The sequence below is a fragment of the Streptomyces sp. NPDC096176 genome (assembly GCF_044763255.1).
GTDB lineage: Bacteria > Actinomycetota > Actinomycetes > Streptomycetales > Streptomycetaceae > Streptomyces.
Map to the genome: position 1 here is coordinate 57,672 of NZ_JBIWFV010000004.1, position 57,671 is coordinate 115,342.

Sequence of the window (57,671 nt, forward strand, 5' to 3'; positions counted from 1 at the left end):
TCGGCGGTGCGCTGCTCATGCGTGAGCAGGTCAGCACCATGAAGGACTTCTGGTACGACAAGGTCAACGTCTCGATCTTCCTCTGCAACAAGAACGACGCGGCGACGTCGCCCCAGTGTTCCAAGGGCGCCGTCACCACGGCGCAGAAGGAGCAGATCGAGTCCGACCTCAGTGAGATGGCCGTCGTCGACACGGTCCACCACGAGACGGCCGAACAGGCCTACAAGCACTACCGCGAGCAGTACGGCGACACCCCCATCGCGTCCACGATCACCCCGGACCAGATGCAGGAGTCGTTCCGGGTGAAGCTGGACGACCCGGAGAAGTACAAGGTGGTGGCGACGGCATTCGCCGGCCGGGACGGCGTGCAGTCGGTCCAGGACCAGCGCAACATCCTGGAGAATCTCTTCTCCTTGATGAACGGCATGAACGTGGCCGCGATCTTCGTGATGGGCCTGATGCTGATCATCGCGCTGATGCTGATCGTCAACACCGTGCGTGTCTCGGCGTTCAGTCGTAGGCGTGAGACCGGGATCATGCGGCTCGTCGGCGCCTCGAGCTTCTACATCCAGATGCCGTTCATCATGGAAGCCGCGTTCGCGGGCCTGTTGGGCGGTGTGGCCGCCTCCGTGATGCTGCTGGCGGGACGTTATTTCCTGATCGACAACGGCCTGGCGCTCTCGGAGAAGATGCAGCTCGTCAACTTCATCGGCTGGGACGCGGTGGTCTCCGTGCTGCCTCTGGTGCTGGTCATCAGTCTGTTGATGCCCGCTGTGGCCGCTTTCATCGCATTGCGCAAGTACCTGAAGGTGTGACAAGCGCCCCGGGGCGCCGCACGGTCAACGTCCGTACGGCGCCTTTGGCTTGTCCTAGAGTGGACGCCATGTCGGGCCCCGAGTTCAGTCCCCGGCCCCACGGCATCGGCCGCGGGGCTGCCCTGACTTTGGTCTTCGGAGTCGTCCTCGCCGCCGCCGCGGTCACCAACTGCCTGCCGCACGAAGAGCACACCTCGCCCCGCCCCCTCTCCGCCCGTGCCGCTGCCGCGACCGTCGACCGGGAGGACGTGGCACGCGCCGCCGCGCAGGCGGCGGCCGAGGGCAAGTCCGGGACGAAGGCGGCCGAGGAGGTCGTCAGCCGCAGCGGTGACCGCTGGGGCGCGGTGTACGACAAGCAGGAGTACGAGGAGTTCCGCAAGGCCCTCGACGGCGAGTACACCGGCGTCGGCCTCGGCGCCCGGCGCGCCGGTGACGGCCGTGTCGAGGTCGCCAAGGTGCAGCCCGGCGGCCCTGCGGCGCGGGCCGGCATCAGGGCCGGCGACCGGCTCCGGACGATCGACGGGCAAAAGGTCGCCGGACGGCCGGTCACCGAGGTCGTGACCCTGCTGCGCGGCGGCAACGGCACCGGCGTGACCCTGGGCCTCGAGCGCGACGGGCGCCGCTGGACCGAGACCCTCACCCGGGCCGTGCTGACCACAGAGACGGTCACCGTCGAGCAGCTTCCGCACGGGGCCGTCCTGATCAAGGTGACCTCGTTCACCAAGGGCTCCGGCAAGCGGGTGCGGGAGGCGGTGCGCGAGGCCCCCGCGCGCGCCGGTGTCCTGCTCGACCTGCGCGGGAACGAGGGCGGCCTGGTCTCCGAAGCGGTCACCGCCGCGTCGGCCTTCCTCGACGGCGGCCTGGTCGCCACGTACGACGTGCGCGGCGAGCAGCTCGCGCTCTACGCGGAACGGGGCGGTGACACCGACCGGCCCGTGGTGACGCTCGTCGACGCCGGCACGATGAGCGCCGCCGAGATCGTCACCGGGGCGCTCAAGGACCGCGGCCGGGCCGTGACGGTCGGTACACGCACCTTCGGCAAGGGCTCGGTGCAGATGCCCAGCCGCCTGCCCGACGGCTCGGTCGCCGAGCTCACCGTCGGCCACTACCGCACTCCGTCGGGTCACAGTGTCGACAACAAGGGCATCACTCCCGACCTGGTGACGGGCGAGGGAGCGGAGAAGCGGGCCCAGACAGTATTGAGTGGCCTCGGGGGCGGGTCGTAGTGCGAAAATGACCGCACTATGGCAAAGGAAACAGGGCGCAAACTGATCGCGCAGAACAAGAAGGCGCGGCACGACTACCACATCCTCGACACCTACGAGTGCGGTCTCGTGCTGATGGGCACCGAGGTGAAGTCGCTGCGTCAGGGACGGGCCTCGCTCGCGGACGGCTTCGTCCAGATCGACGGCAACGAGGCCTGGCTGCACAACGTCCACGTGCCCGAGTACAGCCAGGGCACCTGGACCAACCACAGCGCCCGCCGCAAGCGGAAGCTGCTGATGCACCGGGAGGAGATCGACAAGCTCGAGTCGAAGTCGCAGGAGACCGGGCACACCATCGTGCCGCTGGCGCTGTACTTCAAGGACGGCCGGGCGAAGGTCGAGATCGCGCTCGCCAAGGGCAAGAAGGAGTACGACAAGCGTCAGACGCTGCGCGAGAAGCAGGACCGTCGCGAGGCGGACCGCGCGATGTCGGCGGTCCGGCGTAAGCAGCGGTCGTAGCCGAACGGAATAAGCTGGCACCTTCGTGCGTTGGTCACGTACGATGGCACCTGCCTCTCAAGGGGGGCACACCCCTTCGGGGGTTTGAAAAATCAACATGGGGATGATCGGTTTCGACAGCGGATGTCGAAGCAGGGGAAGCGTGTCGAGGAAGCGGCAATGATCTCGTAAACCATATGTCGCAACCAATAATCGCCAACACCAAGCGCGATTCCTTCGCCCTCGCTGCCTAAGTAGCGACGTGCGAAGTGTCAGCCCGGGGCTGTTCCCGACCCGGATCCTGGCATCAGCTAGGGAACTAAACCTCTAAGCCCGGTCACGGGGAGTAGAGGGAAATCAAACAGTGACTGAGCCCGTCGGAGACTTGTCTGCGTGATCTCCGGGGCCGAGAAAAGCGCAGCGGACTGCACACGGAGAAGCCCTGATTCTGCACCGTTGGACGCGGGTTCGATTCCCGCCATCTCCACCGATGGAGTTCTCGCCAGGCCCCAAGCCTCCGAGGCTCCGTATCCCATGTACGACTGGGCCCGACAGCTACGGCTGACGGGCCTTTGTCGTACCCGCGGCCAGTACGAGAGCGAGCGCCGCAGCGGCCACCGGCACCCCGTACCCCTGGGGCGCGCCCAGATACTCCACCACGAAGCCGCCGCTCGCGGAGCCGGCCGCGATGCCGCCGAGCAGCGCGGTGACCGCGAGCGTCATGCCCTCGTTGATCTGCGCCTGCGGCGTGAGGCGCTGGACCAGCGTCATCCCCGTCACCATCGTGGGGGCCGTCGCCATCCCCGCGACGAGCAGCGCGCCCGCCAGTACCGGCAGCGATCCGGTGCCCGCGGCGGCCGCCAGCGGAAGCAGCATCAGGGCCGTCATCGCGGCAAGACACGTGGTCAGCCCGACGGGGCGGCGGGATCTTCCGTACACGAGTCCTGCCACGCACGAACCGGCCGCCTGCAGCGCGAGGACCGGGCCGGCGGCCGGGCCGTCGGCGAAGGCGATGGTGAGGACCTCCAACGAGCCGAAGACCGCGCCGGTGGCGAGGAAAACCACGAGCAGGGCGGGCATGCCCCTGGTCCGCAGCGGTGATCCCGCCGAGGTCCTCGCCGCGACGGGCGGTTCCGTCGACCGCTGCGCCGCGAAGACCAGGACGCCGGCGAACAGCAGCACCGCTCCGGCCAGGGTGCCCGCCTCCGGGAAGAGGGCGGAGCACAGGAGGGCGGCGACGACCGGGCCGAGCATGAAGCACAGTTCGTCGGCGGCCTGCTCGAACGAGTTCGCCGTGTGCAGGGCCGCCGCGTCGCCCCGGTACAGGTGGGCCCAGCGGGCGCGCGACATGCCGCCGGTGTTGGGGGTGGTGGCGGTCGCCGCGTACGCGGCGAACAGCGTCCAGTCGGGGGCGTCGAACCGTACGCACAGCAGCAGCGCGACAGAGCCCAGCACGGCCAGGACGGTGGCGGGCACGGCGACACGGGCCTGCCCGTGCCGGTCGACGAGCCGCGCGACCCAGGGCGCGACCAGTGCGGTAGCGGCGAGGCCGGTCGCGGTGACGGCCCCGGCGAGGGCGTAGGAGCCGCGGGACCCGGCGATCATGGTGATCGCGCTGACCGTGAACATCCCCATGGGGAGCCGCGCGACGAGGTTGCCCGCGGTGAAGGCGCGCGCGCCGGGCGCCGCGAAGAGCCGGCGGTAGGGCCCGGGCGGCCTGCGTGGCGCGGCGCGCGGAGCCCCCGGCCCCTGGCGCGGTGCGAGCACCAGTTGGTCGGACGTGAGCGCGAGCAGCGGCGGGTGAGCGGTCTCCTCGGACCGGGCGGGATGCGGCATGCGTCCACCCTCGGCGTCGCGCCCGGGGCCGGTCCAACACCTGTTCGGTGGCCATTCACGCACCGGTGTTGTTGAATGCGCTGTGCCCCAGGACCTGCAACCGCGGCTGCTCCGCGCTTTCGTCGCCGTCGCCGACGAGCTGCACTTCACCCGCGCGGCTGCCCGTCTCTACGTCGCCCAGCAGGCCCTGAGCCGTGACGTACGGCGGCTGGAGCGGGAGTTGGGGACCGAGCTGTTCGTCCGCACGACCCGGCAGGTGACGCTCACGGCCGACGGCGAACGGCTGCTGCCGTATGCGCGGAGGGTCCTCGAGGCGCAGGACGAGCTGCTTGCCGCGGCTTCCGGGGTCGCGCGTCCGCTGCTCGTCGACCTCAACAGCGCGGGCATGACCTCGGGCCGGATCCTGGAGCGCGCCCGGGAACTCGTCCCCGACTGCGAGCTGATGGCCCGGTTCGAGAGCGGCCTGACCGGCGCGGCCGGCGAGATCGCCGCCGGACGGCTGGATGTCTCCTTCGGCCGCTTCGCGGGCCTGGACCCGGCACTGCGGGCGTCGTTGTCCCAGCAGCCCGTGCGGTACGAGCCGATGGCGGTACTGCTGCCCGAGGACCATCCGCTGGCGGAACTGGACGGTGTACCGCTGAACGCGCTGGCGGGCGAGACCGTATATGCGGGTGCGGGCAATCCGCGGACGCTGGAGTGGACGGAGCTGGCTCGGCTGCTCTTCGCGGGGCGCGGCATCGCCGTCGCACCGCCGACGCCCATGGCGGTGGGAGTGGAGGAGTTCCGGCGGGTGATGGCGAAGACCCGCAATCCGGTCCTCGCGGTCGTCGACTTTCCGGTCATGCCGGAGACGGTCCTGCGGCCGATTGTCGACCCCGTGCCGCTGTCGCCGCTGTCGATGGTCTGGCGTGCCGGGCTGAGGCATCCAGGTCTGGACGCACTGCGTGCGGCGGCGGCCGAACTGGCGGCTCGCGAAGGATGGCTGAAAAGGGCCTCCGACGGATGGTTGCCAGAACGTGACATGTCGCTGATGTGTGACAACAACTGACCGTGGCGTACGGGCCCCTTCCGCTTGCGCTACATTCAGGGACCGGGTGAGTGAGTGGGGTTGGAGCGCTCGGACAGGGTGGGGACCCGAGTCCGGATGCGGCCGATGAGCCGTGCGCACACCCCGATTCCAGTCAGTGGGGGGATGTGTCACCAGCCATGGAAAATTGGCAAGAAAATAGCGGTATAGGTCACACGCACGAGCCGCACGAGGTGACGATTCAACTCGACGGCATCGGACGGAAACTGCGGGACCTGCCGGTCGAACCGATCGCCGCTCAGGACAGCTCCGAGGGGCCGGTTTTCGTCGACGAAAGCGGTCGGCGCAGCAAGAAGCTGCGCCTCGTCGGCTGGGTGCTGGCCGCCGCGTGCGCCTGCTACGCGATCACGCTCGTGGCCGCTCTCGCCGGCGGCAACTCCAGTGCCCCCTGGCTGCCCGGCCTGGGACAGGCGGGAGACGGCAAACCCGCCCACGTCGAGATCCAGCCCGCACCCACCGACCACGACTCCTCGGTGGTCACACCGCACGCGACCCCGGGCGTGCCCGCCCCCGACGAGTCCGTCGACGCGGTGCTGCCGCTGCCCTCGGGCAACGCGGACGGCAGCAGCCCGCTGCCCTCCGCGCCCGCACCCGCCGCGTCTTCCCCCGCCGCCACGCAACAGCCGGCCGACGGGCCCGCCCCGGGCCCGGCAACGCCCGCCACTCCCGACGGCGGCGCCTCCGAGCCCGACACCGGCACGCCTTCCGACGCCGGCCCCTCCGAGCCCGACCCCGGCAGCGGATCCCCCGAACCACCCGTGCAAGAGAGCGCAGCGTAGATGACCTTCCCCAGCCCAGGGGCTCCGCAGCAGCGGAGCCCCAAGCGCGTCGTACGCCGCAGACTGCCGATGCGCTATCTGCTGCCCGTGCTCTTCCTCGTCGCGCTGCTCGCGATGCTGATGCTGCGCGGCTATGTGCACAGCGAGATCCTCGCCGACCACCGTGTACGTCCCCCGGCCGCCACCGACCAGGTCCCCGAGCACATCCTGGCGGGCGGCCCCGTCATCGACGCCCGCGACAAGAAGGACCCGAGGGCCCTGAGCGTCCCCGACCGGCGGCTGGTGCTGACCTTCGACGACGGCCCCGACCCCCTCTGGACCCCGAAGGTCCTCGACAAGCTGAAGCAGTACGACGCCCACGCCGTCTTCTTCGTCACCGGCACGATGGCCTCCCGCCACCCCGACCTGGTCGAACGGATGGTGCGCGAGGGCCACGAGGTCGGCCTGCACACCTTCAACCACCCCGACCTGTCCTTCCAGTCGACCAGCCGCATCGACTGGGAGCTGTCCCAGAACCAGTTGGCGCTGGCCGGCGCCGCCGGTATCCGCACCTCCCTGTTCCGGCCGCCGTACTCGTCCTTCTCCGACGCCCTCGACAACGAGTCCTGGCCCGTCACCCAGTACATAGGCACCCGCGGCTACATCACCGCCTTCAACAACACCGACTCCGAGGACTGGAAGCGGCCGGGCGTCGACGCGATCATCAAGCGCGCCACGCCCAAGGGCACCGAGGGCTCCATCGTGCTGATGCACGACTCCGGCGGCGACCGCTCCCAGACGGTCGCGGCACTGAACCGCTTCCTGCCCGACATGCAGGAGCGCGGCTACCGGTTCACCAACCTCACGGAGGCGCTCGGCGCACCCAGCGCCCACACCAAGGTCACCGGGCCCGAGCTGTGGAAGGGCAAGGCGTTCGTCGGGGCCGTCGCCGTCTCCGAGAACACCACCGAGACCCTGGTCGTGTGCCTGGCCGTGATCGGTGTACTGGTCTTCGCCCGCTTCGGGCTGATGCTGATCCTCTCCTTCGCGCACGCCCGCAAGGTGCGCCGGAAGAACTTCAGCTGGGGGCCGCCGATCACCCGGCCGGTGTCCGTGCTGGTCCCCGCCTACAACGAACGCGAGTGCATCGCCAACACCGTCCGCTCGCTGATGGCGAGCGACCACCCCCTCGAAGTCGTCGTCATCGACGACGGCTCCAGCGACGGCACCGCCGACATCGTCGAGGCGATGGAGCTGCGCGGCGTCCGCGTCGTACGACAGCCCAACTCGGGCAAGCCCGCCGCACTCAACAACGGCATCCGGCACGCCCGGTACGAGATCGTCGTGATGATGGACGGTGACACGGTCTTCGAGCCGTCCACCGTCCGTGAACTCGTCCAGCCCTTCGGTGACCCGCGCGTCGGCGCGGTCGCGGGCAACGCGAAGGTCGGCAACCGCGACACCCTCATCGGGGCATGGCAGCACATCGAGTACGTGATGGGCTTCAATCTCGACCGCCGGATGTACGACCTGCTCGGCTGCATGCCCACCATCCCCGGCGCGGTCGGCGCCTTCCGCCGCAGCGCGCTGGAGCGGGTCGGCGGCATGAGCGAGGACACCCTCGCAGAGGACACCGACATCACCATGGCCATGCACCGCGACGGCTGGCGGGTCGTCTACGCGGAGAAGGCCCGCGCCTGGACCGAGGCACCCGAGTCCGTGCAGCAGCTGTGGTCGCAGCGCTACCGCTGGAGCTACGGCACCATGCAGGCGATCTGGAAGCACCGCCGGGCGCTCGTCGAACGCGGGCCCTCCGGCCGCTTCGGCCGGGTCGGCCTGCCGCTGGTCTCCCTCTTCATGGTCCTCGCGCCGTTGCTCGCCCCGCTGATCGACGTCTTCCTGCTGTACGGGCTGGTTTTCGGGCCCACGCAGAAGACGATCGCCGCGTGGCTCGGCGTCCTCGCCATCCAGGCCGTCTGCGCCGCCTACGCCTTCCGGCTCGACAAGGAACGCATGGTCCACCTGGTCTCACTGCCGCTCCAGCAGATCCTGTACCGCCAGCTGATGTACGTGGTGCTCCTGCAGTCCTGGATCACCGCCCTGACCGGCGGCCGGCTGCGCTGGCAGAAACTGCGGCGCACCGGCGTGGTCGAGGCCCCCGGGGCCGCCGCCTCGGGCGGCCGCGCGGCGCGTGGTGCCGGAGACCGGAGGCCGGTCGCATGACCCCGTACACGCCGCAGACAGCCCAACTGCCGCCGACGCAGCCGCCTCAGGGCGGCACCGCCCCGGTGTCCGCGGGCACCAGGGACCGCTACTTCGACCTGCTGCGGGCGCTCGCCCTCTTCCGCGTCGTGCTCTACCACCTGGTCGGCTGGGCCTGGCTCCCGCTCCTCTTCCCTTCCATGGGCGTGATGTTCGCCCTCGCCGGCTCCCTGATGGCGCGTTCCCTCGCCCGCCCCGCGCTGCAGGTGATCCGCAGCAGGGTGCGGCGCCTCCTGCCCCCGCTGTGGGTGCTGGGGGCCGTGGGGGTGACCGCCATGCTGATCGACGGGTGGCGCCCCGGTCCCTCCGCGGTCTTCTGGCTCCTGCCACTGAGCGATCCGCCGTTCCTCGCCGCCGGATGGGCCGGCGACCTGGCGGAGCCGCTCTGGTATGTGCGCGCCTACCTGTGGTTCGTGCTTCTGTCGCCGCTGCTGCTGCGCTGCCTGCGCAAGCTGCCGTGGGCGACCCTCGCCGCACCGGTCGCCCTCTCCTTCGGGCTCGCCGCCGGCTACCTCTCCATGCCCGAGCGGATCGACTCGGCGCTCACCGACTTCAGCACCTTCGGCGCGTGCTGGATCCTCGGCATGGCCCGCCAGGAAGGCGTCCTCGAGCGCCTGCCGCGCTACGTCGTGCCCTCCGTCGCGCCGTTCGTGATGCTCGCCGGGCTTTGGTGGGCCGGGAACCACGGCTTCGCCGGCGGCGCCGAACTGGACGGCATTCCGGCGGCCGACGCCCTGTGGTCGCTGGGAGCGGTCATGCTCCTGCTCCACTTCAGTCCCACCTGGGAGTCGTGGCCGCCGAGGCTGCGTCAGTGGGACAGCCTGATCACCCTCCTCAACGCACGGGCAGTGACCGTCTACCTCTGGCACAACGTGTGCATCCTGGTCGCCGCCCTCCTGTGGGACCGCATGTGGGACATCGACCTGCTCGCCGAGCGCGCCCCGTGGCTGCTGGACAGCTGGGCCCCGGTGCTGCTGGTCGCCTGGGCGCTGATCGCCGTGTGCATCGTGCTGTTCGGCTGGGCCGAGGACCTGGCGGCCCGCCGCCGCCCGCGCCTGTGGCCGAACGGGCCGTCCGCCTTCCGCCGCTGACACGGGCCCCCGCCCTCCGGGGCTCACACGGCACCTGACGGGCGGGTGAGAGCAAGGTTTCGCGCCGGTCACCTCGGGCCACCGGCCCGAAACGAGCTGCCCATAACCTCGACTCCACGACCAGACACAGGTGGAGGCACGTGATGGCAGGCCGGTGGATCGAAGAGTGGGACCCCGAGGACGAGACCTTCTGGCGGACCAAGGGGGAGCGGATCGCACGGCGCAATCTCGTCTTCTCGGTCCTGAGTGAGCACATCGGGTTCTCCGTCTGGAGCCTGTGGTCCGTGATGGTCCTCTTCATGGGCCCCGAGTACGGAGTCGACCCGGCCGGGAAGTTCTTCCTGATCGGCACGGCGACCCTCGTCGGGGCCGTGATCCGGGTGCCGTACACCTTCGCCGTCGCCCGCTTCGGCGGGCGGAACTGGACCATCTTCAGCGCCCTGCTCCTGCTCCTGCCGACCGGCGCCGCGTATCTGGTGATGGAGCCCGGCACCTCGTACACGACGTTTCTCGCGGTCGCCGCCCTCACGGGCGTGGGCGGCGGTAACTTCGCCTCGTCGATGACCAACATCAACGCCTTCTTCCCGCTGCGAAAGAAGGGCTGGGCGCTCGGCCTCAACGCGGGCGGCGGCAACATCGGCGTACCGGTCATCCAGCTGATCGCCCTGCTCATCATCGGCACGGCCGGGGCGGCACACCCCCGGCTGGTGCTCGGCATCTACATGCCGCTGATCGTGGTGGCCGCCCTGTGCGCCGCCCTGTGGATGGACAACCTGGCGCCGGTGAAGAACGACACCGGCGCGGCGATCGACGCCGCCAAGGAAGGCCACACCTGGATCATGGCCTTCCTGTACATCGGCACCTTCGGCTCGTTCATCGGCTACAGCTTCGCCTTCGGCCTCGTGCTGCAGACCCAGTTCGGACGCACCCCGCTGCAGGCTGCCTCCCTCACCTTCATCGGGCCGCTGCTCGGCTCGCTCATCCGGCCCGTCGGCGGTCTGCTCGCGGACCGCTTCGGCGGGGCGCGCATCACTCTGTGGAACTTCGTGGCCATGGCCGCCGCGACCGGTGTGGTCGTCGCCGCGTCCGTCCAGGAGTCGCTGGCGGTGTTCCTCGTCGGATTCATCGCCCTGTTCGTGCTGACCGGGCTCGGGAACGGCTCGACGTACAAGATGATCCCTGGCATCTTCCAGAACAAGGCCCTCGCCCAGGGCATGACCGGCGAGACAGCGGCCGCCTACGGGCGCCGGCTCTCGGGCGCCTCGATGGGGCTCATCGGCGCCGTCGGCGCGATCGGCGGCCTCGCCATCAACCTGGCCTTCCGCCAGTCCTTCCAGACCGCCGGCACCGGGACCGCGGCCTTCGTGTCCTTCCTCGTCTTCTACGCCCTGTGCTCCGGGGTCACCTGGGCGGTATACCTTCGCCGGCCGGTCGTCGTGCCCGTGCGCACCGCGCAGACGGAGGCAGCGGCGGACACTGGTGCGGAGCCCGTCTACGCGAGGGTCTGATCGAGCGAGCATGTAACGACGGTGAAATATGAGCGAACCGGGCCTGTCACGCACCTTTGACAGGCTCGGTCGCCCGTTCACCGTCCGGTGGCACATTCCGATGGGGCACTTCAGTGGGGACGACCGAGATGCACGACCAAGGCCAACCGCACGGCCCCCTCGCGGGCTTCACCGTCGGCGTGACCGCCGCACGGCGCGCCGACGAGCTCGGCGCGCTCCTCCAGCGGCGCGGCGCGGCGGTCCTGCACGCCCCCGCACTGCGCATCGTTCCGCTCGCGGACGACGCGGAGCTCCTCGCCGCCACCAAGGAACTCATCGGCCACGCGCCGGACGTGACCGTGGCCACCACCGCCATCGGCTTCCGCGGCTGGGTGGAGGCCGCCGACGGCTGGGGGCTCGGCGAGCAGCTGCTGGACCGGCTGCGCGGCTCGGAGCTGCTGGCGCGCGGGCCCAAGGTCAAGGGCGCCATTCGCGCGGCGGGACTCAACGAGGAGTGGTCCCCGGCGTCCGAGTCCATGGCGGAGGTGCTCGACCGGCTCCTGGCCCAGGGTGTCACGGGCCGCCGGGTCGCCCTCCAGCTGCACGGCGAGCCGCTGCCGGGGTTCGTGGAGGCACTGCGGGCAGCAGGGGCCGATGTCGTCCTCGTACCCGTCTACCGGTGGATGCCGCCGGAGGACATCAACCCGCTCGACCGGCTGCTCGACGCGACCGTCTCCCGCTCCCTGGACGCCGTCACCTTCACCAGCGCCCCGGCCGCGGCGTCGCTCATGTCCCGGGCAGAGGGCCGCGGGCTGCTGCCGGATCTGCTGGCCGCCCTCGACCACGACGTGCTCGCCGCCTGCGTGGGCCCGGTCACCGCGGTGCCGCTGCAGGCGGCGGGCGTCACCACGGTCCAGCCGGAGCGTTTCCGGCTCGGTCCGCTCGTCCAGCTTCTCGGTGTCGAACTGCCCGCCCGCGCCCGTACGTTCCCCGTCGCGGGCCACCGCGTCGAGATCCGCGGCCACGCCGTCCTCGTCGACGACGAGCTGCGCCCCGTGCCGCCCGCCGGGATGGCCCTGCTGCGGGCCCTGTCGGAGCGGCCCGGCTGGGTCGTCGCCCGCTCCGACCTTCTGCGTGCCCTGCCCGGGGCCGGCACGGACGAGCACGCCGTGGAGACGGCCATGGCCCGGCTGCGTACGGCGCTGGGGGCCCCGAAGCTGATCCAGACCGTCGTCAAACGGGGCTACCGGCTGGCCCTCGACCCGGCGTCCGACGCCAAGTACGCCGACGTCTGACCCCCGGCCGGGTGGTGCGCCGCGCGCAGGAGCGACGTCGCGCGCCACAGGCAGACCAGGGCTGCCGTCGTCAGCAGCGCCCGCACGATGTTCCAGAGCACCCACGGATCCTCGAAGCTCTCCCGTACGGCGCCCGGGTCGGCGATGTTGTCGGGGGCCCCCGCGGCGGCGAGTTCGTTGTTGAGCGGCACGTTCGCCGCGGATGTGACCAGGAACACCAGGACGTACAGGATCAGGGCGGCCGTCACCCACCGGCCCGTCGGTGTGCGGCGCAGCTGCCAGGCCGAGACGGCTGTGAGGATCAGCGCGCCGAAGAAGCCCGCGAAGAACACGGGGTTCTCGATGACTTCGTTGATGTTCTGCATGACCTCGACATAGGTCCGGTCCTCGCTTCGGCTCAGCGCGGGCATCACCGCGCAGGCGAACGCGTACCAGACGCCCGCGACCAGCCCGGTCGCCACGGTGGCCGACGCGAGAACGGCCCGTGCACCCCTCTTCTGTGTCATGTGGCCAGTCAACAGGGCTGTCCTCGTGCGGAACATGGGCGAGCGTCGCAATCGCATGTCCGTGCGTCCAAGGCTCGATGCGGGCTTCCGGCGGCACCCGCGGGCGGGCACTCTGGTGGGGAACACCCGACGGTGCTTCTGAGGTGGTGACAGGCACATGACAGCGGCGGGCATGGGCTCGTACCAATGGCGGTTCGACTCCGGGCGCATCTGCCTGGACCTGGTGGCGACGGCACCGGAATCCGACCGCCATGCCGACGGCCCCGAACCGTTCGCCGATCCAGAGGGGTTGGCGCACTGGCTCGCCGCTGCCGGACTCGTACCCGCCGACACCCGCCCCGCCCCCGTCGACGGCACCTGGGTGGCCGGCTTCGTCGAACTGCGAGACTGTGTCGACCGCTTGGTGCGGGGCGGACGCCAGGACGCCCGCGCCGAGCACGCCCTCGCGATCCTCAACGCCCGTGCGCAGGGCGCCCCGCCGGGCATCAGGGCAGTACGCGACGAGGACGGCGGTCTCGTGCGGGCCCTGTGCTCGACGCCGGAGTGCTCGGCGCTGCTCGCGGTCGTCGCACGGGACGCCGTGGATCTGCTCACTGATCCCGTCGCGCGCTCGCGGCTGCGGCAGTGCGAGGGCGACAACTGCCGCCGCGTCTATCTGGACACCTCGCGCGGCCGACGCAGGCGCTGGTGTTCCAGCGAGGTGTGCGGCAACCGCGAGCGGGTCGCGAGACACCGCCGGAAGGCCTCTGTAAAAGATCTTGAAGTTTCCTCGGCCGGAGTTGAATGAAACCTCCGCCGTCCCCGTAGTGAAGGGGGACGACAGCCAGCCGACGAAAACAGGGTCTCGACCAGGAGGTTCAGGTGCGCAAGGATGCCGCCGTGGCCGATGACCGTCCGCAACGGGCCCGCCATCGAAGCGAGAAGCCACGTATCGACACTTCCGTCCCCGACGAGGAGTTGATGCGTGCCCTCTACCGCGAACATGCAGGGCCGTTGCTTGCTTATGTACTGCGTCTCGTCGCCGGCGATCGCCAGCGCGCCGAGGACGTCGTGCAGGAGACGCTCATCCGTGCCTGGAAGAACGCCGGCCAGCTCAACCGAGCTACCGGCTCTGTCCGACCCTGGCTGGTGACGGTCGCACGGCGCATCGTCATCGACGGCCACCGCAGCCGGCAGGCCCGGCCGCAGGAGGTCGATCCGTCGCCGCTGGAGGTCATGCCCGCGGAGGACGAGATCGACAAGGCGTTGTGGCTGATGACGCTCTCAGATGCACTCGATGATTTGACGCCCGCCCACAGGGAAGTTCTTGTCGAGACGTATTTCAAGGGGCGTACGGTCAATGAAGCGGCCGAAACCCTCGGCATACCCAGCGGGACCGTGCGGTCCCGTGTGTTCTACGCGCTCCGTTCCATGAAGCTCGCTCTTGAGGAGAGGGGGGTCTCGGCATGACCATGTACGAGCAGGAGTCCGTACACGACGCCGTCGGTGCGTACGTGCTCGGCGTGCTCGACGAAGCGGACGCCTCCGTCTTCGAGGCGCATCTGGCGGGATGCGACATCTGTGCCGCCCGCCTCGACGAGTTCTCGGGGATGGAACCGATGCTGGCGATGCTCGCGCAGGCGCCCGCCCCGGCACCGCCGCAGAGCAACGTCTACAGCCTGCCCGGAATGCCGGGACAGGCGGACTTCCCGCCGCCCCGGCCGGTCCCCGTGGTGCCCACCTCGCCGAGCCCCAAGGTGCTCGACGGCCTGCTGAACGAGGTCGCCGTCAAACGCGCCCACAAGCGCAGGCGCGGCATGTACCTGCTCGCGGCGGCAGCGGCACTGATCATCGGCGGGCCGGCGGTCGCGGTCGTCGTCACCGCCGACGACACCGGCAGCACCGTGGCGGGCGCAGAGCCGCACCCCACCAGTCCCGCCGAGGACGCCTTCTTCAACCACATGGAGGAGAAGGTGCAGGCCACGGATGCGACCACCAAGGTCAGCGCCGTCGTCGGCATGGAGAAGAAGGGCTGGGGCACCCACGCCGTCCTGGAGCTGAAGAACGTCAAGGGCCCCCTGAAGTGCAACCTCATCGCCGTCTCCAAGACCGGTGAGGAAGAGGTCGTGACGTCGTGGGCCGTGCCCACGTGGGGCTACGGAATCCCCGACAGCCCCAACGCGGCCGCCAAGAGCCCGCTGTACGTGCACGGCGGCTCGGCCATGGACCGCGGCGACATCGATCACTTCGAGGTCCGTACGTTCGACGGCCGGCGGCTCGTGGAGGTCGACGCTTAGCGGGCCGGAATCTTCCGGCCGGGGTGCTGTGCGGCCCCCGGCCGCACCACCATGTCCCGCCCCCCCCGGGACGGCGGCCCGGACAGGTGCAATAACCTCCCCCCGTGGCGTACGGTTGACGGCTGCCCAGTGCACGTCAGAAGGGGGCCCGGTGGCCGCGCAGGATGCCGCTGTCGAATCCGTGGTCGGCTCCGCCGCCGACACGGTGCGAGACCGTGAGATCGGTGTCGAACAGGAACATCTGGACCAGGTGTACCGCCGTCTCGAGGAGAAGATCCACGAGGCCGAGTTCCTGATGAACGACGCCGCCAAGAGGGGCCAGGTCGGCACGCCCGGCGCGCTCGCCGAGCGGGACGCCCAGGTCTTCCGCGCGGGCGTCCACCTCAACCGGCTCAACAACGAGTTCGAGGACTTCCTCTTCGGCCGGATCGACCTGCTGTACGGCAAGAACGGCAAGAAGGGTCCCGACGGCGCCTACACCTCCGTCGAACCCGCCGACGACGCCGTACGCCCCGACAACACGGCCGACATCGGGGAGACCCTGCACATCGGCCGCATCGGCGTCCTCGACTCCGACTACGCGCCGCTGGTCATCGACTGGCGTGCCCCCGCCGCCGCACCCTTCTACCGGTCCACCCCGGTCGACCCCGGCCGCGTGGTGCGCAGGCGCGTCATCCGCTCCAAGGGCCGCAAGGTCCTCGGCGTCGAGGACGACCTGATGCGTCCCGAGCTGACCGCCACCCTCGACGGCGAGCCGCTCCCCGTCATCGGCGACGGCGCGCTGATGGCCGCCCTCGGACAGGCCCGCAGCCACACCATGCGGGACATCGTCGCCTCCATCCAGGCCGAACAGGACCTGGTGATCCGCGCCCCCGCCGCCTCCGTCACCTACGTGGAGGGCGGACCCGGTACCGGCAAGACGGCGGTGGCCCTGCACCGCGCCGCCTACCTGCTCTACCAGGACCGGCGCCGCTACGCGGGCGGCATCCTCATCGTCTCCCCGACCCCCCTGCTCGTCGCCTACACCGAGGGCGTGCTGCCGTCGCTGGGCGAGGAGGGGCAGGTCGCGATCCGTGCCGTCGGCTCGCTGGTGGACGGTGCCGAGGCGACGGTCTACGACGAACCGGCCGTGGCCCGCGTCAAGGGCTCCTCACGGATGCTCAAGGTGCTGCGCAAGGCCGCGCGGGGCGCCCTGGAGATGCCGGCCCAGGCCCCCGCCGAGGACAAGGACGAACAGCTCGCCTTCGGCGAGGAGCCGGCAGCCCCCGCGGGCACGCCCACCCGGCTGCGCGTCGTCGCCTTCGGCCGGCGGCTCGAGCTGGAGGCCGGCGAACTGCAGCGCATCCGTCTGGCCGTGCTCGGCGGCACCGCACCCGTGAACCTCCTGCGCCCGCGCGCCCGGCGGCTGCTGCTCGACGCCCTGTACGCCAAGTCGGGCGCCGCGGGCCGTCACACCGGCGACCCCGAGCTCGCCGCCGAACTGCGCTCCTCCTTCGACGAGGACGTCACGGGCGAGGACACCTTCACCGCGTTCCTGGACGCCTGGTGGCCCGAGCTGACCCCGCGCGCCGTGCTGGCGGCCATGGCTGACGAGCGGCGCCTCGGCCGCTGGGCGCGCCGCGTGCTCAACCCCGGAGAGGTGCGCAGGCTGGCCCGCTCGCTGCGCCGGGACGGTCTCTCCGTGCACGACGTGGCGCTCCTCGACGAGCTCCACACGCTGCTCGGCACCCCGGCCCGTCCCCGAAAGAGGCGTGAGCTCGACCCGCTGGACCAGTTGACCGGGCTCGAGGAGCTGATGCCGCAGCGCGAGGAGTCACAACGAGAGCGGGCCGAACGGCTGGCAGCCGAGCGCACCGAGTACGCGCACGTCATCGTCGACGAGGCGCAGGACCTCACGCCCATGCAGTGGCGGATGGTGGGCCGTCGCGGCCGGCACGCGACATGGACGGTTGTCGGCGACCCGGCTCAGTCGTCCTGGTCCTCGCCGGACGAGGCGGCGGAGGCCCGTGACGAGGCTCTCGGCAGCCGTCCGCGCCGCCGCTTCGAGCTGACCGTCAACTACCGGAATCCGGCGGAGATCGCGGAACTGGCGGCCAAGGTGCTCAGACTCGCCATGCCCGGCATGGAGTCCCCGTCCGCGGTCCGCTCCACGGGAGTGCGCCCGCGCTTCGCGGCCCTCCGGGACGGCGCGGACCTGGCCGCCGCCGTACGTACGGAGGCGGAGCGGTTGCTGGAGCAGGTCGACGGCACCGTCGGCGTCGTCGTCGCCATGAGCCGTCGTGAGCAGGCCGCACGCTGGCTGGCGGGGCTCGGCGAGAGGGTCGTCGCGCTCGGCTCGCTGGAGGCGAAGGGACTGGAGTACGACGCGACCGTCGTCGTCTCGCCCGCGGAGATCGCCGACGAGTCGCCGGCGGGTCTGCGGGTGCTCTACGTGGCACTGACACGGGCGACCCAGCAGCTCACGGTGGTCTCCGGCAGCCGGGACCAGCCGGACGCGGACGGCGTCCCGGACCTGCTGCGGGACTGAACGGGCGACCGCTCGAGAAGTCAACATCCGATGGGGGAATCACTTGTCGGAGTGGTGCGTTAGCCTGGGTACGGCACCGGCTCGATCCAAGCCCCCGGGCCCAACCTTCGTCCCTCAGAGGGACCACTTGCCGCGAGGCGAGCATGGCGGGTCGGTGCCGCTCAGCATTGCGGAGAGGCCCGCGTCACCTGGTCAGGTGACGCGGGCCTCTACTGTTTCAGCCCCGTATCTCGTATGGTGGAAAACAATTTCCGAAAACAATATGACCGCATTACCTGCTACTGGCAGGTAGGTGTCACCATCTTCACAGCGCTGCCGGGCTCAGGCGCGGCGCCGCATGGCAAAGAAGCTAGGGAAAGCAGAGGAACCCGGTCATGGCAACGGCGCCCAGCGTCTCGTACTCGATGACGGTCCGGCTGGAGGTGCCCGCGAGCGGAACCGCGGTCTCCCAGCTCACCACGGCCGTGGAGTCCTCCGGGGGCTCCGTGACCGGCCTGGACGTGACCGCCTCCGGCCACGAGAAGCTGCGGATGGATGTCACGATCGCCGCCACCTCGACGGCCCACGCGGACGAGATCGTCGAAGAGCTGCGGAACATCGAGGGCGTCGTCCTCGGCAAGGTCTCGGACCGTACGTTCCTGATGCACCTCGGCGGCAAGATCGAGATGGCGTCCAAACATCCCATCCGCAACCGTGACGACCTGTCCATGATCTACACCCCGGGCGTCGCCCGAGTGTGCATGGCGATCGCGGAGAACCCGGAGGACGCCCGCCGCCTCACCATCAAGCGCAACTCCGTTGCAGTGGTGACCGACGGCTCCGCCGTGCTCGGCCTCGGCAACATCGGACCCAAGGCCGCCCTGCCGGTCATGGAGGGCAAGGCCGCGCTCTTCAAGCGCTTCGCCGGCATCGACGCGTGGCCCATCTGTCTGGACACCCAGGACACCGACGCCATCGTCGAGATCGTCAAGGCGATCGCGCCCGGCTTCGCCGGCATCAACCTCGAGGACATCTCCGCGCCCCGCTGCTTCGAGATCGAGGCACGGCTGCGCGAGGCCCTCGACATCCCCGTCTTCCACGACGACCAGCACGGCACCGCGATCGTCGTCCTCGCCTCGCTGACCAACGCTCTGCGCGTGGTGGGCAAGGAAGTCAGCGACGTCCGGGTCGTCATGTCCGGCGCCGGCGCGGCCGGTACCGCCATCCTCAAACTCCTCATCGCGGCGGGCGTCAAGCACGCCGTCGTGGCCGACATCCACGGTGTCGTCCATGCGGGCCGTGAGGACCTCGTGGCCGCCGCGCCCGAGTCGCCGCTGCGCTGGATCGCCGACAACACCAACCCCGAGGGCGTCACCGGCACGCTCAAGGAAGCGGTTGCCGGAGCCGACGTCTTCATCGGCGTCTCCGCACCGAACGTGATCGGCGCGGACGATGTCGCGGCGATGGCGGAGGGCGCGATCGTGTTCGCTCTCGCGAATCCCGACCCCGAGGTCGAGCCTGCAATCGCCCGTCAGACGGCGGCAGTTGTGGCAACCGGCCGCTCCGACTTCCCCAACCAGATCAACAATGTGCTGGTCTTCCCGGGCGTCTTCCGCGGTCTGCTGGACGCTCAGTCCCGCACCGTCAACACCGAGATGATGCTCGCGGCCGCGGCGGCGCTCGCGGACGTCGTCACGGAGGACGAACTCAACCCGAACTACATCATCCCCTCGGTCTTCAACGACAAGGTCGCCGGAGCCGTCGCAGGGGCCGTTCGGGACGCAGCACGGGCGGCGGGCGCGGCTGTGACAGGCCCCACGTCCGCCTGACATACGGCGCGTCGCGGGTCGCGGGGCCGCAAACCCCCCTTTAGGGTGGCGGACCAGGGAGCACGCGGCCCGGCCCGCCCGCTCCGACGAGTCTCGAAAGAGTCGACGGAACGTCACCACGATGAGGCAGTGGGGGATTCCGTGTGGCTCCGGTGTGACTCCGGAGGGTGCCGGATTGGCTTTCCCGCCGCTGGTGGGGGCAGGATGCTTCCCCGAGGACCTGCGTCCTGGGGGAAGCCCCGAGGGCGCGGAGGGGTCTGACAGCAGACCCGGGTCCGGGGACTGTCCGAGGGCCCTGGCAGCATCGGCTTCGATCCACGCCTCACAGGCAAGAAGAACACGGGAGTAACAAAATGAACCGCAGTGAGCTGGTGGCCGCGCTGGCCGACCGCGCCGAGGTGACCCGCAAGGACGCCGACGCCGTTCTGGCCGCTCTCGCCGAGACCGTCGGCGAGGTCGTCGCCAAGGGCGACGAGAAGGTCACCATCCCCGGCTTCCTGACCTTCGAGCGCACCCACCGTGCCGCTCGCACCGCGCGCAACCCGCAGACCGGCGACCCGATCCAGATCCCGGCCGGCTACAGCGTGAAGGTCTCCGCGGGCTCGAAGCTCAAGGAAGCCGCCAAGGGCAAGTAAGGCCTAGGCAGCGAGAGGGGCGGTCACCCGGGGTCCGGGTGACCGCCCCTCTGCGTGCGCGGGCGGTGGGGCGCGCCGGCCGGTCCTCTCGGGGCACCGTCCCACCCTGGCCCGCGCCTCGGTCGCCGACGGGGCTGGGACGGTCCCCGTGGGGCTGTATGCGTCCCTGTGCAGGGGCCGGGCGGCCCGGTAGGGCATGAGCGGCCGGTCTTGTCGGGGTGCCGCCCGAACCCTGCGCCTCAATCGTGGGCGGGGCTGGATGGGCCCGTGCCGGAGCGTGGGCGGGCTGGGTGTGTCAGGCGGGGAGCGCCTGGCCGGGTGCCGGCCGGTCCTGTCGGGGTGCCGCCCGGGCCTCCATCGCCGGTGGGGCCGGTGTCGCCCCCTTGCCAGGGCGTGGGCGGGGTTGGAGGCGCCCCGGTGCCTCGGGCGCAGCGTGGCCGGGACGGCCACCTCACGGGACGGCCACCGCGCCCGGGGCGGCGGCCCGGCAGGGCTGAATGGCCCCCGCGCCTCGGCGACGGGGCTCGGTGGGCCGCCGCGTCCGGGGCCCGGCGCCCGGCGGCGAAGGTCGGGCCGTGCAGCGCGATGGCCCCCGCGGGGCATTCCGCGAGGGCCATCCGAACGGCATCGGCCGCGGCGTCAGACGATCGGGCCGCCCGGCAGTTCGACCTTCGCTCCGAGCTTCTCGAGCTTCTCCATGAAGTTCTCGTAGCCCCGGTTGATCAGGTCGATGCCGTGCACCCGCGACGTCCCCTGCGCCGCCAGGGCGGCGATCAGGTAGGAGAAGCCGCCGCGCAGGTCCGGGATGACCAGGTCCGCGCCCTGGAGCTTCGTGGGGCCCGACACGACCGCGGAGTGCAGGAAGTTGCGCTGGCCGAAGCGGCAGTGGGAGCCGCCCAGGCACTCGCGGTACAGCTGGATGTGCGCGCCCATCTGGTTCAGCGCCGACGTGAAGCCGAGCCGCGACTCGTACACCGTCTCGTGGACGATGGACAGGCCCGTCGCCTGGGTCAGGGCCACCACCAGCGGCTGCTGCCAGTCCGTCTGGAAGCCGGGGTGCACGTCCGTCTCCAGCGCGATGGACTTCAGCCGCCCGCCCGGGTGCCAGAAGCGGATGCCCTCGTCGTCGATCTCGAACGCGCCACCGACCTTCCGGTACGTGTTCAGGAAGGTCATCATCGAGCGCTGCTGCGCGCCCCGCACGTAGATGTTGCCCTCGGTCGCCAGCGCCGCCGACGCCCAGGAGGCCGCCTCCAGGCGGTCGGGAAGCGCCCGGTGTGTGTAGCCGCCGAGTTTGTCGACACCCGTGATCCGGATCGTCCGGTCGGTGTCCATGGAGATGATCGCGCCCATCTTCTGCAGGACGCAGATGAGGTCCTCGATCTCCGGCTCCACCGCCGCGTTGGTCAGCTCGGTGACGCCCTCGGCGAGCACGGCCGTCAGCAGCACCTGCTCGGTCGAGCCGACCGACGGGTACGGCAGGCGGATCTTGGTGCCGCGCAGCCGCTGCGGGGCCTCCAGGTACTGGCCGTCCGCGCGCTTCTCGATCGTCGCGCCGAACTGGCGCAGCACGTCGAAGTGGAAGTCGATGGGCCGGCCGCCGATGTCGCAGCCGCCGAGGCCGGGGATGAAGGCGTGACCGAGCCGGTGCAGCAGCGGGCCGCAGAAGAGGATCGGAATGCGCGACGAGCCCGCGTGGGCATCGATGTCGGCGACGTTCGCGCTCTCGACGTGCGTGGGGTCGAGGACCAGCTCGCCGGGCTCCTCGCCGGGGCGGACAGTCACCCCGTGCAGCTGCAGCAGCCCGCGTACGACTCTCACGTCACGGATGTCCGGCACGTTGCGCAGCCGGCTCGGGCCACTGCCGAGCAGGGCGGCGACCATCGCCTTTGGCACGAGGTTCTTCGCGCCGCGGACGCGGATCTCGCCCTCGAGCGGGGTTCCGCCGTGGACAAGCAGTACATCGTCTGTGCCGGTCATGAATCTCGCGTTCCGGAGGGCTCCCCCCGGCGAAGCGAGGGAAGGGCGGTCGGGTGGCCAGAGAAAAGGGTAAGGGGGCGGAGCACCGATTCCGTAAGGGTGAGGACCCATCTCGGCCGTAATGAATTGGGCACAACACGCTCTGTCCGTCGAGCCTCGCGCACCGTCACCGTTCCGGCCCTCGGACGCGGACGCGATGCCTCCGCGTCCGCTCCGCGCACAGCATCGTCTGAGCTGCGCCCATCGCGCGCATCCCGCGGATGCCGAGGTGCACTCCTGCGCTCGGGCCCCGCGGAGCGCGAAGATGCGGGATCATGTCTGGCATGACCGAGGTGTCCTCGCTCACAGGGCGGCTGCTTGTCGCCGCACCCGCCCTGGCGGACCCCAACTTCGACCGGGCGGTGGTCCTGCTGCTCGATCACGACGACGAGGGCTCCCTCGGGGTGGTTCTGAACAGGCCCACCCCCGTGGTCGTGGAGGACATTCTCGAGTCCTGGGCGGCGCTGGCCGGTGAACCGGGCGTTGTCTTCCAGGGCGGACCCGTCTCCCTCGACTCGGCGCTCGGCGTCGCGGTGATCCCCGGCGACGAGGGCCCGCTCGGCTGGCGGCGGGTGTACGGGGCGATCGGCCTCGTCGACCTCGAGGCCCCGCCGGAGCTGCTCGGAGGGGCGCTCGGCTCCCTGCGGATCTTCGCAGGTTACGCGGGCTGGGGTCCCGGCCAACTGGAGGACGAGCTCCTGGACGGCGCGTGGTACGTCGTGGAGTCGGAGCCGGGGGACGTGTCCTCGCCCCACCCGGAGAACCTGTGGCGCTCCGTGCTGCGACGCCAGCGCAATGAGCTCGCCATGTTCGCGACGTACCCGGACGACCCGAGCCTGAACTGACCCCTGAACCGATCCGCGGCGCCGGCCCTCCGGGGCGGTTCGCCCAGACGGCAGGGCCTTGCTCCCGCAGGGGCCGTCTCGTGAGTACCCTTGGAGCCCATGAGCACTCTTGAGCCCGAGCGCGGGACAGGCACGGGGACCCTCGTAGAGCCGACACCCCAGGTGTCGCACGGCGACGGCGACCACGAGCGCTTCGCGCATTACGTCCAGAAGGACAAGATCATGGCGAGTGCCCTCGACGGCACTCCCGTCGTGGCACTGTGCGGGAAGGTCTGGGTGCCGGGGCGCGACCCCAAGAAGTACCCGGTCTGCCCCATGTGCAAGGAGATCTACGAGTCCATGGGCGCGGGTGGCGACAAGGACAAGGGCAAGGGCGGCAAGGACAAGAAGTAACCGCTCCGACCGGTCTGCTACGGCCCCCGGGACGCGCTTCGGCGCTCCCGGGGGCCGTTTGCGTTCCGTCATTCGGCGGCCGCCGTGGCATGGGCTTCCGTTGCACGGAGTGCTTCACCCGGTCACAGAGTGGTTGAGACCTCTTGTCCGGCCGTATGCCCGGCTCTAGCCTCCTGCGTGTTGTGCAGTGCGAAACACCCGTTGCGTATGTTGCAACGCCAACTCGTAGGGGTCCCCGCATGAAGCTCATTTCCCGAACAGCCGCCACGGCCGCGGCACTTGCGCTGGCGGGGATCACCGCCACCGCCTGCGCCCCCCAGACCTCCGACAACAGCGCACAGCAGGACGACAAGAGCGGCACCCTGCGGGTCTGGCTGTTCCAGGAGGTCAACAACAAGCCCAAGGAGCAGGTCGTCGACGCCGCGGTCGCCGCCTTCGAGAACGCGCACAAGGGCGCCAAGGTCGAGGTCGAGTACATACCGGTCGAGACGCGCGCCCAGAAGATGAAGGCGGCGTTCAACGACCCGAAGAGCGCCCCCGACGTCATCGAGTACGGCAACACCGACACGGCCGGCTACGTCAAGGACGGCGGACTCGCCGACGTCAGCGCCGAGTTCAACGCATGGAGCGAGGCCAAGGACAGCGACCCCACGGCCAAGCAGTCCGTCACCGTCGACGGCAGGATCTACGGCGCTCCACTCTTCGTCGGCGCCCGGGCGCTCTACTACCGCACCGACGTCTTCGAGGACCTGGGCATCGAGGCGCCCAAGACCCAGGACGTGCTCATCGCCACCGCCAAGAAAATCCACAAGCAGAAGTCGGACCTGTACGGGTTGGTCGTCGGCGGCGCCTACACCTACGGCGCCATGCCCTTCATCTGGGCCCACGGCGGCGAACTGGCGGAGGAGAGCGGCGGCTCCTACACGTCCGCCATCGACAGCCCCGCCGCCCAGAAGGGCATCAAGGCCTACACGTCCCTCTTCGGCGACGACAACTGCCCGGCCGCCAAATGCGCGTCCATGGGCGGCAACGCCACCGTCACCGCGTTCGCCTCCGGCAAGGCGGCCATGGCGATCGGCGGCGACTTCAGCCACCAGGCCGTCGAGGCCGGCTCGGTCAAGGGCAAGTACGCGGTCGTCCCGCTGCCGGGCCTGAAGGCCGGCGAGATCGCCCCCGCGTTCGCGGGCGGCAACAACGTCGGGGTGCTCAAGAGCAGTTCGCACCGCACACTGGCGGTCGACCTGATGAAGCAGCTCGCCGGCAAGGAGACCCAGCGCAAGCTCTTCGACGCGATGGGTTTCCTGCCCACGTACACCGATGTGCGCACCGAAGCGGCGAAGAAGCAGCCGTTCGTCGAGCCCTTCATCAAAACGCTGGACGCCCAGGCCAAGTTCGTCCCCGCCTCGCCCGCCTGGGGGCACATCGACGCCTCGCTCGTCCTGCCGACAATGTTCCAGGAGATCGTCAGCGGCAAGAAGGACATAGCCACGGCCTCCGGGGACGCCGCCGAGAAGATGGACGCCGCGTTCACCGACGCGGGCTGAGTCCATGGCGTACAAGACTGCCGCCGCGGAGCCGGCCGTGGTCCCCGCGGGGACCACGGGCCGTCCGCCGCGGACGAACACACCGTCCGCCACCAGGGCCCGCCGCCGTCGAGGCGCCTGGACGCCCTGGCTCTACCTCGCACCCGCCCTCGTGGTGCTTGCCGCGCTGCTGGTCTACCCCATCTACCAGCTCGGTCTGATCTCCTTCCTCGAATACACCCAGGCACAGGTCAGCGGCGGTCAACCGACCACCTTCCAGGGACTGGCCAACTACCGGGCGCTGTTCGCCGACAGCCAGTTCTGGCACGTGCTGTCGGCGACGCTGCTCTTCGCCGCGGCGTGCGTGATCACCACCCTCGCCGTCGGCTGCGCGCTGGCCGTCCTGCTGACCCGCGTGCGCGCACTGCCACGGCTCGCCCTGATGCTGGCCGCACTCGGCGCCTGGGCGACCCCCGCGATCACCGGCTCCACCGTCTGGGTCTTCCTCTTCGACCCCGACTACGGCCCGGTCAACCGTCTGCTGGGGCTGGGCGACTTCTCCTGGACGTACGGCCGCTACAGCGCCTTCGCGCTCGTCCTGTTCGAGGTCGTGTGGTGCTCGTTCCCGTTCGTGATGGTGACCGTGTACGCGGGCATCAAGGCGATCCCGGGGGAGGTGCTGGAGGCGGCCTCGCTGGACGGGGCCTCGCAGTGGCGGATCTGGCGATCCGTCATGGCACCGATGCTGCGGCCCATCCTGGCGGTCGTCACCATCCAGTCGATCATCTGGGACTTCAAGGTCTTCACCCAGATCTACGTGATGACGAACGGCGGAGGCATCGCCGGACAGAATCTCGTGCTCAACGTGTACGCCTATCAGAAGGCCTTCGCGTCCTCGCAGTACAGCCTGGGCTCCGCGATCGGCGTCGTCATGCTGCTGATCCTTCTGGCGGTCACGCTCGTCTATCTGCGGCTTCTGCGACGCCAGGGAGAAGAGATATGAGCCTCGAATCGCGCGGCCTTCGTGGCCCTCTTTCCCCGCTTGTCCGGCGGCTTTCCCCGCGGGCCGGGCGCACTGCCCCGCTTGTCCGGCGTACTTCCCTGCGGGCCGGGCGCACTGCCCCGCTTGTCCGGCGTACTTCCCTGCGGGTCCGGCGCCCCTGGCGGCTCGCGGCGGAGGCGTCGGCGCTGGTCATCGCGGTCGCCGTCGCCTTTCCGCTGTACTGGATGGTCCTCTCCGCCTTCAAACCGGCCGGTGAGATCCAGTCCACGGAGGCGAAGCCGTGGACCCTGGCTCCCTCGCTGGACTCGTTCCGCCGGGTCTTTCGGCAGGAGGACTTCGGCGGCTATTTCGTCAACAGCCTCATCGTCGCCGGGACGGTCGTCCTCGCGTCGGCCCTGATCGCGTTCCTGGCGGCCACCGCGGTCACGCGCTTCCGTTTCACGTTCCGCACGACGCTGCTGATCATGTTCCTGGTGGCGCAGATGGTGCCGGTCGAGGCCCTCACCATTCCGCTCTTCTTCCTGATGCGGGACTTCGGTCAGCTGAACACCCTCGGCTCGCTGATCCTGCCGCACATCGCCTTCTCGCTGCCGTTCGCCATCTGGATGCTGCGGGGCTTCGTCAAGGCGGTCCCCGAAGCCCTGGAGGAGGCGGCGTACATCGACGGCGCGAGCCGTAGCCGCTTCCTTTGGCAGATCCTCTTCCCGCTGGTCTTTCCCGGGCTCGTGGCGACGAGCGTCTTCTCGTTCATCTCGACGTGGAACGACTTCCTGTTCGCCAAGTCGTTCATCATCAGCGACACCTCGCAGTCGACCCTGCCGATGGCGCTGCTGGTCTTCTTCAAGCCCGACGAGAACGACTGGGGCGGGATCATGGCGGCTTCCACCGTGATGACCGTGCCGGTGCTCGTCTTCTTCGTACTCGTACAGCGGCGTCTGGTCTCCGGCCTGGGCGGCGCGGTGAAAGACTGAAAGGCTGACGGCATGACAGACCACGTGACGGACCTGATACCGGCGCCGTGCAGCGTCGCATGGGCGGCGTCCTCACCCGCCCAGTGCGTACTCGACGAGCGGACCCGGATCGACGCCCGCCCCGGCACGGAGGGAACGGAGCAGTGGCTGCGCGCCACCGTCGGCGCGGCCACCGGGCTGCCGCTCCACGCAGCCGCCGGGCGCGGGGACGGAGACGCCGGTCGCGGCGTCGGCACCAGCCGCATCGTGCTGGTCATCGACACCGACCTTGCCGACGAGGGCTACCGCCTCGTGGCGGACGGCGCCGTCATCCGGATCGAAGGCGGCAGTGCCGCAGGGGTGTTCTGGGGCGCGCAGACCCTGCGGCAGCTCCTCGGGCCGGCGGCCCACCGGCGGGCGCCGCTGACGAAGGGCGGACGGTGGGAGCTGCCCGCGGTCACCATAGAGGACGCCCCCCGGTTCTCCTGGCGCGGCATGATGCTCGACGTCTCACGGCACTTCATGCCCAAGGGCGGTGTCCTGCGCTACCTGGACCTGCTCGCCGCGCACAAGCTCAACGTCTTCCACTTCCACCTCACCGACGACCAGGGCTGGCGCATCGAGATCAAGCGGCACCCCCGGCTCACCGAGGTCGGCGCATGGCGGACACGCACCAAATACGGGCACCGGGCCTCACTCCTGTGGGACGACAAGCCACACGGCGGCTACTACACGCAGGACGACATCCGGGAGATCGTCGCCTACGCCGCCGAGCGGCATATCACCGTCGTCCCCGAGATCGACATCCCCGGGCACTCGCAGGCCGCCATCTCCGCATATCCGCAACTGGGCAACTCCGACGTCATCGACACAACCTCCCTGACAGTCTGGGACAACTGGGGCGTGAGTCCCAACGTACTCGCACCCACTGACAACACCCTTCGCTTCTATGAGGGTGTGCTCGAGGAGGTCCTCGAGCTCTTCCCGTCCACGTTCGTGCACATCGGCGGCGACGAGTGCGCCAAGGACCAGTGGAAGGCCTCCGCGGCCGCCCAGGCGCGCATCAAGGAGCTGGGACTGGCCGACGAGGACGAACTCCAGTCGTGGTTCATCCGCCACTTCGACCGCTGGCTGACCGACCGTGGCCGACGGCTCATCGGCTGGGACGAGATCCTCGAAGGAGGCCTCGCCCCCGGCGCCGCCGTCTCCTCATGGCGCGGCTACAAGGGCGGCATCGCCGCCGCGGAGGCCGGCCACGACATCGTCATGTGCCCCGAGCAGCAGGTGTACTTGGACCACCGGCAGGCCGACGGCGACGAACCGATGCCGATCGGTTTCGTACGCACCCTCGAGGACGTCTACCGTTTCGAGCCCGTGCCCCCGACGCTCACCCCCGAGGCCGCCGCGCATGTGCTGGGCACTCAGGCGAACGTCTGGACCGAGGTCATGCAGGACAGCGCCCGCGTCGACTACCAGGTCTTCCCGCGCCTCGCCGCCTTCGCCGAGGTCGCCTGGTCCCGACTGCCCGCTCCCGCCGCGCGTGACTTCACGGACTTCGAACGCCGAATGACCGCCCACTACAGCCGCCTTGACGCGCTCGGAGTCGACTACCGGCCGCCCGGAGGCCCGTTGCCGTGGCAGCGGCGCCCCGGTGTCCTCGGACGCCCGATCGACGGTGCGCCACCGAACGTGTGAGCCCCGTGCTCCAAGAGTGGGTCGGCGTCGCACCGGAGGCGAGGCGGGCGTGCGACGCCGAAGCCCCGGTGCGGCCGGGGCTCCAAGAAGAAATGGGTAAAACGGACCATTGTGACGAGCGTCAACCAGTAGGGCGGATACGCCCTTCGCGGACCCTCTCGTCGGTCGGCCCGGAAGATGTGCCAGAGTTGCCACGTCCGGCCTGTGAGCACGTACGGTACGGCAACACAGGTGGGACAGCCGGGACACCGGAAAGGGGCAGCTGGGTGACCACGCACTCACCGCAGACGGCGCAGTCGGTGACGTTGCCGGCCTCGCTCGACGAGGCAGTGGCGGCGCTCGGCGCCATGCCCGCCGCCGTTCCCGTCGCAGGCGGCACCGATCTCATGGTGGCGGTCAACAAGGGCCAGCTGCGTCCCGCCGGGCTGGTCGGCCTCGGCCGCATCAGCGAGATCCGCGGCTGGCGCTACCAGGACGGGCACGCCCTGCTCGGCGCCGGCCTCACCCACGCCCGGATGGGCCGCCCCGACTTCGCGGCCCTCATCCCCGCGCTTGCCGCGTCCGCGCGTGCGGCCGGCCCGCCCCAGATCCGTAACGCCGGCACACTCGGCGGCAACATCGCCGGCGCCGCCCCCACCGGAGACACCCTGCCCGTGCTGGCGGCGCTCGAGGCCGACCTGGTGATCGCGGGACCCGGCGGCGCCCGCCGCGAGATCCCCGTCTCGCACCTGCTGGCCGGCCGGGAGATGCTCGGCCCGGCCGAACTGATCGGCTTCGTACGGGTGCCCCTCCTGCACGCCCCGCAGGTCTTCGTGAAAGCCACCGGCCGCACCGGCCCCGGCCGCGCCACCGCATCGGTGGCCGTCGTCCTCGACCCGGCGCGGCGCGGCGTGCGCTGCGCGGTGGGCGCCATCGCGCCGATGCCGCTGCGGCCGCTGGAGGCCGAGCGCTGGATCGCGTCGCTGATCGACTGGGACGGCGAGCGCGGCCTCGCGGGCGAGGCGCTCGCCGCGTTCGGCGAATACGTCGCCGCCGCCTGCATCCCCGACCCGGCGCCGGTCCCGGCGGGCGAGGAGCAACCGGTACTGTCTCCGGCCGTACTGCATCTGCGGCGCACGGTCGCCGCGCTGGCCCGACGAGCACTGGGGAGGGCGCTGTCGTGAGCAACGAGGACAACCCGCAAGGCTTTCCGCGGGAGCTCCGGGACCTTCCGGACGGCTACGAGCCGGAGCGCGGCGGTGAGCACTACGACCAGTACGGCTCCTACGGTTCGTACGGCAGGCACGAGACACACGACGCGCACGAGGCACACGAGGCACACGAGGCATACGAGGCACACGAGGCACACGAGGCCTACGGGTCGCAGGGCGACCACGGGGGCTGGCAGCCCACGCCGCAGGGCGGCGAGTACGACGGAGAGGCCACGGCCTTCTTCCAGCTGCCGCCCGAGTTCACGGCGGACGCCGCCCCTCTCGAGGCCCCCGGGCACGGTTACGTACCACCGATGATCACTCCGCTGACTCCCGCGGTGAACGCCGATCCCGCGGCGACGGGCAACTGGGCGCCGCAGTGGCCGGAGCCCGCCCAGGAGGCTCACGAGCCCGCGGATCAGAACGGCACAGGCCAGTGGTCCTTCCACGGGGCGGAGTCGAGTGCATCGCCGCAGCCCGGCTTCGCGCCCGGGTACGACCTGCGCCCGGACGCCGCGTCGGCGCCCGCCGGCGGGGCCGAGAGCGACGCGGACCTCGATTCCGACTCGGGCGAGTTCCCGCTGCCGTCGGGAGCCGCCGCCCCCTGGGTAGGCATGACTTCGGGAGGTACGACTCCGCCGGCGACGCTGCCCGGAGGCGCGCCCGCGCCGTGGGCGACGCTGCCGGGCGGAGCGCCTGCGCAGTGGGCGGAGCAGGCGCAGCAGGAGCAGGCCCAAGTGGAGCGCGAGCAGGCCGAGGCGCAGGTGGAGCGCGAGCAGGCCGAGGAGCCGGCCGCGGCCGCTGCCCCCGACCCGGCGGCGGCAGCGGAGCCGGAGCCCCAGGACGCGGGCACCGTCCCGACCGACCCCGCCGCCTCGGTCACCGACGCCGGCGCGGCCGCGTCCGCGGCCGCAGACACGACGACCGAGACCGCCCCCGAGGAACCCGCGCCCCCGGTGCTCCCCGACGCTGTGGATTCGCTCCCGAACGGGAACGAGGAGCACCCGCCGACGTCCTACGTGCTGCGTGTCAACGGCACCGACCGCCCCGTCAGCGACGCCTGGATCGGCGAGTCACTGCTCTACGTGCTGCGCGAGCGCCTCGGCCTCGCCGGCGCCAAGGACGGCTGCTCCCAGGGCGAGTGCGGTGCCTGCAACGTGCAGGTCGACGGCCGGCTCGTCGCCTCCTGCCTGGTTCCCGCGGCGACCGCCGCAGGCTCCGAGGTCCGTACCGTCGAAGGTCTCGCCACCGACGGCGAACCCTCCGACGTCCAGCGAGCGCTGGCCGCCTGCGGCGCGGTCCAGTGCGGCTTCTGCATCCCCGGTATGGCCATGACCGTCCACGACCTCCTCGAGGGCAACCACGCCCCCACGGAACTGGAGACCCGTCAGGCCCTGTGCGGCAACCTCTGCCGCTGCTCCGGCTACCGGGGCGTCCTCGACGCCGTACGCGAGGTGGTCGCCGAACGCGCGGCGAGCGCCGCGGCCGCCATGGACCCGGCGGATGCGGAGGCCGCGACGGACGCGGGCACGGAACCCCGCATCCCGCACCAGGCGCCCCCCGGCGCAGGTAGTGTGCAGGTCCACCCGCACGACGGAGGCATGGCGTGAGCAACGACGCGGCCACCACTGCGATGCCGCAGCCGGTCGACAGCCCTCAGCCGGAAGCTCCTGCCCTCGGCCTCGGCGTCTCCCTCCCGGCGGCCGACACCCGCGCGAAGACGGAGGGCACGTTCCCCTACGCCTCCGATCTATGGGCGGAGGGTCTGCTGTGGGCGGCTCTGCTGCGCTCGCCGCACCCGCACGCTCGCATCGTCTCCGTCGACACCTCCGCCGCGCTCGAGATGCCGGGCGTACGGGCGGTCGTCACCCATGAGGACATCCCCGGCGACGGCGCGTACGGCAGGCGCATCGCGGACCGGCCCGTCTTCGCCGCCGACATCGTGCGCCACCACGGCGAGGCGATCGCAGCGGTTGCCGCCGACCACCCCGACACGGCCCGCCTCGCGGCGGCGGCGATCGCCGTCGAGTACGAGGTGCTCGAGCCGGTCACCGATCCCGAGAAGGCGTTCGCCGCAGAGCCCCTGCACCCCGACGGCAACCTCATCCGCCACATCCCGCTCAGCTACGGCGACCCCGATGTGACGGGCGAGGTGATCGTCGAGGGCCTTTACCGCATCGGCCGCCAGGACCCCGCGCCCATCGGCGCCGAGGCCGGCCTGGCCGTGCCCCGCCCCGACGGCGGCGTCGAGCTCTACGTCGCCTCCACCGACCCGCACACCGACCGCGACCTGGCGGCGGCCTGCTTCGGCCTGGAGACGGAACGCGTCAAGGTCGTCGTCACCGGCGTCCCCGGCGCGACCGGCGACCGCGAGGACCCGGGCTTCCAGCTGCCCCTGGGGCTGTTGGCGCTGCGCACCGGCTGCCCGGTCAAACTTGCGGCCACCCGCGAGGAGTCCTTCCTCGGCCACGCCCACCGCCACCCGACCCTGCTGCGCTACCGCCACCACGCCGACGCGGAAGGCCACTTGGTCAAAGTCGAGGCGCAGCTGCTGCTCGACGCGGGCGCATACGCCGACGCCTCCTCCGAGTCGCTGGCCGCCGCGGTCGCCTTCGCCTGCGGCCCGTACGTCGTCCCGCACGCCCACATCGAAGGCTGGGCGGTCCGTACGAACAACCCGCCGTCCGGTCATGTACGCGGCGAGGGCGCGATGCAGGTCTGCGCCGCCTACGAGGCGCAGATGGACAAACTCGCCACGAAACTGGGCCTGGACCAGACCGAGATCCGCCTGCGCAACGTCCTGGCCACCGGCGACATCCTCCCCACCGGCCAGACGGTCACCTGCCCGGCCCCGGTGGCCGAACTGCTCCAAGCCGTACGGGACTTCCCTCTGCCGCCCCTCCCCAAGGACTCCCCGGAGGACGACTGGCTCCTCCCGGGCGGCCCCGAGGGCGCCGGCGAACCGGGCGCGGTACGCCGCGGCGTCGGCTACGCCCTCGGCATGGTCCACATGCTCGGCGCGGAAGGCACCGACGAGGTCTCGACGGCCACGGTCAAGGTCCACGGCGGCACCGCCACGGTCATCTGCGCGGCGGTGGAGACCGGCTCCGGATTCACCACGCTCGCCCGCCAGATCGTCCAGGAGACGCTCGGCATAGACGACGTCCGCGTGGCCGCCGTGGACACCGACCAGCCCCCGGCCGGCCCGGCCGCCCACGGCCGCCACACCTGGGTCTCGGGCGGAGCCGTGGAACGCGCGGCGAAAATGGTCCGCACTCAGCTCCTCCAGCCACTGGCCCACAAGTTCGGCATGTCGACGGAGCTCCTCCAGATCACCGACGGCAAGATCACCTCGTACGACGGCGTCCTGTCGACGACGGTCACTGAAGCGATGGACGGCAAGGAACTGTGGGCCACGGCCCAATGCCGCCCCCACCCCACGGAGCCCCTGGACGCGTCCGGCCAAGGCGACGCCTTCGTGGGCCTGGCGTTCTGCGCGATCCGGGCGGTCGTCGACGTCGACATCGAACTCGGCTCGATCCGCGTGGTCGAGATGGCCGTGGCCCAGGACGTCGGCCGCGTCCTCAACCCCGCCCAACTCGCCACCCGCATCGAGGCCGGCGTCACCCAGGGCGTGGGCGCGGCTCTCACGGAGAACCTCCGCACGGCCCGCGGCCTGATCCGCCACCCCGACCTCACCGGCTACGCCCTCCCGACCTCGCTGGACGCGCCGGACATCCGCATCGTGAAACTCGTCGAAGAACGCGACGTGGTGGCCCCCTTCGGCGCCAAGCCGGCGAGCGCGGCCCCCGTGGTCACCTCCCCGGCCGCGGTGGCCTCCGCGGTCCGCGCGGCGACGGGCCGCCCGATCAACCGCCTGCCGATCCGGCCGCAGGCGGCGGTGGCTGTTCCCAACGCGTAACCCATATGCGCGATGTCGGGGCCAGTCGATAGCCTGGCCGCGTAACGCTGACGGGGGACGACCGTAATCGGATGCCCGCCTTGCAGTGGGCGCAGTCTCTGCGGTCCCGCGCGGCCACGGGCCGCCGGTCAACCGCCTCCCGCTCGGCCTGCAGACGGCGGTGGCTGTTCCAAACTCGTGACGCAGTCGGGGGGTTGCTAGTGCAATCCGGGGGTGCGCGCTGTCATGACCACTCGGTAAGCTGGACCGCGTAGACGTGTGTAAACGGGGAGGCATTCGTGGCGGAGGACGACGGGACGGGGCGGCCGGTGTACGGCCCGCCGCTGCCGACAGACGGCATGTCGAGCGACGAGCGACAGTTGCGCATGGTCAACCCGGCGCTTGCCGCCATGCTCTACGATCCGGAATCGATGACGTCGTTCAAGAAACGCGTCGACGACTTGATCATCAAACTGAACGGCTCCCCGGCGGGACCCGACAAGGTCGCTCAGGACGCCTTGACACGCGGTCAGTTCGGTGGCGGAGGGGCGTTCTGGCTCGAAGCCAACGGTCTTGCGGACGCCTACGGCACTGTCATCTCCCAGCTGAAGCAGCTTTCGCAGCTCCTCAAGGACTGCATGGAAGGCATGGGCATCGCGGTGGTGTCGTCCAAGGACGGCTACCAGGGCATGGATGACGACATCCGTCGGCGCATGCTGGCCATCCACGAGCACGCGCAGGAGCACTACGACCCGAGCCGTGATCCGGTTGCCCAGGAGAAGGCAGCTCAGGAGAAGGCACAGGACAAGGCCGATCCGGGCGCGACGGGGAAGCCGGGCGACACCGCTGGTGCCGGCGGACTCAAGTAACGGTTGGCGGGGACTACGGGGACAAGTGAGGCAGACGAATGGCTGAGATTGCCGAGGGCGGCAGTGGCGGGGGACGGACCAACTTCGACGGTCTGACCCACGAACAGATGCTTGCCTGGCTTGACAAGGCCGACAAGGACACGGTCAAAGCAGCTGCCGACAGGCTGTCCGCAGCGGCTTTCGATATTCGTGAGATCGCTCAGCAGCTGAAGTTCCGGCCAGAACGGGTCGAGTGGGAGGGCGAAGGTTTCCAGGCGTTCGTCGACTGGGGCGCCAGTCTGTCGAGTGCGACCTTCCGGCTTGCCGATTACAGCGATGAGGCGTCGAAGGCGATGGCGGATGCGGCGAACGTGATCGCCGAGGTCCAGAGCGCGATCCCCCGCGACATCGCCGGTTCGAAGGCCAACCTGGATGCGGCTCTCGACAACCCGAACGACCCGGATGCGGACGACATCGCGAGCAAGGCCCGCGCGGATTTGGACAAAAAGCGCCACGAGGCCATCGCGCAGATGAACAAGCTGGCCGGGGCGTACCAGCAGTCCAGCACGCGGATGGAAACGCAGGAACTGCCGACGTTCCAGCCGCCGCCGGATCGGTTCGTGCCGGAAGGCGACGGGCGTATCAACGGCACGGACTTCTCGCGTTCCGGTGCGGCAGGCTCCCAGGGGCAGTCTGATACCGCTTCGTATGCTCAGCCTGCGCAACGTGAGGTCGCACCGGCTGAAGCCGCGCAGCGGGATGGGAGTGTCAACTCGTTGGCACCCCGGCAGGAACGGCCTGTAGCGATGGAAATCGACAGCGTTGACACCCTGCCGCCGACTGCTCCGAACGTGCCCCCCAGCCCTCCTGCGCCCGGCCCGGTTCGACCCGAACCCGGAGGGCCGCCTCCGTTCGGCCCTGTAGCCCCTGCGCTCGGTGGTGGCAAGCCGGTGCCTCCGGCGATGCAGAACCCGACCGGTAAGCGTGCGCTCGGTGCGCGCCCCCCCTTCCTGCCTGGGCAGCCCGGTGGGACCGGGCCAGTAGGTCCTCCTGCGTCCCGAATGCCCCGCGACAGTGGGATCACGGGTGGCCGCCAGGTACCACCGGCTTCGGGGAAGCCTGCCGTTGGCCTTCCACGGAGTCCGGTCGTCGGAACCGAAAGCGTCCACGGGCGTACGCCGACGGCTCACGGCGGCGGAAGTATGCACTCCGCCCAGGGTGGCACCAGTCCTGGCCGTCGTCTTGCCGGCGAGACCGGAGGGATCGTCGGAGGTCGGCCGTCGCAGCCCGGTGCTAACGGTGCTCGTCCCTTTACACCGGGCGGCTCGGGTCTGGTGCGGGGAGCAACCGGCGGATCCACGGGACAGGCATCCGGTCAGCCGTTCATGCGTGGTGCCGTTCCCTCTCAGAGCGCTGGCGACCGGCGCCCTGAGACGAACGGTGAACGCCCTGACTACCTTGTCGAGGACGAGGAGACCTGGCGGGCCAGTCGTCGTGTGGCACCGCCTGTCATCGATTGACCGTTCGAAGCACAAGATTGAGGAAGTGGATGACGACCAGCATTAGCCGACCTTCGCGTGGGCGCGCAGCCGGAGTGGCCACGTTGGGGCTGTTGTTGCTGGGCGTCGCCACTACCCCCGCGCATGCGGAAAGCGTGCGATCCCAGCAGTGGCACCTGGATGCCATGGGCGCGGAGGAGATCTGGCAGATCAGTACAGGGAAGGGCGTCAAGGTCGCTGTCATCGACAGCGGAGTTGACGCCACAAACGGTGACCTCCGAGGGCAGGTACTCAAGGGCAAGAACCTGGCGTCCGGCGAAAGGGGCGACGAGCGAACCGACCCGGACGGCCACGGCACCGGCATGGCAGGCATCATCGCAGGCACCGGTGAGAGCGGCGGTGGTGACGGAGCCTTTGGCCTTGCTCCCGACGTCAAGATCGTCCCGATCAGGCTCCCCGATGTTGAGTGGGAGAACAATCGACCGGAGGTGATCGCCCGGTCCAACAAAGTCACGGCTGAGGCGATCCGGTATGCCGCTGATCAGGGCATCCCAGTAATCAACTTGTCCATCGGATGGAACAGTGGGTCTGCAGAGTTGGCCGACTCGGTGCGGTATGCGCTGGAGCGGGGTTCGCTGCTGTTTGCTTCCGTTGGCAACAGTGGTGATGTAGACAACAAACCCGAGTACCCGGGAGCCACGCCTGGTGTCGTCGGCGTCGGCGCCATCGGCGAAGATCTCCAGAAGACTGAGGAATCGCAGTACGGGCCGCAGGTGGACTTGGCCGCACCTGGCGATGACATCGTGCACGCCTGTGGTGGCAAGACCGGCCTTTGCACGGGACACGGCACAAGCGCAGCAAGTGCTCTCGCCTCTGCCACCGCCGCCCTCATCTGGTCCAAGCACCCCGAGTGGACCAACAACCAGGTGCTCCGGGTCATGCTCAACACTGTGAGTGGCCCGACCAGCGGCAACAAGCGCAATGACTACATTGGTTACGGCGCGCTGCGTCCGCTGCGGGCCCTCAAGACACCGGGCGAGCCCGGTCCGGCCGACGAGTATCCGTTGCCCGATCTGGCCGCCGCTGCTCCCGAGTCGCCGTCGGCGAAGCCTGGGCCCGCAGCCGGTAAGGACGCGGAGAAGAACGAGCCTGCAGAGGCCGCGCCCGGAGCAGAAGATGGCGGCAACGCAGCTCTGTGGATCTCAGTAGGTGTCGGTGCCGCAGTGATCATGGGTGGGGCAGTGGCTCTGTCTGTGGTTCGTTCACGGCGTAGTTACAGCTAGACGCGGTGATGTGGCACCAACCGCCCTCAGGAGTCGCCGTGTCCGGGGGCGGTTGGACTTATCCCGGCGTCGAGTGCACGAAGAGGTTGTCCAGACACGGGTAGGGCGGTCAGCGAGTTCGAGTCGGGAACGAAGACGCGGTTGCCGCCGGTTGAGAGCCCCAACCGTTTGTTCCGGCCCCCTTTCTAGACCATGCGCGGATTGCCCGATCCCAGTTCGAGACCGCTGACATGCGGTGAGTTTCGTCCGTGTCGACGAGTCAGACTCCCCCAGTGTCCGCATGAGGCCGTTGCCTCTACCTGAGTTGCTTGCCCGTCAGAGGGACAAGACGGGTCCCAGGTCTTGCGGCCGTTGGCGGTGGCGACAGGGATGACGTCTCCCGGGGCCGTGCAGACCACGAGACGTCGGGGCTGCGATGCCGAGCGGCGGCACTTCTGTGCGGATAGCTTCACTGCGACCTGTGGTCGTGAGCTCGAGCAGGCGTGGAGAACGCAATGCAGAAGTCGCAGACTCGCAGTTATGGCGGGCTCGATTTCGTCGTAGTGTGTTCGGGTCGGCGATCCGCTGGCGCTCGCATATCGTTTGCGCACGTTCCGGGGGATTCATGTCGTTCGAGACCGAGTGGGCTTCGGTCCGTTCCGAGGCCACCTCAAATGTCAGCATGCGCTTGAACCAGGTGCCCGACGAGGGCGGGGGCAGCAGCAATGTCGATCTGAGCGTCAGCCAGGACAAGCTGGGCGCTATCGGTAGTGCCGCGTATGTCCTGCATGGCCGGTTGAGCGCGGTGGGCAAGCAGGCCAATGCGAGCACATCCGAGGCTGCGACGATGATGACCAGTAATGGCTTCCGGACCGGTGTGGCCATGTCGACGGTGCACGAGACATGGGGCTCCCAGCTGAATACGCTGCTCGACGCGTGTGCGAACATCTCGAACCATCTGGATTACAGTGCGGCGTCGCATGAGAAGGAAGAGAAGGATATCGTTGCTTCTCTTTCCGTGTCGAAGATCAACGAGTACCTGAAGTAGCTCGTGGGAGCCATGTTGACGTTCGACAACGTGTATCACGCTCCGCTCGACAAGCTGAAGGCGTCGGTGGACGACTGGTCGAAGATGACGACCGCGCTCGAAACCCTCGCGACGGATGCCCGATCGGCGATGGCGGCGAAGGCGAAGGACGACTACTGGCGAGGTGTGAACCCGCCCTGCGCGGGTTGTGGGCCACCTGTCACAGTCGGAGCCGCCGTCGAACACGGCGGAAGTGCACAAGGGGAACATGGCGGTGCTTCACTCGGCTGCACTTGCTGTCGCCGGGGAACTGAAGTGCGAGGGGAAGGCGGGGCTCCCTGCCGAACCGCAGCTGACGCCGATGGACTGACCTCGGGAGCAGCCGGACTCGTGCGGTCGGCCGTGGTACGGGGTCTGGGGCGTCCTGAGTTCGGCGCGTCACTTGCAGTTCAGCTTGCGCTGCGCGAACGCCACGAACTGGCGCATCATTGCGGGAAGGGCCTTGCGCGGTTTCTCGTCCTCGGGTGGGGCAAAGGTATTGAGACGCAAATCGATGTACTTGCCCGGAGTCGATGGCGTCTTTGAGGGCTCACAGATGATGTACGAGGCAGCGCCGTTGTACCAGATAATACCCTTCTCGCCTGCATCCATGGGGTCGGGGTCGGCCTTCTCGTAGCTGGTCCAGTCGATTCCTCGCTCAAAGTCCTCGTACTTGGCTGTTGCTTGAAATTGCGTGCGGCCGTCGATGTCGAGGGAACATGTCGTGGAGTCGAGGTCTTCGACAAGCACGAAAGGCCTTGATGAAACGGTGGCCTTCTCTCCGGTCGGTAGGAAATGGGTAAGGTCCCTACTGGCGAAGACGTCCCAGCAGATCCGGGCTGGAATTGATGGGATGGCTTTGTCCTCGCCGCCGGAGCAGCCCGTCATGACTGGGATCAAGACAATGAACGTTGCGGCGGTCGCAGCAATGTCGCGTAGTTGACGCACAGCTAATTCCCCTTGGGGTCCGAACTGGCTACCAGGTCTCGCCCGACGGAGTGAGCTGCCCCCACCTGCGTGGAGGCCGAACCTTGGTATTCCTCGATCTGCTCACGCGATAGGCCGGAACCTCTTGCACCCGTTTCAACGGCGTTTCTAGCTGCCCCTTTGGCCGCCTCCTCTGCCTGTCCGTAACCCGCGGAGGATTCGCGACGAGACTCCTCGGATTTGTCCTGCTCCGCACCCTTGACCGCAGATTCCGTGATGTCTTCCTTGATCCACATGATCACGTCGCCCCCCACCGGGATCATCTCGACGTACTTGCCCCCCACCGCATCGATGACCCGGTTAGTCCACTTGGCGTTGTCCGCCACGCCCTGGTTGTACTCCGCCGCCTCGTGAGTCTTCGCGTCATGGATGGCCTGTGCCCGGGCCTCCGTCATCATGCCCGCGATCTCGCCTCCCGGATGGACGGCGTTCCGCACCGCCTCGCCCGTGTCGCCGTGTTGCTCCGGGTTCTGGAACACGTCGGACACAAGTGCCGTCGTATACGCCTGCTGGGCGTTGGTGATTGCGCCGTAGGCCTGGGGGTCCTGGCCGACGGCGCCGAGGAACGCAGCCATCTCGTCCTTGCGGAAGTGGGCCGGCTCCCCGAACGGCTTGATCTGGTCCGCGCCGTTCTCCGCGGTGGCCTGGAGGTCCGGCATGTACTCGGCTGCCATGTTGCCGAAGTGCGGGGCCAGACCGCTCAGCGGGCCCGGCGGGTCACCGGGCTTCGCCGCGATCAGAGACGGGTCCGTGCCGATCTTTGCCACGACCTGTTCCATCACGCTGCTCATTGCCTTGGTGTGCGACACCGGCGGTGCGTCCTCGTCGCCCGGTACGCGGCCGGTGACTGCCGCCTCCAAGGCGTTGCCGAGGGCTGTCTGGCCCGGGTTGGTCTCTCCGCCGACGGTGGTGTCGTACCAGTCGGCGGTCGGCTTCCTGTCCAGCATGTAGTCGACGACGCCTTGCGCGTCCTTGCCCTTGATCGCGCCGTCCGACAGCGTGACGTTGCCGTCCTTGTTGGTGTCCTCGCGCACGGGCTCGTTGAAGAATGCTGTTGATGCCTCGGGGTTCTTGCTCATGGCCTCCATGAGGCCGGTGAGCGGATTGAACCCTTTGCCGCCCTCCCCGTCCAGGTTGATGGCCATGGTGCGGCTGAGCGGCATGTCCCGGTTCCAGATTTCCGGGTTCTGCTTGTCCATCGCCACCATGTCGCGGCCCACGGCGGTGAGGAAGTCCTTGTCATACGTCCCCTCCCGCAGGAGGGCCCCCAGGGCCTGGTAGCCGTACACCTTGGTGCCGGGAGTCGTGAACCCCGATACATCGACCTCCTTGCGGCCGGCTTTCAACAGCTGCGTGGTCCATGTGGCGTCGAGGTGGTTCGGAGTGGACATCTGGGTGGCGAGGCCGAGCATCGCCCCCATGTCGCCCTGAATGCTGCGCACCATGTTCACACGGTCCGGGCCGGCCGGGCCGAGTGATGTCGCGTTGAGAGACATGTTCGCGTACGTCTCGAGCGTGCCTTCCGCGCCGAGCTTCCGGTAGAAGCCGACGGAGAACTCGGGGTCGGTGCGGTTGTCGTCGAGGAGGTCCTCGAGTTCTTTGAGAGCCGCTACATTGCGTGCGGTGCCGCCTTCTCCCGTGACCTTCTCGACGAGAGCTGCCGCCCGCGCCACCTGCTCCGCGTCGAGGCTCTTGTACTTCGGGGCCGTGAAGTTGTGGTCATCCGTCACGTTCGCCGCGAGTGCCCGCTTCAGCGATTCGTCGGCGTCGGAGCAGTCTTCGACGATCCGGTCGATCTTCTTCTGCCAGGAGTGGCGGGCTTCCTTCTGCTTCCGCAGGGTTGCCGCGTACAGGTCCCGATTGGGCTCGTGCAGCGCTGCTGTGTCGTCCTCGATCGGGTGCCGCAGTATCACCTTGCCGTTGGCGTCCACGTGGATACCGGCGGCCGGTCCTTCCTCGTCCCTGATCCTGACCAGCGCGTCCCTTGCCGTCTTGAACGAGGTGTGCGCTTCCTGCAGTAGTAGCTTGATGCCCTTGGCCTGGGCGGTCGCGTCGTCGAATTCCTTCGCGGTCTTCGTGATGAACGGCTTGGTGACGGCCGCGTTCACTCCCGCCCAATCGGCCTTGTCGGACTTGGCCTTCATGCCCCGCCGGGCGTCGTCGGCGAGCCTCTCCAGCTTGGTCGCCATTTCGGACCAGCCGTCGGCAGCTGCCTTCAGCTTGCCGACAGGCGCATTGACGACGTCATCGAATTGCAGCACTGCGCTTCCCCCGGCGCTTACTGGAAATACTCGTTGAGCTTGGAGACCGCGAGCAACTTGCCGGCGATGTCAGCGTCGTTGTCGGCGTGAGCAGCTTTGGTGCAGTCGAGGTGGTTCGAGATCTGAGCGCATGCGTCGAGCAGGGTCCGCAGCTGCTTGTTCCATCGGTCGTGCACCTTCAGGAGCTCCGGTCCGCTGACGAAGTTGTTGTTCGTCAGGGTGGTGGCCGCGTCGAAGGTTGACGCACTGGCGTGGTCGCCTTCGCGTGACAGTCTGCTGTGGAGGTTGAATGCGTCATGGCCGACCGCTCCGAGGTCGTCCTGGCTGACGCTCAGGTCGACGGGCCCGCCGGAGCTGCCGCCCCCGCTTCCGTCGGAATGATTGAGCCGCATGGCAACGGTCTTCGAAGCTCCGGCTCTGGCGGTTGCCCACTCTTCGTCGAACGTCACGGATCCTCCGAACCGCCGCTTGGCCCTCTGCGCCCCGCTCGGTCCGGACAGGGCGTGTCGTGCTCGAAGACCCTAGCGGAGATGGCCCTGTGCTCATGCGCAGGTGCAATGTACTCGTCGGCTCCGTCGGCATTATGAGAGGCCCGTCAAGCGCCCGGCATCCGTTCGACAGGCGGCCCTGCCCGATCGGCCCGTGGTGCTGCCCAACTGCTGCGGAAACGTTGCTTCAGCGAAGAATGGCGGGAGAGTCGAGCATCGCTGACCGAACCCCGCGCCCCGTCAGTCGAACACCGGCAGGGCCGTCATTTTTTCGCCCGCCGTGACGAAGAGCCGGTTGCCGCTTCCCTTGACCCCGTAGGAGCCCGCGTTCTTGGGAAGGCTGTGCGTCCAGGCTTGCTTGCGCGTGTCGAGAGTCATTGCCCACAGCTGGAGGTCATCGCCTACTTCGGGGCGTGAGTTGATGGCGCACACCGTATTGCCCTGCACTGCCACGGGGCTGTACATGAAGTACGCCTTCGGAGACCTCCACACCTCGGCCCCGTCGGAGATGTTGTAGCCGAGGACGTAGTTGCCCTGGGTGGCGTAGACGGTCATCCCGTCGACCAGTGGAGGGCCCGCGGGGCTCATCTTTCCGTCGACCACTTCGCTCTTGGCCCACCGCTCCGCGCCGTCCACCAGGCTGCGAGCAGTGAGCGTGGCCCCGTTGAAGAGGACCACGTCGCCCGACACCACCGGGAAGATCGTTGCGAGGTCAATGGAGGCCTGGTCGGCGAACTCCCACAGCTGACGGCCGCTGCCGGCATCGACGGCGACGACATCGCCCATCCCCGTGGTCACGATCAGGCGGCCCTGTGATGCCACGCCCGTGGGTCGGCGCTTCTTGGTGAGGTCCGCCTTGAGGCGAACCGTCCACTGGATCTTGCCGTTCGAGCGGCTGATGCTGCGCAGCCGGCCGTCCTTGGTGCTGACGTACACGGCAGAGTCGTCCGTGGCGATGACCTTGTGAGCGGCTGCCGGCGTCGTCCACCTCGGCTCGCCCGTGGAGGCTGCGTACGTCACCAGTCGGCCCTTTGTGTCGACGGCCGCGACAAGAGCGTCCGACAGAGAGACGAGCCCCGCCTGCGGGTCGATGTCCGGTGCCGTCCAGCGGCGCTTTCCGTCCACGACGTCGTGCGCGGCCATGCCTCCGCGCGGGGCGGTCACGATGACGACGTCACGCACCGGCAGTGCCGTGGGGGCGGCATCCGTGCCGAGCGCCCGTACCGGACCCCAGAGCGGGGTGGGCTTCCCCGCGGTCCGCGCAGCGGGACGCGCCCGGGGCGTCTCGGCAGCCGGCGGAAGTGCGAACGGGTCCGGTTCCTCGCCGCGCAGGAGCCACCAGGCGACGGAGCCGCCGCCGGCGGCGAGGGCGGTGCCGCCCACCGCGAGAGAGGTGACCATTCGGCGCCGCGAGACGCCCTTCGGTGCCTGGCCTCCCGGGGCCAGCGTGGTCATCTGGTGGACCGTGTGTGCCCGCTGCTTGATCTCGTCGGCCAACGGGCCGCGACGCCAGATGCGTTCCGCACCTCGCGGCGGCGCCGCCACGGACGCGATCTGAGCGGGAGTGGGCCGGTGGGCGGGGTCCTTGCCGAGGCACTGGCCGATCAGGGGCGTGAGCTGCGCCGGTACGCGGTCGAGTTGCGCGACTCCATGCACCACCTCGTATTGCACGGCCGCGACATGAGTACCGCTGAACGCCTGCGATCCGGTCGACGCGTACACCAGGACGGAACCGAGTGAGAACACGTCCGCCGCGGGGCCGACCCGGTGTCCCATGACCTGCTCGGGTGCCCCGTAGCCGGGAGTCGCCGGTACCTGGCCGGTGGTCGTCAGCGTGAGGCCGTGCTCGGGGCGGGCGATACCGAAGTCGATGACGCGGGGGCCGGTCGAGGTGAGGACGATGTTGGCCGGCTTGAGGTCGCGGTGGATCAGGCCTGCGGCGTGGATGTCCGCGAGGGTTCCGGCGAGGCCGGCGGCCAGGACGCGTACCGCCTGTTCGTCGAGCGGGCCGTGGGCGCGGACGGCCTGATCGAGCGTCGGCCCGGTCAGGAACTCGGTCGCTATCCAGGGCCGCCCGCCCTCGGTCTGCGCGCCAAGTACGCGCGCCACGCCCCGGCTCGTGACGGCCTGCGCCATCCGGGCTTCCCGGACGAACCGCTGGGCGAGGCCCTGGTCGTAGGCGAGTTCGGGTCGCAGGACCTTGACGGCGGCGGTTGCGCCGGTGGCGTCCTGGCCGAAGTAGACCTTGCCCATACCGCCTTCGCCGAGCACGCCGAGCAGACGGTACGGGCCGAGCCGGAGCGGGTCACCGGTGCCGAGGGGTTTCATCGGGAAACAGCTCTTTCCGAACGGTCGGTCATCACTTGAGCTCATAGCCGGCGAAGAAGTCCTTGCCCATGCCGACGATCCTTTCAGGGATGCCGTGATAGGCGAAGAAGCGGTCACCCGGGGCCTTGAATGCCTTGCCCGGCGCGCCCGTCATTTCGTCGACGGCTCGCATCAGGCCTGTCTTGCTGCTGTAGCTGTAGACGTACGCGTATCCCGGGATGGGGGGAAGCGTCATGTCGGAGTCCGCGCCTGCGCCGCCCTTCTCGCGCCATTGAAGCTCTCCGGTGATGAAGTCCAGGGCCACGAGCCCCTGACCTTCCTCCACCGCGTACACCCACTCTCCGACCGCCGGCGGCCCGGTGCGGCGCTGGGCGCGGCCGACGCCGAACGTCCACCTCTGCTTGCCGTCCTCCAGCGCCAGCGCACGCAGCGGCCCCGTGGGGGGATAGACATGGGCGAGGTCGACCTCCAGCAGGCCCTGCACGTCGTCCGGATTCGAGACCTCGAGCGGTTGTTCCCATCGGAGCTTGCCCGTCCGGGTGTCGCGCACCGAGAGTTTGACCTTGCCTGCCGGTGTCTCCTGACTGAGGACCAAGTGCTCCTCGCTCACGCGGGCGGCGAGGAAGTGGAGTCGCCGTGATGTGGCGGGCATGGCCGGCAGCGGTTGTTTCCACAGGGTCTTGCCTGTATGGACGTCGACGGCGAGGAGGAACCATTGCTGGTCGTCGCCGTAGCCGACTCCCTGGCCCGAGGTGTCACCCCGGCCGGCGGCAAGATAGACGACATCGGTTGCGGCGCAGAGAAGCTGAGTCGCGGCAAGTCCGCCGTTGAAGTCCTTCAACTCCACGACATCAGGGATCAGAGAGCGCCCAAGGCTTTTGACCGTCTGGATGGCGAGGGGACCGTTGCCGTCGGCGCCGGGCTCGCTGCCGTACACCCTGTCCTCGTCGGAGGCGCACCTGTGCACCGGGGCCTTCAGCAGAGAGGCGACCTCGGTGCCTCCCGACGAGACGTTGATGATGCGCATCCCGTTGTCGTCCGCGATGACAAGGGAGGCTCCGAAACGGAGGGGGACGGGCGGGCGCAGCGCTGCCTTGGACGTGGACATCGGCAACCGCCACAACCAGTCCCTCTTGGGGGCGGGCGGAGTTGTCGGTGACGCCTTGGCGTCGGGCTTGCCGTCCCTGCCAGAGCTTCCGTTGTTGAGCCAGGTCCAGGTTCCGGTGGCGAGGGCGGCTGCGCCGATGGCTGTTGCGCCTGTGAGTTGGAGGAGTTTGCGGCGGGGGAGTGGTGTGGTGGGTGTGGTGGTTGTGTCTTCGCCTGCGGGTTCTTGGGGTGCGGGGAGTCGGTGGGGTTGGTGGTGCCAGACGTGGGTGGCGCGTCGGGCGATGTCGGTCAGCAGGGTTGGGGGGAGGTGGTCGGCGAATTGGCCTTGGCCGTTGTGGAGTTGGGTGGCGAGTTGTTGTGTGGTGGGGCGTTGGTGGGGGTTTTTGGTGAGGCAGCGGGTGAGGATGGGGACGAGTGAGTGGGGGAGGCCGGTGAGGTCGGGTTCGGTGTAGCGGACGCGGTAGAGGAGGTCTGCTGCTTGTCCGGTGCCGAAGGGTGGGTGGCCGGTGGCTGCGTAGAGGAGGACGCCGGCGAGGGCGAAGATGTCGCCGGCGGGGGTGTGTTCTTGGCCGGTGGCTTGTTCGGGGGACATGAAGGCGGGGGTGCCGGCTGCGGAGCCGGTGCGGGTGAGGTGGTCGTCGCCGGTGGCGCGGGCGATGCCGAAGTCGATGATTTTGGGCCCGTAGGCGGTGATCATGATGTTGGAGGGTTTGAGGTCTCGGTGGACGACGTCGGAGGCGTGGAGTTGGGTGAGGGCTCCGGCGAGGGCTGCGCCGAGGGCTCGTACCGTTGGTTCGGGGAGGGGGCCGCAGAGGGTGACGGCGTCGTCGAGGGGTGGGCCGAGGACGTATTCGGTGGCGAGCCAGGGTGTTGGGGCGTGGGGGTCGGCGTCGTGGACGGTGGCGCCGTGGTGGCCGCCGATGATGCGGGCGGCGTCGGTTTCGAGGTGGAAGCGGGTGCGGGCGGCGGGGTCGGCGGCGATGGTGGCGTGCATGGTTTTGAGGGCGATGGTGCGTCCGCCCGCTGTTCGGGCGAGGTAGACGGTGCCCATACCGCCGTGACCGAGCCGGGCCAACAGGGTGAACGAGCCGATCGTGACGGGGTCGGTGTGAGTCAGCGGAGCAAGCATCGGCGTCAGATCCTGGAAGCGGTCTGCGGGGCACGGACTTCAGCGGCCAGCACTTCCGACGACTGACGGGCGATGGCCGCCACCACCCGCCCGGGCAGCCAGCCCGGTGCCAGGAGAGCCCCGGCGGAGTCCAGGACCGTGGCTGCGGGCGCGGCGGACGACGGCGGCAGGGCATGCAGGAGCTCCGGCGCGGTCGGCCGGGCCGCGGCGTCGCGGGTCAGGCAGCGGGTGATCAACGGCCGGAGGGAGTCCGGGAGTTCGTCGCTGTCGGGGACCGTGTGGCCAGTGGCAGCGTAGGCCAGGACCGCGCCCAGGCCGTGGATGTCGCCCGGCGGGCGCGGGCGCCCGCCCGCCGACGCCTCGGGCGCGAGGCTGCCGGGCTCGAGGCCGGCAAGGCCGGTGCGGCGTTCGCCGTCCGGCGCCGCCGCGCGTGCCGCGCCGAAGCAGGTCAGGCGAGGCCCGTCCCAGGCCAGCAGTACGGAGGCGGGGGAGACGCCCGCGTGGGTGATGCCGGCCGCGTGCGCGCCCGCGAGGGTCTCGGCAAGGGCCGTGCCCAGGGCTCGAACGGTGCGTTCGGGCAGCGGGCCGCCGTGTACGGCCAGGGCCACGGGCAACGGCAGCACCGGAAGATAGGGGGAGGCGTACCAGGGTGCTTCGGGCGTCGGCGAGAGCTCGGCGACAGGGAGGGTCCACGGTCCCAGGAGGCGGCGGGCCGCGTCCGCCTCGACGAGGAAGCGCCCGGGATCGGCGCCCTCGAGCGGCGCGCTGACCAGGACCGTGCGCTCTCCGTCCGCGCTGCGCGCGATGAATCGCTGCTCGGCGACCGCGGGGGAGCCGGGGCCGGTCGGGTCGAGGCGGGTGAGGAGGTGGTACGGGCCGAACCGGTGCGGCCCGCCCTGCCGTGGCCGTTCCGTCTGCGCTCGTTCCATCTGCGAAGCCCCCTAGACATGACAACGGCACAGGAGCCTACCGGCGGTCCTGCGCCCCCCAGGACGGGCGGCCCGGAGGTGCTCCGTATTCCCTGTTTGCTGCTGGTTCATGTAGTTGGTCCGGTATGCCACAGGCAAGGAGCCGCGGGCTCCGAGGAGTGAGCCGCATGAGCCGTTTGGTCGTCGTCGCCCACAACGATCTCGTCACCGCCGATCGGTACGGGACGGGCTTGTTTCCCTCGCCCGGGAGCACTTGGTCGAGCTCGAGGACATCGTGGTCGTCGAGCGCCGGGAGAAGGACGGCAAGATCAAGCTGCATCAGGCCGTCAACCAGCCCGCCGCCGGGGCGGCCGCGGGGCGCTGTGGGGCGGCGTCATCGGGAAGCTGTTCCTCGTGCTCCTGCTCGGCGCTGCCATGGGGCGGCGGCGGGCTCGCTCACCGACATCGGGGCCAACACAGCTTCATGCGGGAGGTGAGCGCGAATCTCCGGCCGGGCGCCGCCGCCGTGTTCGCATTGGTCAAGCAGGTGCCCGCGGACAAGGTCGTTTCCCAGATCACGCGGTACGGCGCTCAGCTGGTGCAGACCTCGCTCAGTCATGAGGAAGAGGAGCAGCTCAAGGAGGTGGCGCGGGCCGCTCGCGGTGGCGCGGCGGGGGCCGACACCGCGGGCTGAGCGGGCCGGCACCGCGGGCTGATCGGGCCGACACCTGCACACGCGCGACGGCCGCCCCCTCGCGGGGAGGGGGCGGCCGTCGCGCGTGTCGTACGTCCACCGAGGCCGTGACCGGATTCGAACCGGTGTAACTCGAGTTGCAGTCGAGCCCCTGAGCCACTCGGGCACACGGCCGTGTCTTCCAACTCCTCGACCGTAGGCGCGGGATGGGCCGCCTCTCAAGGGACTGGCCGGTGCCGCAACGCGACTGCCACACGCCGTTCATGGTCGTACGACCAAGGGACCAGTCCGATCCCAGCCCAATGACAGGGCCCATCCAGCACCTTGCCCCTTACCCTGAGGGTCATGACCGCCCTCGAACCGCGTGACACCGAGGTCACCTCCGACACCGCGGCCCCAGCCCCAGCCGCCCCCGTCGCCGACGGCCCGCAGGGCGGAGTTCTCGGACGGGACTACCGAGCGCTCAGCACCGGCATCGTCTCCGTCGTCCTCCTCATCGCCTTCGAGGCGACGGCCGTCGGCACGGCCATGCCCGTGGCCGCCCGCGAACTGCACGGCATCCCGCTCTACGCGTTCGCCTTCTCCGCCTACTTCACCACCAGCCTCTTCGGCATGGTCGTCGCCGGGCAGTGGGCCGACCGCAGCGGACCGCTCGGCGCGCTCGCGGGCGGGATGAGCGCGTTCGCCGCGGGGTTGATGATGTCCGGGACCGCGAGTGCCATGTGGGTGTTCGTGCTCGGGCGAGCGGTCCAGGGCCTGGGCGGTGGACTGGTCATCGTCGCGCTCTACGTGGTCGTCAGCCGCGCCTATCCGCGCCATCTCCAGCCCGCGATCATGGCCGCCTTCGCCGCGAGCTGGGTGATCCCGTCCGTCGTCGGGCCGCTCGCGTCCGGCACCGTCACGGAGCACCTCGGCTGGCGCTGGGTGTTCATCGGCATCCCCGCGCTCGTCGTCGTGCCGCTCGCGCTCGCGCTGCCGGCGATCCGGCGTACGGCCTCGGGCCCCGCCGACGCGTCGTCGCCCGTACCGCCCTTCGATCGGCGGCGCATCCGCCTTGCCCTCGGGATCTCCTTCGGCGCCGGTCTCCTCCAGTACGCGGGCCAGGACCTGCGCTGGCTCTCGCTGCTGCCCGCCGCCGCAGGAGCGGCGCTGCTCGTGCCGTCGGCGCTCGGACTGCTGCCGCGCGGCACGTACCGCGCGGTGCGCGGACTGCCGTCCGTCGTCCTGCTGCGGGGCATCGCGGCCGGGTCCTTCATCGCAGCCGAGTCCTTCGTGCCGCTGATGCTGGTCACCCAGCGGGGGCTGTCCCCGACGATGGCCGGCCTCGCCCTGGCCGTCGGCGGCGCCACGTGGGCGCTGGGCTCCTACGTCCAGTCCCGGCCGCGGACCGAGCCGTACCGCGAACGCCTGGTCGTCCTCGGCATGCTCCTCGTCGCGGCCGCGATCCTGACCGCACCGAGCGTGCTGATCGAGGCGGTGCCCGTGTGGATCGTCGGTGTCGCATGGGGGTTCGGCTGCTTCGGGATGGGCCTGGTGATCGGCTCGACGAGCGTCCTGCTGCTCAAGCTGTCGGCGCCGAAGGAGGCCGGCGCGAACTCGGCCGCCCTGCAGATCTCGGACGCCCTGTCGAACGTGCTGCTGCTGGCCGGCGGCGGCGCCGCGTTCGCCGCACTGGGCGGGGGCGCGCCGGTCGCGGGACACGCCGTGGCCGACGGCGTGTCCGGGTCGCATCCGTGGGCGTTCGCGGCAGTGTTCCTGCCGATGGCGGCAGTGGCGCTGGTGGGGGCGTGGGTGGCGACGCGGCTCAAGGTGGAAACCGGGTGAAGCACCTCGTGCCCGGTCCTTGGGCTCGCGCCATGACCACGCACGATCACACCGTCACCGTCGGCCTCCCCGAGCCCGAGCGCCGGGCACTCCAGGACCTCGCGGACGCGCGCGGGACGACTCCCGAGACGCTGCTCCAGGAGGCCGTACGGCACTTCCTGCGCGCCGAGGGCGAGCTCGTCCGTTCCACGGCGGCCCGCTACGCGGCGGACCACGCCGAGCTGCTGAGGAGGCTGGGGGAGTGACACGTCACCTCACCGTGGCCGACGTGACGGCCATCGCCACGCTCGCGTTCGGCGGCACCCCGCCCGAACTGCGCGCCGCCGGGCTGCTCGAATCCGCCGTCCACCGGCCCAGGGCCCGGATGTTCGGGGTGTCGGCCTACGAGGACGTGTACGAACAGGCCGGCGCGCTGCTGCACGGGCTCGCGGCGAACCATCCGTTCGTCGACGGGAACAAGCGCACGGCCTGGCTCTGCGCGGTCGTCCTGCTCGCCCTCAACGGGGTCGATCTGACGCGGGCCCGACCAGGACCGGGCCTACGACCTGGTGGTCTCCGTCGCCGCCGGACACACCGTCGACCCCGCTGTGATCGGCGGCGCACTGCGCGCGCTGTGACGCCGGTCGCATACCGCGAGGCGCGGGCCCGTCAGGCCCGTACGACAACCGGGCCCCCGGTAGGGTGGCCCGGTTGTCGTACGTAACGACCCGCCCGCGCCACCGCACCCGAGAGCCAGCGAACCGGAGACCGTGACTACTACCGCCTCCCACCACCTCTCACCCGCCTTCCCCGGCCGTGCCCCCTGGGGCACGGCCAACAAGCTGCGCGCCTGGCAGCAGGGCGCCATGGAGAAGTACATCCAGGAGCAGCCGCGCGACTTCCTCGCCGTCGCCACCCCCGGCGCCGGCAAGACGACCTTCGCGCTGACCCTCGCGTCCTGGCTGCTGCACCACCATGTCGTTCAGCAGGTGACCGTCGTCGCGCCGACCGAGCACCTGAAGAAGCAGTGGGCGGCGGCGGCAGCGCGGATAGGGATCAAGCTGGACCCGGAGTACAGCGCCGGGCCGCTGAGCAAGGAGTACCACGGGGTCGCGGTGACCTATGCCGGAGTCGGCGTACGGCCCATGCTGCACCGCAACCGCTGCGAGCAGCGCAAGACGCTCGTCATCCTCGACGAGATCCACCACGCCGGTGACTCCAAGTCGTGGGGCGAGGCGTGCCTCGAGGCGTTCGAGCCGGCGACCCGCCGCCTCGCCCTCACCGGCACACCCTTCCGTTCGGACACCAACCCGATCCCCTTCGTCGCCTACGAAGAAGGCAACGACGGCATCCGCCGGTCCGCCGCCGACTACACGTACGGCTACGGCAACGCGCTCGGCGACGGTGTCGTCCGGCCCGTCATCTTCCTCTCCTACAGCGGCAACATGCGCTGGCGCACCAAGGCCGGCGACGAGATCGCCGCCCGCCTCGGCGAGCCGATGACCAAGGACGCGATCTCGCAGGCATGGCGCACCGCGCTCGACCCGCGCGGCGACTGGATGCCGAACGTGCTGCGCGCCGCCGACCAGCGGCTCACCGAAGTGCGCAAGGGCATCCCGGACGCGGGCGGCCTCGTCATCGCCTCCGACCAGGACTCCGCCCGCGCCTACGCCAAGCTGATCCGCGAGATCACCGGCACCAAGGCCACTGTCGTACTCTCCGACGAGGCGGCGGCGTCCAAGCGCATCGAGGAGTTCAGCGAGGACGGATCCCGCTGGATGGTCGCGGTCCGCATGGTGTCGGAAGGTGTCGACGTACCGCGCCTCGCGGTCGGCGTGTACGCGACGACGATCTCGACGCCGCTGTTCTTCGCGCAGGCCGTGGGCCGTTTCGTACGGTCCCGCCGACGCGGCGAGACGGCCTCCGTCTTCCTGCCCACGATCCCCAACCTGCTCGGCTTCGCCTCCGAGATGGAGGTCGAACGCGACCACGTCCTCGACAAGCCGAAGAAGGACGGCGAAGAGGACCCGTACGCCGAGTCCGAGAAGGAGATGGCGGAGGCCGAGAAGCAGCAGGACGAGGACACCGGCGAGCAGGACATGCTCCCCTTCGAGGCACTCGAGTCCGACGCCGTCTTCGACCGAGTCCTCTACGACGGGGCCGAGTTCGGCATGCAGGCCCACCCCGGCAGCGAGGAGGAGCAGGATTACCTCGGCATCCCCGGGCTGCTCGAACCCGACCAGGTGCAGCTGCTGCTGCAGAAGCGCCAGGCCCGTCAGATCGCGCACAGCCGCAAGAAGCCCGACGAGGAGGCCGACCTGCTGGAACTGCCGGCCGAACGGCGGCCGGTGGTCTCCCACAAGGAGTTGCTCGAACTGCGCAAGCAGCTGAACACCATGGTCGGCGCCTACGTACACCAGAGCGGCAAACCGCACGGCGTCATCCACACCGAGCTGCGCAGGGTGTGCGGCGGGCCGCCGAGCGCCGAGGCGACCGCCGGGCAGATCCGCGAACGCATCAAGAAGGTCCAGGAGTGGGCCACGCGCATGCGTTGACCGTCCCGCCCGCTCGGCGTGCCGCTCCCTCCGTGACGAACAGGGAGCAATAACCCGTCGTAGGCGGCCGAGCGCCCGGATTCTGGACGAGGCCTTCCGCTGAGCGGTGCCGGTCGCTACTGTCCCCGCAATGCAAACGCCCCGTGGCAGCGCCGCCGCGGAGCGCAGTCGGTGTGCCATGGCCTGCCGGCGGCCTCTGGGTGCGTCGCCGATGGGACCGGTGCCGCGACATCCCGTCGGAGGATCGCCGTCACTCACTCCGAAGGAGAGGGGCGTCGTGACCGCGGAGACCTCCCAGACGCTCGACAGGGGACTACGTGTCCTCAAGCTGCTCGCCGATACCGACCACGGGCTGACCGTCACCGAGTTGTCCAACAAACTCGGCGTCAACCGCACCGTCGTCTACCGTCTGCTCGCCACCCTCGAGCAGCACGCCCTCGTCCGCCGCGACCTGGGCGGCCGCGCCCGGGTCGGCCTCGGCGTGCTGCGCCTCGGCCGCCAAGTGCACCCGCTGGTGCGGGAAGCGGCGATGCCCGCCCTGCGCTCGCTCGCCGAGGACATAGGGGCGACCGCCCATCTCACGCTCGTCGACGGGTCGGAGGCCCTCGCGGTCGCCGTCGTCGAGCCGACGTGGACGGACTACCACGTCGCCTACCGGGCCGGCTTCCGACACCCCCTGGACCGGGGCGCGGCGGGCAAGGCCATCCTCGCCGCCCGCCAGACCAAGAGCACGGAGCCCGGCTACACCCTCACCCACGGCGAACTGGAAGCGGGCGCGAGCGGCGCCGCCGCGGCGCTCGTCGGGGTGACCGGGATAGAAGGCAGCGTCGGCGTGGTGATGCTCGCGGACGCGGTCCCGGAACGGGTGGGGCCCCGCGTGGTCGACGCGGCCCGCGAGGTCGCGGACGCGCTCCGCTGAGGTAGTTCCCGGACCGGCCGGGCCGGGCGCGCTGCCGCGCGGGGCCCTCGGGCGGGCGGCGCACCGGGTGACGCTGCCGGGCGGGGCCCGGCCCTTGTCCGGGTGCGCTGTCGGGCGTGACCTGGTCGTTGCCGTGTGGCGTCCGGGTGCGCTGCCGGGCGTGGCCCGGTCCGTTTCGCCTGGCGTCCGGGTGCGCTGCCGGGCGTGGCCCGGTCCTCCCGTCTGGCGTCCGGGTGCGCTGCCGGGCGTGGCCCGGTCCTCCCGTCTGGCGTCCGGGTGCCGCTCCGGGGGCATGTCCGGGACTGCAGTCCGCGATCCCCCCTCCGGAGGCCCCGCCCCCGCACCCACCCCCGCACAGCGGGCACGGGCACCCCCGGAACGCCGCGCAAGCGCGGCCAACGCCCCGCCCCTGCACCCACCCCCGGCAGGAGCACCCCCGGAAACGCCGCGCAAGCGCGGCCCACGTCGCGCAAGCGCGGCCAACGCCACGCCCCCGACCGGGCCGAGCCGCCCGGACCGGGCCCGGTCAGGTCGCGGGCCGGGCCGATAGATTGGGGCCGTGCTCTCCAGTCTCACGCGCCCCCGCGTCCTCGCCGTCTGCGCTCTGCCCGTCGTCGCGCTGCTCGCCGTCGCCGGGTTCGCGCCGCTGCCGTTCGTCGTGGCCCAGCCCGGAATGACCGCCGACGTGCTCGGCAAGGACCAGGGCAAGCAGGTCATCACGATCTCCGGCGCGCCGACCCGCCGGACGGAGGGTGCGCTGCGGATGACGACGATCGTGGCGACGGGGCCGGCGGCCGACGTCGATCTCGGCGATGTGGTCGACGGCTGGTTCCGTACCGACCGCGCCGTCCTGCCCCGCGACGCCGTCTATCCGGCCGGCAAGTCGGAGCAGGAGATCGAGCGGCACAACGTCGAGGACATGGAGGAGTCTCAGGACGTCGCCGCCCGGGCGGCGCTCTCCTACCTCGGTGAGGACCCCGCGAAGGTGAAGGTCTCGCTTCATCTCGCCGACGTGGGTGGTCCGAGCGCCGGTCTCCTCTTCTCGTTGGGCATCATCGACAAGCTCGAGGGTGACGGCTCCGGCGGCGACCTGACAGGCGGCCGGAACGTCGCGGGTACGGGAACGATCAGCGCCGACGGGAAGGTCGGCGCGGTCGGCGGGGTGTCGCTGAAGACGCTGGCGGCCAAGCGCGACGGAGCGACCGTGTTCCTGGTGCCGAAGGCCGAGTGCTCCGACGCGCAGGTGGAACTGCCCGCAGGGATGCGCCTGATCCCTGTGACGACGCTCAAGGGCGCGGTGGACTCGCTTCGCTCGCTGGAGCGGGGCGGGAAGGTTCCGAGTTGCTGACATCGGGGCCGCCGGTTTCCGAGCCCGCACCGGCCGGGACGGGAGTGTCGGCAGGATCCCCGGATGTGTCGTCGTGGCTGGGCGGACCGTCCATCTCCCGCCAGCGCGGGAAGACCGCCGGTGCCAGGGTCGTCAGGAAGTACAGCCCGCCCAGCGTGAGCAGTGCCGCCGTGAGGCCCGCCTCCTCGATGAGGTAGCCGGCGGCCAGGCCGCCGAGGGGAGTGGTCATCAGGACCCCGGCCGTGGTCGTGCTCGCGACCCGGCTGCGCAGTTTCTGCGGCACGCGTTCGTACATCACCGTGGTCAGGATCGGGTTGAGCATCCCGGCCGCCAGTCCGCCCGCCGCCATCGTGACGGCGAGCGGCACGGTGCCGTCCACCAGCGCGGCCACGACGAACCGCGGGGCCCCGCAGATCAGGAACGCGACGGTGAAGAGCACCCGCCGCGGGTAGCGGTGGCCGACCGCGGCGTACAGCAGCGCGCCGAGCAGCGCGCAGCCGCCGAAGACCGCGACCAGCAGGCCGAGGTCCCGCGCGCCGCCCAGGTCGTCCTTGGCGTGCACGGGCAGCAGGACGGAACTCCAGCCCTGGTCCAGCCCGTTGGTGATCATCACCATCAGGACGACGCCCAGCAGCAGCCGGGCGCGGAGCAGAAAGGCGTAGCCCTCTCGCAGTTCGCCCCGGTAGGCGGCGAACGACACGGGAGCGGCGTTCCGCTGTGGTTCGGCCGCGCGCAGTCGCCGTACGCCCACGTGGATCAGCAGGGCGGAGCCGCAGAAGGTCGCCGCGTCGATCAGGAGCACCGCCTCCGCGCCGATCAGGGCGATGAGTACGCCGGCGAGGGCGGCGCCGGCCATCCGCGCGCCGCGCGAGACGGCGTCGAAGAGGCTCGCGGCCCGCGTCAGGCTGGTGCCCGCGTGCTCGGCCAGGTCGGGGACGAGTACGTATCGGGCGGTCTCGCCGGGCGCGTGGAAGAGGCCGGTGACGGCCATCAGCGCGCACAGCATCCAGAAGTGGAGCGCTCCCGCGTAGTGGAGCAGCGGGATCGCGGCGAGCGCGACAGCGCAGACGAGGTCGGTGAGGATGCTAACCCGGCGTCGGCCGATCCGGTCGATGACGGGTCCGCCGACGATGGCGGAGACGACGACGGGCAGGGTGGCGCAGAAGGCGACCAGGCCGGCCTTGGTGGGGCTGCCCGTGGTCTGGAGCGCGAACCACGGGACGCCGATGAGGGTGAGCGAATTGCCGGTGATGGAGAGGGCATTGGCCGCAAGTACGGTGGTGAGCGGCCCCCGTCGCCCCTGCGCGGCCGCGGCTGCGGCTGCGCAGGATCCCCCCTGCCCGCTCACGCGAGGCGTGTCGTGCACCGGGCGGGCGCGGGCGGCTGCCGCAGTAACCGGAGCCCCAATTCGACCAGGGTCAGCCCCAGTCGGGTTCGCAACGGCTCGCGCGGCACCCGGTCGGTGGCGGCCGTGCGCAATTCCTCGGCGCGCAGCTCGTGGAGCATCAGATGTATGTCGGAGTGCATGGCTCGAGGTCCCCTCAGGCGGTGGAGCGCGGGAAGGCGTGCGTGTGCAGCCGGACCTGGGCGGCGCCTTCGGTACCGGGCGCGGGCTCGAGGTCGCGGTAGCTCTCGATGAGTTCGTGGATCTTGTCGTTGAGTTCGTACGCCTGTGCCGCGGTCAGGCGGAGCGTGAAGTCGCTGAGATCGGAGCTGCGCCGCCACTCCTTTGGCCAGTCCCGCTGGCTGCCGAGCCAGGTGGCGACCTCTTGGGCGTGCATGGCCGCGTGCTCGTGCAGGTACAGGTCGGCTGCTCCCCGCACCGCCGGGTCGGGGTCGCTGTACAGGGATTCGTCGAAGAGCGTGCCGTCCACGGATGCCTTCCACCACCGCTCCCGGCCCTTGCCGCGCTCCGGGTCGTCCTCGACGAAGCCGTGGGCCGCGAGCTGACGCAGGTGGTAGCTGGTGGCGCCACTGGATTCGCCGAGCGCCTCCGCGAGCCGGGAGGCGGTCGCGGGCCCGTCCTGGCGCAGCGCCGTCAGCAGGCGCATGCGCAGCGGGTGGGCGATGCCGCGCAGTGAGCGCGGGTCCAGCCTGTGGAGCTTGCGCGCGCCGGCCTCGACCTCGGCCTCGGCCGCGTTTCCTTCCTCGTTCTCGCTCACGCTTGCAAAGGTAGCGTTGCAAAGAAACCCTTGCAACGCTTTTTGTGCAATCACTTCTCTGCAACTCGCTTCAGGAGTCCCGTGAATCCTCCGCGGCTTGCTCGACCAGCGGGATGATCCGCAGCGGTACCGGGTTCTCCATCACGATCGCCGTCGACGCCCGCACGATCCCCTCGAAGCCGACCACCCGGTCGATCACGCGCTGGAGATCGGCGTTGGAGCGGGCGACGAGCCGGCAGAGCATGTCGCCGTGGCCGGTGGTGGTGTGCAGTTCGAGCACCTCGGGGACGGTGGCCAGGTGCGCCCGCACGTCCGCGCCCTGGCCCTGTTTGATCTCCAGCGTCGCGAACGCGGTCACCGGATAACCGAGTGCCGCGGGGTCGACATCCGGGCCGAAACCACGGATGACGCCGTTCGCCTGGAGCCGGTCCATGCGGGCCTGGACCGTGCCGCGCGCCACGCCGAGCCGCCGGGACGCCTCCAGTACGCCGATCCTGGGTTCGCGCGCCAGCAGCACGATGAGCCGCCCGTCCAGATGATCGATCGCCATGGGGTCCTCCTGATGGTCATCCTGTACAGAACGCCCGACCATCCTTGCGCCTGGCTGTGCAGATTGCCCAGTGGAGGAACAAACTATTGCGCACCTTGTGGAACGGGGAGAGTCTGCTGCCATGACTGAGACCATGGATCACACCCCGAACA

The 57,671-nt window shown here is 70.1% G+C and carries 48 protein-coding genes, 1 tRNA gene, 1 other RNA gene and 1 pseudogene (2 of these 51 cut by a window edge); 37 read left to right on the forward strand and 14 right to left on the reverse strand.

The window, feature by feature from the left end; translation table 11 throughout:
- From ftsX to ssrA, 4 genes are all read left to right on the forward strand, one after another.
- Positions 1-815, forward strand: partial view of a permease-like cell division protein FtsX gene (gene ftsX, locus ACIQ7Q_RS12035; protein WP_403859266.1) — the 3' portion only. Its footprint begins 103 nt before the window's first position; 815 of the gene's 918 nt are visible here — the last part of the coding sequence; the start codon falls outside the window, past its left edge; the stop codon is at positions 813-815.
- Between the two features lie 68 nt (positions 816-883).
- Entirely contained in the window at positions 884-2,041 is a 1,158-nt protein-coding gene (locus ACIQ7Q_RS12040) for a S41 family peptidase (RefSeq protein ID WP_403859268.1), read from the forward strand.
- A gap of 18 nt (positions 2,042-2,059) precedes the next feature.
- Positions 2,060-2,539, forward strand: coding sequence for an SsrA-binding protein SmpB (gene smpB, locus ACIQ7Q_RS12045; protein ID WP_356631789.1), 480 nt, complete (start codon positions 2,060-2,062; stop codon positions 2,537-2,539).
- A 99-nt stretch (positions 2,540-2,638) separates the two neighbouring features.
- Positions 2,639-3,008, forward strand: a transfer-messenger RNA (tmRNA) gene (ssrA, locus tag ACIQ7Q_RS12050).
- 65 nt (positions 3,009-3,073) lie between these two features.
- Here ssrA and ACIQ7Q_RS12055 read toward each other — a convergent pair.
- Positions 3,074-4,354, reverse strand: coding sequence for an MFS transporter (locus tag ACIQ7Q_RS12055; RefSeq protein ID WP_403859270.1), 1,281 nt, complete (start codon positions 4,352-4,354; stop codon positions 3,074-3,076).
- Between the two features lie 82 nt (positions 4,355-4,436).
- Here ACIQ7Q_RS12055 and ACIQ7Q_RS12060 point away from each other — a divergent pair, with 82 nt between their 5' ends.
- The 6 genes from ACIQ7Q_RS12060 to ACIQ7Q_RS12085 all read left to right on the forward strand — a co-directional run bounded on the left by ACIQ7Q_RS12060 (position 4,437) and on the right by ACIQ7Q_RS12085 (position 12,334).
- A complete protein-coding gene (locus ACIQ7Q_RS12060) occupies positions 4,437-5,402 on the forward strand; it encodes a LysR family transcriptional regulator (RefSeq protein WP_403859272.1) in 966 nt (321 codons plus the stop codon).
- A gap of 212 nt (positions 5,403-5,614) precedes the next feature.
- Entirely contained in the window at positions 5,615-6,220 is a 606-nt protein-coding gene (locus tag ACIQ7Q_RS12065; RefSeq protein ID WP_403859274.1) for a hypothetical protein, read from the forward strand.
- Between the two features lie 69 nt (positions 6,221-6,289).
- Positions 6,290-8,422: a glycosyltransferase gene (locus tag ACIQ7Q_RS12070; RefSeq protein WP_403860511.1), complete on the forward strand. Its 2,133-nt coding sequence runs from the start codon at positions 6,290-6,292 to the stop codon at positions 8,420-8,422.
- Positions 8,419-9,552: an acyltransferase gene (locus tag ACIQ7Q_RS12075; protein WP_403859276.1), complete on the forward strand. Its 1,134-nt coding sequence runs from the start codon at positions 8,419-8,421 to the stop codon at positions 9,550-9,552. Before ACIQ7Q_RS12070 ends, ACIQ7Q_RS12075 begins: the two co-directional genes overlap by 4 nt.
- 143 nt (positions 9,553-9,695) lie before the next feature.
- On the forward strand, positions 9,696-11,060 hold the full coding sequence (locus ACIQ7Q_RS12080; protein ID WP_403859278.1) for a nitrate/nitrite transporter: 1,365 nt from the start codon (positions 9,696-9,698) through the stop codon (positions 11,058-11,060).
- 128 nt (positions 11,061-11,188) lie between these two features.
- The gene (locus ACIQ7Q_RS12085; RefSeq protein WP_403860514.1) at positions 11,189-12,334 is read left to right on the forward strand and encodes a uroporphyrinogen-III synthase; all 1,146 of its coding nucleotides are present in this window, start codon (positions 11,189-11,191) and stop codon (positions 12,332-12,334) included.
- On the opposite strand, the gene ACIQ7Q_RS12090 is transcribed toward ACIQ7Q_RS12085, so the two are convergent.
- Entirely contained in the window at positions 12,283-12,840 is a 558-nt protein-coding gene (locus ACIQ7Q_RS12090; RefSeq protein ID WP_403859280.1) for a DUF1772 domain-containing protein, read from the reverse strand. The two genes, ACIQ7Q_RS12085 and ACIQ7Q_RS12090, sit on opposite strands and share 52 nt — an antisense overlap.
- Positions 12,841-12,997: 157 nt before the next feature.
- Here ACIQ7Q_RS12090 and ACIQ7Q_RS12095 point away from each other — a divergent pair, with 157 nt between their 5' ends.
- The 6 genes from ACIQ7Q_RS12095 to ACIQ7Q_RS12120 all read left to right on the forward strand — a co-directional run bounded on the left by ACIQ7Q_RS12095 (position 12,998) and on the right by ACIQ7Q_RS12120 (position 20,086).
- Positions 12,998-13,627: a CGNR zinc finger domain-containing protein gene (locus ACIQ7Q_RS12095; protein ID WP_403859282.1), complete on the forward strand. Its 630-nt coding sequence runs from the start codon at positions 12,998-13,000 to the stop codon at positions 13,625-13,627.
- A gap of 74 nt (positions 13,628-13,701) precedes the next feature.
- Positions 13,702-14,289 carry a sigma-70 family RNA polymerase sigma factor gene (locus ACIQ7Q_RS12100; RefSeq protein WP_005316925.1) on the forward strand — a complete coding sequence of 196 codons (588 nt, stop codon included), beginning with the start codon at positions 13,702-13,704 and terminating at the stop codon, positions 14,287-14,289.
- Positions 14,286-15,116 carry a zf-HC2 domain-containing protein gene (locus tag ACIQ7Q_RS12105; RefSeq protein WP_403859284.1) on the forward strand — a complete coding sequence of 277 codons (831 nt, stop codon included), beginning with the start codon at positions 14,286-14,288 and terminating at the stop codon, positions 15,114-15,116. The genes ACIQ7Q_RS12100 and ACIQ7Q_RS12105 overlap by 4 nt, the downstream gene beginning before the upstream one ends.
- A 151-nt stretch (positions 15,117-15,267) precedes the next feature.
- The gene (locus ACIQ7Q_RS12110) at positions 15,268-17,643 is read left to right on the forward strand and encodes a HelD family protein (protein ID WP_403859286.1); all 2,376 of its coding nucleotides are present in this window, start codon (positions 15,268-15,270) and stop codon (positions 17,641-17,643) included.
- 374 nt (positions 17,644-18,017) lie between these two features.
- The gene (locus tag ACIQ7Q_RS12115; RefSeq protein WP_403859288.1) at positions 18,018-19,451 is read left to right on the forward strand and encodes an NAD-dependent malic enzyme; all 1,434 of its coding nucleotides are present in this window, start codon (positions 18,018-18,020) and stop codon (positions 19,449-19,451) included.
- A 353-nt stretch (positions 19,452-19,804) separates the two neighbouring features.
- Positions 19,805-20,086, forward strand: a complete 282-nt coding sequence (locus tag ACIQ7Q_RS12120) for an HU family DNA-binding protein (protein WP_004571953.1) — start codon at positions 19,805-19,807, stop codon at positions 20,084-20,086.
- 639 nt (positions 20,087-20,725) lie between these two features.
- Here ACIQ7Q_RS12120 and murA read toward each other — a convergent pair.
- Positions 20,726-22,066, reverse strand: a complete 1,341-nt coding sequence (murA, locus tag ACIQ7Q_RS12125) for a UDP-N-acetylglucosamine 1-carboxyvinyltransferase (RefSeq protein ID WP_356633178.1) — start codon at positions 22,064-22,066, stop codon at positions 20,726-20,728.
- 323 nt (positions 22,067-22,389) lie between these two features.
- On the opposite strand from murA, the gene ACIQ7Q_RS12130 reads away from it, so the two are divergent.
- From ACIQ7Q_RS12130 to ACIQ7Q_RS12190, 13 genes are all read left to right on the forward strand, one after another.
- Positions 22,390-22,950 carry a YqgE/AlgH family protein gene (locus ACIQ7Q_RS12130; RefSeq protein WP_403859291.1) on the forward strand — a complete coding sequence of 187 codons (561 nt, stop codon included), beginning with the start codon at positions 22,390-22,392 and terminating at the stop codon, positions 22,948-22,950.
- Positions 22,951-23,049: 99 nt separating this feature from the next.
- On the forward strand, positions 23,050-23,343 hold the full coding sequence (locus tag ACIQ7Q_RS12135; RefSeq protein ID WP_356633182.1) for a DUF3039 domain-containing protein: 294 nt from the start codon (positions 23,050-23,052) through the stop codon (positions 23,341-23,343).
- 239 nt (positions 23,344-23,582) lie between these two features.
- Positions 23,583-24,887 (forward strand): extracellular solute-binding protein, encoded by a 1,305-nt coding sequence (locus ACIQ7Q_RS12140; RefSeq protein WP_403859293.1) that lies wholly within the window; start codon positions 23,583-23,585, stop codon positions 24,885-24,887.
- 4 nt (positions 24,888-24,891) lie between these two features.
- Entirely contained in the window at positions 24,892-25,869 is a 978-nt protein-coding gene (locus ACIQ7Q_RS12145) for a carbohydrate ABC transporter permease (protein WP_403859295.1), read from the forward strand.
- Entirely contained in the window at positions 25,866-26,840 is a 975-nt protein-coding gene (locus tag ACIQ7Q_RS12150; RefSeq protein ID WP_403859297.1) for a carbohydrate ABC transporter permease, read from the forward strand. The genes ACIQ7Q_RS12145 and ACIQ7Q_RS12150 overlap by 4 nt, the downstream gene beginning before the upstream one ends.
- A 12-nt stretch (positions 26,841-26,852) precedes the next feature.
- Complete coding sequence (locus ACIQ7Q_RS12155) at positions 26,853-28,514, forward strand: beta-N-acetylhexosaminidase (protein ID WP_403859299.1); 1,662 nt, start codon at positions 26,853-26,855, stop codon at positions 28,512-28,514.
- 266 nt (positions 28,515-28,780) lie between these two features.
- Positions 28,781-29,677, forward strand: a complete 897-nt coding sequence (locus ACIQ7Q_RS12160) for an FAD binding domain-containing protein (RefSeq protein ID WP_403859301.1) — start codon at positions 28,781-28,783, stop codon at positions 29,675-29,677.
- Positions 29,674-31,314 (forward strand): 2Fe-2S iron-sulfur cluster-binding protein, encoded by a 1,641-nt coding sequence (locus ACIQ7Q_RS12165; protein ID WP_403859303.1) that lies wholly within the window; start codon positions 29,674-29,676, stop codon positions 31,312-31,314. Before ACIQ7Q_RS12160 ends, ACIQ7Q_RS12165 begins: the two co-directional genes overlap by 4 nt.
- On the forward strand, positions 31,311-33,626 hold the full coding sequence (locus ACIQ7Q_RS12170; protein WP_403859305.1) for a xanthine dehydrogenase family protein molybdopterin-binding subunit: 2,316 nt from the start codon (positions 31,311-31,313) through the stop codon (positions 33,624-33,626). The genes ACIQ7Q_RS12165 and ACIQ7Q_RS12170 overlap by 4 nt, the downstream gene beginning before the upstream one ends.
- A gap of 278 nt (positions 33,627-33,904) precedes the next feature.
- A complete protein-coding gene (locus ACIQ7Q_RS12175; RefSeq protein ID WP_403859307.1) occupies positions 33,905-34,474 on the forward strand; it encodes a hypothetical protein in 570 nt (189 codons plus the stop codon).
- Positions 34,475-34,512: 38 nt separating this feature from the next.
- Positions 34,513-35,973, forward strand: coding sequence for a hypothetical protein (locus ACIQ7Q_RS12180; protein WP_403859309.1), 1,461 nt, complete (start codon positions 34,513-34,515; stop codon positions 35,971-35,973).
- Positions 35,974-36,002: 29 nt separating this feature from the next.
- Positions 36,003-37,235 (forward strand): type VII secretion-associated serine protease mycosin, encoded by a 1,233-nt coding sequence (gene mycP, locus ACIQ7Q_RS12185; RefSeq protein WP_403859311.1) that lies wholly within the window; start codon positions 36,003-36,005, stop codon positions 37,233-37,235.
- 604 nt (positions 37,236-37,839) lie between these two features.
- Positions 37,840-38,262 (forward strand): hypothetical protein, encoded by a 423-nt coding sequence (locus ACIQ7Q_RS12190; RefSeq protein ID WP_403859313.1) that lies wholly within the window; start codon positions 37,840-37,842, stop codon positions 38,260-38,262.
- Between the two features lie 417 nt (positions 38,263-38,679).
- On the opposite strand, the gene ACIQ7Q_RS12195 is transcribed toward ACIQ7Q_RS12190, so the two are convergent.
- The 6 genes from ACIQ7Q_RS12195 to ACIQ7Q_RS12220 all read right to left on the reverse strand — a co-directional run bounded on the left by ACIQ7Q_RS12195 (position 38,680) and on the right by ACIQ7Q_RS12220 (position 47,509).
- Complete coding sequence (locus ACIQ7Q_RS12195; RefSeq protein ID WP_403859315.1) at positions 38,680-39,228, reverse strand: hypothetical protein; 549 nt, start codon at positions 39,226-39,228, stop codon at positions 38,680-38,682.
- A gap of 2 nt (positions 39,229-39,230) precedes the next feature.
- Complete coding sequence (locus ACIQ7Q_RS12200) at positions 39,231-41,528, reverse strand: DUF6571 family protein (protein WP_403859317.1); 2,298 nt, start codon at positions 41,526-41,528, stop codon at positions 39,231-39,233.
- Positions 41,529-41,545: 17 nt separating this feature from the next.
- Entirely contained in the window at positions 41,546-41,977 is a 432-nt protein-coding gene (locus tag ACIQ7Q_RS12205) for a hypothetical protein (RefSeq protein WP_403859319.1), read from the reverse strand.
- 279 nt (positions 41,978-42,256) lie between these two features.
- Positions 42,257-44,344: a PQQ-binding-like beta-propeller repeat protein gene (locus ACIQ7Q_RS12210; RefSeq protein ID WP_403859321.1), complete on the reverse strand. Its 2,088-nt coding sequence runs from the start codon at positions 44,342-44,344 to the stop codon at positions 42,257-42,259.
- Positions 44,345-44,375: 31 nt separating this feature from the next.
- Positions 44,376-46,580, reverse strand: a complete 2,205-nt coding sequence (locus tag ACIQ7Q_RS12215) for a protein kinase (protein WP_403859323.1) — start codon at positions 46,578-46,580, stop codon at positions 44,376-44,378.
- Between the two features lie 5 nt (positions 46,581-46,585).
- Entirely contained in the window at positions 46,586-47,509 is a 924-nt protein-coding gene (locus tag ACIQ7Q_RS12220; protein ID WP_403859325.1) for a serine/threonine protein kinase, read from the reverse strand.
- A gap of 253 nt (positions 47,510-47,762) precedes the next feature.
- Here ACIQ7Q_RS12220 and ACIQ7Q_RS12225 point away from each other — a divergent pair, with 253 nt between their 5' ends.
- Positions 47,763-48,182 carry a DUF1269 domain-containing protein gene (locus ACIQ7Q_RS12225; RefSeq protein ID WP_403859327.1) on the forward strand — a complete coding sequence of 140 codons (420 nt, stop codon included), beginning with the start codon at positions 47,763-47,765 and terminating at the stop codon, positions 48,180-48,182.
- Between the two features lie 102 nt (positions 48,183-48,284).
- Here ACIQ7Q_RS12225 and ACIQ7Q_RS12230 read toward each other — a convergent pair.
- A tRNA-Cys gene (locus ACIQ7Q_RS12230) sits at positions 48,285-48,356 on the reverse strand.
- Between the two features lie 171 nt (positions 48,357-48,527).
- On the opposite strand from ACIQ7Q_RS12230, the gene ACIQ7Q_RS12235 reads away from it, so the two are divergent.
- From ACIQ7Q_RS12235 to ACIQ7Q_RS12260, 6 genes and pseudogenes are all read left to right on the forward strand, one after another.
- Positions 48,528-50,006, forward strand: coding sequence for an MFS transporter (locus tag ACIQ7Q_RS12235; protein ID WP_403859329.1), 1,479 nt, complete (start codon positions 48,528-48,530; stop codon positions 50,004-50,006).
- 32 nt (positions 50,007-50,038) lie between these two features.
- Positions 50,039-50,251 carry a hypothetical protein gene (locus tag ACIQ7Q_RS12240; protein ID WP_403859330.1) on the forward strand — a complete coding sequence of 71 codons (213 nt, stop codon included), beginning with the start codon at positions 50,039-50,041 and terminating at the stop codon, positions 50,249-50,251.
- Positions 50,248-50,623, forward strand: a pseudogene (locus ACIQ7Q_RS12245) (type II toxin-antitoxin system death-on-curing family toxin). The gene ACIQ7Q_RS12240 and the pseudogene ACIQ7Q_RS12245 overlap by 4 nt, the downstream one beginning before the upstream one ends.
- Positions 50,624-50,755: 132 nt before the next feature.
- Positions 50,756-52,540 carry a DEAD/DEAH box helicase gene (locus ACIQ7Q_RS12250; protein WP_403859332.1) on the forward strand — a complete coding sequence of 595 codons (1,785 nt, stop codon included), beginning with the start codon at positions 50,756-50,758 and terminating at the stop codon, positions 52,538-52,540.
- Positions 52,541-52,817: 277 nt separating this feature from the next.
- Positions 52,818-53,459 carry an IclR family transcriptional regulator gene (locus tag ACIQ7Q_RS12255; protein WP_403859334.1) on the forward strand — a complete coding sequence of 214 codons (642 nt, stop codon included), beginning with the start codon at positions 52,818-52,820 and terminating at the stop codon, positions 53,457-53,459.
- A gap of 559 nt (positions 53,460-54,018) precedes the next feature.
- Entirely contained in the window at positions 54,019-54,807 is a 789-nt protein-coding gene (locus ACIQ7Q_RS12260; protein WP_403859336.1) for a PDZ domain-containing protein, read from the forward strand.
- Here ACIQ7Q_RS12260 and ACIQ7Q_RS12265 read toward each other — a convergent pair.
- From ACIQ7Q_RS12265 to ACIQ7Q_RS12280, 4 genes are all read right to left on the reverse strand, one after another.
- On the reverse strand, positions 54,746-56,155 hold the full coding sequence (locus ACIQ7Q_RS12265; protein ID WP_403859338.1) for an MFS transporter: 1,410 nt from the start codon (positions 56,153-56,155) through the stop codon (positions 54,746-54,748). The two genes, ACIQ7Q_RS12260 and ACIQ7Q_RS12265, sit on opposite strands and share 62 nt — an antisense overlap.
- Positions 56,152-56,334, reverse strand: coding sequence for a hypothetical protein (locus ACIQ7Q_RS12270; protein WP_403859339.1), 183 nt, complete (start codon positions 56,332-56,334; stop codon positions 56,152-56,154). Before ACIQ7Q_RS12270 ends, ACIQ7Q_RS12265 begins: the two co-directional genes overlap by 4 nt.
- Before the next feature lie 14 nt (positions 56,335-56,348).
- Positions 56,349-56,969, reverse strand: a complete 621-nt coding sequence (locus tag ACIQ7Q_RS12275) for an ArsR/SmtB family transcription factor (RefSeq protein WP_403859340.1) — start codon at positions 56,967-56,969, stop codon at positions 56,349-56,351.
- Between the two features lie 70 nt (positions 56,970-57,039).
- Positions 57,040-57,519 carry an Lrp/AsnC family transcriptional regulator gene (locus ACIQ7Q_RS12280; RefSeq protein ID WP_403859341.1) on the reverse strand — a complete coding sequence of 160 codons (480 nt, stop codon included), beginning with the start codon at positions 57,517-57,519 and terminating at the stop codon, positions 57,040-57,042.
- A gap of 121 nt (positions 57,520-57,640) precedes the next feature.
- On the opposite strand from ACIQ7Q_RS12280, the gene hppD reads away from it, so the two are divergent.
- A protein-coding gene (hppD, locus tag ACIQ7Q_RS12285) for a 4-hydroxyphenylpyruvate dioxygenase (RefSeq protein WP_403859343.1) crosses the window boundary here: on the forward strand, positions 57,641-57,671 show its 5' end (the start). 1,115 nt of this gene lie beyond the right edge of the window; 31 of the gene's 1,146 nt are visible here — the first part of the coding sequence; the start codon lies at positions 57,641-57,643; its stop codon lies off the right edge, out of view.

Bases quoted from the DNA above. Each gene is read 5' to 3' on its own strand.
- ACIQ7Q_RS12095 (WP_403859282.1), top strand. From the start codon at position 12,998: ATGACAGCGGCGGGCATGGGCTCGTACCAATGGCGGTTCGACTCCGGG.
- ACIQ7Q_RS12280 (WP_403859341.1), bottom strand. From the start codon at position 57,519: ATGGCGATCGATCATCTGGACGGGCGGCTCATCGTGCTGCTGGCGCGC.
- ACIQ7Q_RS12220 (WP_403859325.1), bottom strand. From the start codon at position 47,509: ATGGAACGAGCGCAGACGGAACGGCCACGGCAGGGCGGGCCGCACCGG.
- ACIQ7Q_RS12085 (WP_403860514.1), top strand. From the start codon at position 11,189: ATGCACGACCAAGGCCAACCGCACGGCCCCCTCGCGGGCTTCACCGTC.
- smpB (WP_356631789.1), top strand. From the start codon at position 2,060: ATGGCAAAGGAAACAGGGCGCAAACTGATCGCGCAGAACAAGAAGGCG.
- ACIQ7Q_RS12150 (WP_403859297.1), top strand. From the start codon at position 25,866: ATGAGCCTCGAATCGCGCGGCCTTCGTGGCCCTCTTTCCCCGCTTGTC.
- ACIQ7Q_RS12215 (WP_403859323.1), bottom strand. From the start codon at position 46,580: ATGCTTGCTCCGCTGACTCACACCGACCCCGTCACGATCGGCTCGTTC.
- ACIQ7Q_RS12145 (WP_403859295.1), top strand. From the start codon at position 24,892: ATGGCGTACAAGACTGCCGCCGCGGAGCCGGCCGTGGTCCCCGCGGGG.
- ACIQ7Q_RS12080 (WP_403859278.1), top strand. From the start codon at position 9,696: ATGGCAGGCCGGTGGATCGAAGAGTGGGACCCCGAGGACGAGACCTTC.
- ACIQ7Q_RS12075 (WP_403859276.1), top strand. From the start codon at position 8,419: ATGACCCCGTACACGCCGCAGACAGCCCAACTGCCGCCGACGCAGCCG.
- ACIQ7Q_RS12180 (WP_403859309.1), top strand. From the start codon at position 34,513: ATGGCTGAGATTGCCGAGGGCGGCAGTGGCGGGGGACGGACCAACTTC.
- ACIQ7Q_RS12040 (WP_403859268.1), top strand. From the start codon at position 884: ATGTCGGGCCCCGAGTTCAGTCCCCGGCCCCACGGCATCGGCCGCGGG.
- mycP (WP_403859311.1), top strand. From the start codon at position 36,003: ATGACGACCAGCATTAGCCGACCTTCGCGTGGGCGCGCAGCCGGAGTG.
- ACIQ7Q_RS12140 (WP_403859293.1), top strand. From the start codon at position 23,583: ATGAAGCTCATTTCCCGAACAGCCGCCACGGCCGCGGCACTTGCGCTG.
- ACIQ7Q_RS12070 (WP_403860511.1), top strand. From the start codon at position 6,290: ATGCGCTATCTGCTGCCCGTGCTCTTCCTCGTCGCGCTGCTCGCGATG.
- ACIQ7Q_RS12190 (WP_403859313.1), top strand. From the start codon at position 37,840: ATGTCGTTCGAGACCGAGTGGGCTTCGGTCCGTTCCGAGGCCACCTCA.
- ACIQ7Q_RS12135 (WP_356633182.1), top strand. From the start codon at position 23,050: ATGAGCACTCTTGAGCCCGAGCGCGGGACAGGCACGGGGACCCTCGTA.
- ACIQ7Q_RS12155 (WP_403859299.1), top strand. From the start codon at position 26,853: ATGACAGACCACGTGACGGACCTGATACCGGCGCCGTGCAGCGTCGCA.
- ACIQ7Q_RS12130 (WP_403859291.1), top strand. From the start codon at position 22,390: ATGACCGAGGTGTCCTCGCTCACAGGGCGGCTGCTTGTCGCCGCACCC.
- ACIQ7Q_RS12270 (WP_403859339.1), bottom strand. From the start codon at position 56,334: ATGCACTCCGACATACATCTGATGCTCCACGAGCTGCGCGCCGAGGAA.
- ACIQ7Q_RS12235 (WP_403859329.1), top strand. From the start codon at position 48,528: ATGACCGCCCTCGAACCGCGTGACACCGAGGTCACCTCCGACACCGCG.
- ACIQ7Q_RS12105 (WP_403859284.1), top strand. From the start codon at position 14,286: ATGACCATGTACGAGCAGGAGTCCGTACACGACGCCGTCGGTGCGTAC.
- ACIQ7Q_RS12240 (WP_403859330.1), top strand. From the start codon at position 50,039: ATGACCACGCACGATCACACCGTCACCGTCGGCCTCCCCGAGCCCGAG.
- murA (WP_356633178.1), bottom strand. From the start codon at position 22,066: ATGACCGGCACAGACGATGTACTGCTTGTCCACGGCGGAACCCCGCTC.
- ACIQ7Q_RS12210 (WP_403859321.1), bottom strand. From the start codon at position 44,344: ATGAAACCCCTCGGCACCGGTGACCCGCTCCGGCTCGGCCCGTACCGT.
- ACIQ7Q_RS12090 (WP_403859280.1), bottom strand. From the start codon at position 12,840: ATGACACAGAAGAGGGGTGCACGGGCCGTTCTCGCGTCGGCCACCGTG.
- ACIQ7Q_RS12115 (WP_403859288.1), top strand. From the start codon at position 18,018: ATGGCAACGGCGCCCAGCGTCTCGTACTCGATGACGGTCCGGCTGGAG.
- ACIQ7Q_RS12120 (WP_004571953.1), top strand. From the start codon at position 19,805: ATGAACCGCAGTGAGCTGGTGGCCGCGCTGGCCGACCGCGCCGAGGTG.
- ACIQ7Q_RS12055 (WP_403859270.1), bottom strand. From the start codon at position 4,354: ATGCCGCATCCCGCCCGGTCCGAGGAGACCGCTCACCCGCCGCTGCTC.